This is a genomic window from Rhodococcus sp. WB9 (assembly GCF_007558985.1).
In the GTDB taxonomy this organism is placed as follows: Bacteria; Actinomycetota; Actinomycetes; order Mycobacteriales; family Mycobacteriaceae; genus Rhodococcus_F; species Rhodococcus_F opacus.
On the sequence record NZ_CP041769.1, the window covers coordinates 952,150 to 1,008,224 of the forward strand.

Here is a 56,075-nt window from a genome sequence, read left to right on the forward strand (position 1 = left end):
CAGGTCTGTGAAGACCTCATGCACGTGCCGGGCGAACGCGACCTCGTCGTACTGCTCCGCGACGATCGATCGGTGCACTTCCTCGGTGACCTCGACGAACCGGATCTGGCGGTGTAGTGCGATGACGGGGAACGACAGTCTGTCGGCGGCGCGCGCCACCCCTTCCGGCACAGTGTCGACGTGGACGCCGAGTTCGACGACGAGTCCGGCTGCGCCCGCCGCGGCCAGTCCCTCCAGGTACGCCACGCTCGACGAGTCGTCCGCGAGCGGCCGGCCGGTGGTGAGGACGAGTTCGCCACCCTGGAGGAGGTTCGACAAATCGGGTAGATCGCTGACGTGCACCCAACGCACCGGCCTGTCGAGCGGTCCGCCGCCGATCACCTCGGGTGTTCCCGCCTGTACGACCGGGAGCGCCAGGATGTCGACGATGGTGGGCTGCATTTACACAGTGTAAAGCAGAGGTGGGATTTCCTTACAGATCGTCGGGATCCAGGCGCTCGTTGACGGACCACAGTGAAGACATCGCACTTCGCGCGGAGTTTCCGCGTATCGGCTCTCTCGGTAAGGACACCCATGACACACAGCGATGGCGCAGCGCAGACCCGGACCGTCCCACACTGGTTCGACAACAAGAGTTTCACGGGTACGAGCGGCAATACCGCTCCGGTCACGAATCCGGCGACCGGTGCCGTCACCGGTCAGGTCGCCCTCGCCAGCGTCGAGGACGCCCGCGCCGTGATCGACGCCGCCGCCGCCGCGTTCCCCGCCTGGCGCGACACCTCCCTCGCCAAGCGCACCCAGGTGATCTTCACATTCCGGGAACTGCTCAACGCCCGCAAGGGCGAGTTGGCGGAGATCATCACCGCCGAGCACGGCAAGGTCGTCTCCGACGCATTGGGTGAGGTCTCCCGCGGCCAGGAAGTCGTCGAATTCGCCTGCGGCATCGCGCACCTGCTCAAGGGCGGCATGACCGAAAACGCCTCCACCAACATCGACGTCTCCTCCCTCCGCCAGCCCGTCGGCCCGGTCGGGATCATCTCCCCGTTCAACTTCCCCGCCATGGTCCCGATGTGGTTCTTCCCCATCGCCATCGCCGCCGGCAACACCGTCGTCCTCAAACCGTCCGAGAAGGACCCCACCGCCGCGATCTGGATGGCCGAACTCTGGGCCGAAGCCGGACTGCCCGCCGGGGTGTTCAACGTCCTCCAAGGCGACAAGACCGCCGTCGACGAACTGCTCACCCACCCCGCCATCAAGGCCATCAGCTTCGTCGGATCCACCCCCATCGCCCAATACGTCTACGCCACCGGCACCACCCACGGCAAACGCGTCCAAGCCCTCGGTGGGGCGAAGAACCACGCCATCGTCCTCCCGGACGCCGACCTCGACCTCGCCGCCGACGCCATGGTCAACGCCGGCTTCGGCTCCGCCGGCGAACGCTGCATGGCCATCTCCGCCCTGGTCGCGGTCGGCGACATCGCCGACGAACTCGTGACCAAGATCAAAGACCGCACCGACACCCTGAAGATCGGCGACGGCACCCTCGACTCCGACATGGGACCGCTGGTGACCAAGGTGCACCGCGACAAGGTCGCCTCCTACATCGACGCCGGCGAAAACGACGGCGCCACCATCGTCGTGGACGGGCGGCAGGTGCAGGCCGACGGCGGTGCGGACGGGTTCTGGCTCGGACCGACCCTGATCGACCACGTCACCACCGACATGAGCGTGTACACCGACGAAATCTTCGGACCCGTCCTCTCCGTGATCCGCGTCGACTCCTACGAGCAGGCCCTGGAACTGGTGAACTCGAGCCCGTTCGGCAACGGCACCGCCATCTTCACCAACGACGGCGGCGCCGCCCGACGGTTCCAGAACGAGGTCGAGGTCGGCATGGTCGGCATCAACGTCCCCATCCCCGTCCCCATGGCGTACTACTCCTTCGGCGGCTGGAAGAACTCCCTGTTCGGTGACACCCACGCCCACGGCACCGAAGGCGTCCACTTCTTCACCCGCGGCAAGGTCGTCACCACCCGCTGGCTCGACCCCAGCCACGGCGGCCTCAACCTCGGCTTCCCCCAGAACAACTGAGTTGGAAAGGACCTACGGTCATGACGACGACAGTCTCCCCGGAACTTTTGCCTACCGGTCAGTCTCTCGACGTGGCCCGTGTCGAAGGGGAGCGCGCGTATGCCCTCGACCGGGCGCACGTGTTCCACTCGTGGTCCGCGCAGGAGCAGATCACCCCGATGACGATCCTCGCGTCCGAGGGTTCGTATGTGTGGGACGGTGCCGGGAACCGCATGCTCGACTTCTCGTCCCAGCTCGTCAACACGAACATCGGGCACCAGCACCCCAAAGTCGTTGCCGCCATCCAGGACCAGGCCGCGAAGCTGTGCACCATCGCACCGCAGTACGTGAACGACGCCCGCTCCGAGGCCGCGCGACTTATCGCCGAGCGGACCCCGGGTGACCTGAACAAGGTGTTCTTCACCAACGGCGGCGCCGACGCCAACGAGCATGCGGTGCGCATGGCTCGGCTGCACACCGGCCGTTACAAGGTGCTGTCGCGGTACCGCTCGTACCACGGCGGCACGGACACCGCGATCAACCTCACCGGGGATCCGCGCCGGTGGCCCAACGACTACGGCAACAGCGGAGTCGTCCACTTCCACGGACCGTTCCTGTACCGGTCGCAGTTCCACTCGGAGAACGAGCAGCAGGAGACCGAGCGCGCGCTCGAGCACCTCGACCAGCTGATCCGCCTCGAGGGGCCGAACTCGATCGCAGCGATCGTGCTCGAATCGGTTCCCGGGACCGCGGGGATCATGGTGCCCCCGCCCGGCTACATGGCCGGTGTCCGCGAAATCTGCGACCGCTACGGCATCGTGTTCATCGCCGACGAGGTGATGTCCGGTTTCGGCCGGACCGGAAAGTGGTTCGCGATCGACCATTTCGGTGTCGTTCCCGACCTGATCACGTTCGCGAAGGGGGTCAACTCCGGGTACGTCCCGCTCGGTGGTGTCGCGATCAGCGAGAAGATCGCGGCGACGTTCGCCAACCGGCCGTACCCCGGCGGGCTTACCTATTCGGGACATCCGCTCGCCACTGCAGCCGCAGCCGCGACCATCAACGCGATGGAGGACGAGGGGATCGTCGAGAACGCGGCCCGGATCGGCAGCGAGATCCTCGGTCCCGGACTGCGTGGCCTGGCCGACCGGCACCCGTCGATCGGCGAAGTCCGCGGACTCGGCGTGTTCTGGGCGATCGAACTCGTCGCCGACCGTGCCACGAAGGAACCGCTCGCTCCGTACGGCACCTCCAGTCCGGCGATGAACGAGGTGATCGCGGCGTGCAAGGCAGGAGGATTGCTGCCGTTTGCCAACTTCAATCGCATTCACGCCGTGCCTCCGTGCACCGTCACCGAGGCCGAGGCCCGCGAAGGACTCGCGATCCTCGACACGGTTCTCGACATCGCGGACGCGCACCGCAACTCCTGACACACCCCCTCTGCGGGCACACGCGTGTCCCGACACTCGATCCTTCCCGCGGTCAATGGCGCCCGCGGGGCGGATCTTTCTCGTTTTCCACGACAACACACGGCGCCCGGATCTCAACGGAGAGAATCTATGAGCTCGACCACGTCCACGGTCGCACTGCCCCCTCCGGAAGGCTATGTCGAAGAACAGGATCGGCCGCCGGCTCCATCGTCGGGGGAGCCCGGAGATGCGCGGACTCCCGCATTCTGCTGTGGGAGAGTACGAACCGATGGCGCTTCGCGCCCGTGAGTACTTATTAACGTCGGGCGGTTAATAAGTACTCACGGGGGCGAAGCGCACGACGACGCCGGGGCGGAGCAGGGCGGGGGGAGTGCGTTCGGCATCCCAGATCGGTTCGTCGGTGCTGCCGATGAGTTGCCACCCGCCGGGCGAGCTGCGGGGATAGATTCCCGTGAACTCCCCGCCCAGAGCCACGGTCCCGGCGGAGACGGAGGTCCGAGGCGTCGATCGGCGCGGCACGTGCAGTTCGGGTGCGCCGCCGGTGAGGTAACCGAAACCCGGTGCGAAGCCGCAGAACGCCACCGTCCACGGAGTTCCGGTGTGTGCAGCGACGACGCCGTCGACACCGAGACCAGTCAGCTCGGCCACGTCCTCCAAGTCGGGACCGTCATAGCGCACGTCTATCCGGATCTCGTCGGGCGCATCCTCGGCGACCGTCGCCTCCGATTCCGTGGTCCGTACCCACTTGGCGACGCGGTCGCGGCTGGTCGCGCCGCGGTCGAACCGCACCAGGATGGTGCGCGCCGCCGGAATCACCTCCACGACCCCGGGCGGCCGAGAGCCGTCCAGCGCACGAAAATGCGCGAGCACGGTGCCGAGATCCTCGAACTCGGCGAGGACCGCGCTTTCTCCGACGTCGAGGATGCGCATCACACGAACGGCTCCACCGTGATGCCCTCGGTGTCGAGCAACGACCGGATGGCGGTGGCCATCTCGACGGCTGCGGGCGTATCGCCGTGGACGCAGACGGATTCGGCGGTGACCGCGAGGACCGTGCCGTCGACCGCTTCGAGGGTGTGATCGACGACGAGCCTGAGGACCCGTTCGGCCACCACCGCGGGATCGTGCAGGACGGCCCCGTCCGTCGTGCGCGGCACCAGTGTCCCCTCGGGTGTGTACGCGCGGTCGGCGAACGCCTCGGTGACCGTCCGCAGTCCGGCCTTCTCGGCCTCCTCGAGGAACGCCGAACCGGGCAGGCCGAGGACGGGCAGCGTCTCGTCGTACGCGCTGACCGCCGCGACCACCGCGCGGGCCTGCTCGCGGTGGTGGACGATCGCGTTGTACAGCGCGCCGTGCGGTTTCACGTACGCCACCGCCGAGCCGGAAACCTGGGCGAGACCGTCGAGGGCGCCGATCTGATAGACGACGTCGGCCGTCAGGTCGCGTGGGGCGATGTCGATGAACCGGCGTCCGAACCCGGCGAGGTCGTGGTAGCCCACCTGGGCGCCGATCCGGACCGTCAGCTCGGACGCCGCCGAACAGGTGGCCGACAGGGTGGCGGGATCGCCCGCATGAAAACCGCAGGCCACGTTCGCGCTGGTCACGAGCTTCAGCATCGCCAGATCGTCGCCGAGGGTCCAGGCACCGTAGCTCTCGCCGAGGTCGCTGTTCAGATCGATTGCCGGCACATATTCGATACTAGGGTTCCGAGTGCCGTCTTGTAGATTCTCTCGCGGGGGCGGGCGGAACCGGTGAGGGTCCTGCTGCGTCAGAACAATTGACCGTGCGTGGTGGACTGCGCCATCGGAGGGGGAAACGTGACCGACCCGGCATACATCAAGGATCCCGAGAACTTTCACTCGGACCAGTGGGATCACGCGAGGATTGCCAGCGCCGTCGCCGGCATGAATGTCGAGCACGTGAGCGGCATCGCACGAGCCTGGACCGAACTGGGGACGACGGCCCACGATGCGATCGTCGAGTTCAGCGACGCGATCAAGAAGGCGATCAACGAGAGTTGGCACGGTGCTGCCGCATCGGCGGCCTACGGAGAGACCGAGCGGTACTCGACCTCCGCGCCGCAGGCGCAGGAACAACTTCACGGAGTGGCGGACGCGCTGACGCCGCTGGCGGAGACGGTCGCGTCGCTTCGGTCGCAGGTTCCCGAAACCATCGGCACCGGACTGTGGGACAAGTTGACGCCCTGGGACACGGACACCGAGGACGAGTACTACCGGCGCGACGGCGAAGCGCGCGAGAAGATGGCCACGATCTACAACCCCGGACTCGCGACCTCGGACGGCAACGTCCCGTTGTTCACGAAGCCGGAGAGTATCGTCGACGTTCCTTCGGGTCCGGGCGGGCCCGGTGTCGACTACGCGAGCGGCACCCCGAGTTCGAGCGATCGCTTCGGCGGACCGATCACCGGGCAGCCGAATACCGGCGTCGTTCCCGTCGGCGACCCGTCCGCCGAGCCTGGTGTGGACGGCGCACCCGCTGCGGACGGCACGCAGCAGAATGCAGCAACCGCGCCGTCGGCTGCCACCACACCGGCGACGACGGCCCCGGCCTCGGTGACGGGGGATCAGGCACAAGGCCGGTCGGGCATGCCTTCCAGCGCCGATACATCCTCGGGTGCCGGCCTGCGATCCGCAGGTGTGGGTGGGGGTTCCGGTGGCGGCGGACTGGGAGTCGGCGGACTCGGCGGTGGTGTCGGCGCCGGGAATCAGCCGGGGGCCGTGGCCCGGCCCGGCACCGCACCCGGGGTCGCGGGGGTCAACGCCGGAGGTCGCGCGGGTGCCGGAATGCGGGGTACCGGCCCGATTGGTGGGGGAATGATGGGCGGCGGAGGAGCCGGCAGGGGCGGCGGCGAGGACAAGGAACACAAGACGCCCGACTACCTGATCACCCTCGACAACGGTAACGAGTTGATCGGCAAACTGCCCCTCGTCTCACCGCCGGTGATCGGCGCATGAACATGCGCAATTGGCGGCTGCGTCCCGAACTGTTCGACGCACTGTGGGCCGGCACCGGGCAGGATCGCACCCCGTACCCGCTCCGAATCGTGAGCGCGCACCCCGGGCTCAATGCATATGTCGCCGAGCAGAACCGGATACGCGAAGCCTTCGCTGGAGCCGAGCACGACGATGTGAGGTCGGCGTTGGGCGTGCTCGCCGAACCCGAGGTGTATGTCGAGGTCTCAGGTGCAACCGCCGACGAGACCCCGATCCGCATCATCGGTGCGCAACACCGGCAATGGGTGGTGATCGCTTCGCAACTCCCCGGCCGGGCACCGCAGATCGGTGGCGACGTGGTGATCGGCGCCGGTGCGGCCGGGCGACTGGGCGCCCAACTGATCGGGCTGATCCCGCAGAACGCCGCCGGCCGACGCCGGTTCCAGCGGCGGGACGCGGAAGACGCCCACTTCTCCCAGGGAATCCTGCAGGAGGTCAACGGGGTGGCCCCCGCCCCGCGACTCGAATCTGCCGTGCAGAAGGGCTACGCGGGCCGCGGGAAGATCCGGGTCTTCCGCGGCCCCCGCTACGGCAGCGGCAGGGACGTCGGCGTCATGCAATGGATCGACATCGCCGGCGACGGACGCTACGTGATCGGACCGCACGATCCCGCCGCCGCGCCCCCGGCAGGCCCCGAACAGCTCGTATCGTCGCTCGACACCCTGATCAGGGTCGCTACCACTCCCCGAGCAGGGTCGGTCGGTGCCCGCGGTTGGTAGATTGCCACGCGCCGGGCGATTGCACAGGTGGGGACACAGCAGGACACACGGAGGGGACACCGACATGGCGGGGCCAGAAGCACCGGAAGCCGGATGGAAGGCTTTCACCGAGAACGTCGTCGGGGGAGGCAGGCTCGAACTCGACCCCGCCGGCATAGAGCAGTGCATCAAGCTGTGCGATGACCACGCGCGGCGCATGGGGGAACTCGCAAACCGGGCGCGCCACGAACTGCGCGCAACGGACTTGGGTATCGGTGAGAAAGACATCGAGTCCGCGCGGGAGTTGGCGCGCAAATTCGACGAGAAAGCAATCGGGGGAGGCGGCATCGGCATAGCGAACACTGCGGTCGGATTGCTCACCGCGCATCAGTCGTACGTGAAGGATATGAAATCGATGTTCGAAGCAGTTCTCGCCAGCTATACCGCGCAGGATGATGCCATCGCTGCACGCCTCGGAACCGCAGGATCTGAGCTGTGAATACTCGCGTCCGGCGCTTCGCATTGCCGGTCGTAATTGCCATGGGCGTATTGGTCGCTGGTGGCTGTGCGGAGCCGGTCGGCGGTCAGGCGGACGAGACGCCAGTCCCTGAGATCACATTCCATCCGTGCGACGGATTCTCCTCGGAAGCCCTCGCGGCTGTCCGCCTGGATGCCCGGCCACCCGACCGCATGCCGGATCGCGACAATCCTAAGAACTTCGGCTGCGGATTTCAGTCGCAAGATTCGTATTCAGGGATCGTCGTTTCGGCAATCGGTGAAGCGCCCGACAGCGTGAGGAGCGACGACCGCTTCGACGTCCTGAGTGAGACGGAGATCGGCGGGCGGCGTGCTCTGGTGTCGGATTTCCGTGGCGGTAGTGCGTGCACGGTGTCGGTGGCGATCGAGCCGGGGATTCTCGAGTTCATGATCGGGTACAGCGAGTTGGAGGATTTCACAACAGTCGACGCGGCGTGCGATCAGGCGACGAGGGTGGCGACGACGTTGGCGCCTTATTTCCCCGACCACTTGTAGGACGGCTCAGTGCGTGTGTGCGTGGGTGGGGGTGATGCGTCCGGCGTTCTTGCGCCGTGAGGATCCGCTGAGCCGGCACACAAGGTAGATGACGAACGAGATCGTGGTGACGAAGCTCGATACGGGCACTCCGGGTGCGAGGGACAGCAGGATGCCGCCGACGGCGGCGAGTTCGGCGAACACGATCGACAGGATCGTGGCCTTCAGTGGGCTGGCGGTGACGTAGGCGGCGGCCGCGGCGGGGGTGATGAGCAGCGCCATCACCAGCAGGGCCCCGACGATCTGGACGCCGAGGGCGGCTGTGATGCCGACGAGGACGGCGAACACGATCGACAGCGCACGCACCGGGACGCCGCGGGCCTCGGCGACGTCGGGGTCGGTGCTCGCGAAGAGGAGGGGGCGGTAGATCAGGCCGAGGACCCCGATGACCAGCACGGCGCAGAGCAGCAGCAGCTGGAGGCCGCTGTCTCCGGGTGCCACGATCTGGCCGATCAGCAGGGAGAAGCTGGTGCCGGTGCGCCCTTGGTACGACCAGATGAACAGCACCGACAGACCGAGCCCGAATGCCATGATCACGCCGATCACGGAGTCGCGGTCGCGGGCCTTCGCGCCGAGCAGCCCGAACAGGACCGCTGCGACCACCGACCCGGCGATGGCGCCGGCCCCGACGCTGACGCCGATGAGCAGGGCCGCCGACGCGCCGGTCAGCGACAGCTCGCTCGTGCCGTGCACGGCGAACGACATCTGCCTGCTCACGATCAGCGGTCCGATCGCTCCTGCCAGCAGGCCGAGGATGGCGCCGGCGATCAACGCTTGCTGGACGAAGTCGTATTGCAGGAGGTCGACGGTGGCCGAGACGTCGAACATGCGTGACATCGCGTCGGTGAATTTGTTGCTCATGCGTGCCCCTCGTCCGTGTGGTGCACACCCTCACCGGGGCGGAGGCCGCCCGCGCTGCCGAGCGCGTCGATGGCGTCGCCGGTGCCGATCACGACGAGGCGGCCGCGTACGTGCAGTACCTCGACGTCGGTGCGGTACAGCTCGGACAGCACCTCCGACGTCATGACCTCTTCGGGTTTGCCGATGCGGAACTGTCCGTCGACGAGGTAGAGCACGCGGTCGACGAGGGGGAGGATCGGGTTGATCTCGTGGGTGACGAACAGCACCGCGGTGTCGTGGGTGCGGCGCCGCCGGTCGATGAGTCCCGACACGAGATTCTGGTTGGCCAGGTCGAGGCTGAGCAGCGGTTCGTCGCACAGCAGGATCTGGGGGTTGCCGACGAGGGCCTGCGCGATCCGCAGTCGTTGCTGCTCACCGCCGGACATGGAACCGATCGGGGCGTCCGCGTAGTTCTGGGCGCCGACTTCGGCGACGGCCGCGTCGACGATCGCCCGGCGCCGGCCTCGCCGGAGGATGCCGGTGCCCCACTGGTGGCCGTCGACGCCGAGCCCGACGAGGTCGCGGCCCCGCAGCGGCAGCCCGTCGTCGAGCGACTTCTGCTGGGGGATGTACCCGACGTGCGAATTGCCCTTCCGCGCCGGGGATCCGGCGATGCGCGCGGTGCCGGAGCTGAGGGCGAGTTGGCCGAGCAGCACCTTCAGCAGCGACGTCTTGCCCGACCCGTTGGGTCCGAGGACGGCGACGAATTCGCCGGGTTCCACGGTGAGGTCGAGGTTCTGCCAGAGTGTGCGTTCGCCGAAGGACAGTCGCGCCCCCGTCAATTCCAGTGCGGGGACGTGACCGTTGCCGGCGTTCTTCGAAGTGGGTTCTGTCACAAGCCGATCAGTTCTATTGCAGAGCCGCAGCAAGCGACTCGGCGGTGTTGGTCTGCCACTGAATGTAGTCCAGGCCTTCGGGCAGGGTTTCGGTCACCTCGACGACGGGGATGCCCGCCGCCTCGGCCGTGGCCCGCACGTCCTGGGTGACCCGGTCCTGCGTCTGCACGTTGTAGACGAGGGCCTGCACCTGCTTGTCGGTGAGCAGCTGTCGCGTCGCGGCGATGGCGGCGGGTGCGGGGTCGTTGCCGTTCTCGATTGCGCTCGTGAAGTCGGGAGGGGTGACGTCCTTCAGGCCCGCGGACTGCAGCAGGTAGTAAGCGATCGGTTCGGTCTGGGCGACGGGTGCGTCTTTGTGCGCTGCCGCGATGCCGTCGGTGATCGCGGAGATCTGCTCGAGCTGGCCGTGGAAGGTGGCGGCGTTGGCCTGGTAGGCGTCGGCGTTGTCGGGGTCGAGTTGGCCGAGCTTGTCCGCGATGGACTGCGCGGTGGCGTCGACGGTGTCGACGTCGAACCACACGTGTTCGTTCACGTCGCCGTGGTCGTGGCCCTCGGGCGAGTCACCGCCGTCCGAGTGCTCGTCCTCGCCCGCGTGTGCGCCGTCCTCGCGGAGGTCGAACGCGTTGACCGTGAGCTGGTCGCTGTTGCCGGTGCCGATGATGTCGTCGACGAAGTGGTCGTACCCGCCGCCGTTGTACACGATAAGGGAGGCGTCGGTGAGCTCGGCGGCGTCGGTGGGGCTCGCCTCGAACGAGTGCGGGTCGGACGACGGTTCGGTGATGATCGAGGTGACGTCCACCTTGTCGCCGGCGACGGCCTGCGCGACGCTGCCCCACACGTTCGTCGACGCGACGACCGTCAGTGTGCCGTCGCCGGTCGTGTCGGAGCTGCATGCGGTGAGGGTGAGGGCCGCGGCGAACGACAGCCCGACGGCCGCCGTGGCGGCACGAAAACCTGAGGAAGCGCGCACAGAAAACTCCTGACCGAAGACGAACGCTAAACGCTATTGGAAACCGTTACCGTTGCACTTTAGCGGATAGGTCCTGGTAGTGCACTTTCGGTGCAGCCCCGACGCGCCCGAACGCGGGCCAGGTACTAACGTCCCCCTATGCCCAGGTCTCGACAGCCTCGTCGCCAAGCCACGCTGGCGTCGCTCGCGGCCGAGCTCAATATTTCGCGAACGACGGTGTCCAACGCTTACAACCGGCCGGATCAACTCTCCGCGGAACTGCGCGATCGGGTGCTGCAGGCGGCGAAGCGCCGCGGCTATCCCGGCCCCGACCCGGTGGCCCGATCCCTGCGCACCCGCAAGGCCGGTGCCGTCGGACTGCTGCTCACCGAGGCCCTCAGCTACTCCTTCCGCGACCCCGCCGCGATGAGCTTTCTGTCCGGACTGGCCGAGTCGTGCGAGGCCGCCGGGCAGGGTCTGCTCCTGATCCCGGCGGGCCCGGGTCGGGAGGAGGCGGATGCCGCCGCGGTCGTGCAGCAGGCGGGCGTCGACGGGTTCGTCGTGTACTCGGTGGCGGACGACGACCCGTACCTCGCGGCGGTGTGCGAGCGTCACCTGCCGATGGTCGTGTGCGATCAGCCCCGGGAGATCCCGGGTGCGTCGCTCGTCGGCATCGACGACCGCGGCGCGATGCGGGGCCTCGCCGACTATCTGATCGGGCTCGGCCACCGCGACATCGGCGTGCTGAGCATGAGGCTGGGGCGTGACCGCTCGGACGGGGTCGCCGATGCCGAACGTTTGCGGTCACCGAACTTCCACGTCCAGCGCGAACGCATCGAGGGAGTGCGCGACGCCATGTCCGACGCCGGCCTGGACCCTCGGACGCTGACCGTCGTCGAGCGGTTCGAGCACACCGGCAAGTCGGGGCACGCCGCTGCCGCGCAGGCACTCGGTGTGAATCCGCGGATCACCGCACTCGTGTGCACCACCGACGTCCTCGCGCTCGGCGCGCTGGACTGGGCGCGCTGGCAGGGCATCGACGTGCCCGGCAGGCTGTCGATCACCGGATTCGACGGAGTCGACGACGCACTGCGCGAGGGGCTGACCACCGTCCGGCAACCCCAGGAGGAGAAGGGTCGCCGGGCAGGCGCCCTGCTCATGTCCCCGTCGCACTCCGGCGTCGCGACCGTCGAGATGCTCGAGACCGAACTGCTGCGGGGTTCGACGGCCGGGCCCGTCAAGCGCTGACCCGGCCCTCCCATACGCGCTAGGCCAGGAGCTGAGCGCAGCGCAGCAGTCCCAGGTGGCTGTACGCCTGGGGGTGGTTGCCCAGCGACCGCTCGGCCACGGGGTCGTACTCCTCGCTGAGCAGTCCGGTCGGCCCGGCGGCGTCGACCAGTTGCGCGAACAACGCCTCCGCCTGCGACCGCTGACCGATCAGCAGGTACGCCTCGACCAGCCACGCAGCGCAGAGGTGGAACCCGCCCTCGGTGCCGGGCAGTCCGTCGTCGTGGTGGTACCGGTACACGGTCGAACCGCTGCGCAATTCCGCCTCGGTGGCCGTGACGGTGGCGGCGAACTTCTCGTCGGACGGGTCGATCAGCCCGGACAGCCCGATGTACAGGGTGGCGGCGTCGAGGTCGGTGCCGTCGTAGGCGGCGGTGAACGAGCGGACCTCGTCCTTCCAGCCCTTCTCGCGCACCTCCTCGGCGATCTTGTCGCGCAACGGCGTCCAGCCGGGCTCGACGTCGCGGCCGAAGTGCTCGGCCAAGGCCACCGCGCGGTCGACGGTGACCCAGCCCATCACCTTGGAGTACACGTGGTGACGTGGGTTGTCGCGGATCTCCCAGATGCCGTGATCGGGTTCGAACCAGCGACGTTCGACGGCCTCGACCATCGCGCAGACCAGTTCCCAGTCGCGGTCGTTGAGCGCCACCAGGGCGCCCTGCTTCTCGCGGGCGTGGGACAGGTCGTGGATGAGCTCGACGATGGGTCCGAACACGTCGAGTTGCACCTGCTGGTTGGCCGCGTTACCGATGCGCACCGGCCGCGAGCCCGCGTAGCCGGGCAGCGAGTCGATGACGGCCTCGGGCGGCAGACCGCCACCGTGCAGCGTGTAGAGGGGGTGCAGGCGTTCGGGGCCGGGCAGCGTCTCGAGGACGTCGTGCACCCAGTCGAGGTAGCCCTCGGCCTCGCTGAGGGAACCGAGACTGACGAGCGCGGATGCGGTGAGCGCCGCGTCACGCAGCCAGCAGTAGCGGTAGTCCCAGTTGCGGACGCCGCCGATTTCCTCGGGCAGCGAGGTGGTGGCGGCCGCCATGATCGCTCCGGAGTCGACGTGCACCAGGCCGCGGAGGGTGAGCGCGGAGCGCTTCATCAGGTCGGGTTTGAGCGTGGGCAGGGTGAGGCCCTTCGCCCAGTCCGACCAGTACGATTCGGCCAGTGCGCGGCGCTCCTCCTCGGGCGTCTCCGACGGTCCGAGTTCTTCGGTGCCGCACCGCAATTCCAGGACGACATCGCCGCCGGACGGGTCGACGACAGCATGCGCGGTCTGCTGGTTGCCGTCGGACGTGACGTTCCACTGCACGCCGGGGGAGCGCAGCACGATCGGCTCGTTGGTGCCGTGCACCCGCAGTCCCTCGGAGACCGCCTCGAGGATGACCTGGCCCTGCCCGAACTCGGGCCGCGGTGCGAACGTCACGACGGCGGCGGCCTGCCCGCTGATCACCCGGGTCAGGTCGGTGCGGCCCTGGCGGACGTCGTGCGGCAGGTAGTCGGTGACGGACAGGCTGGCCCACCGTGTCTGCACGGTCATGGTGCTGTCGATGTACCGCTGGCTCAGCGGCAGCGCGCTGCGGTGCGGGCCGACGCTGAAGTGGCCGGCTTCCGGTCCGCCGAGCAGATGCGCGAACACGGACGCCGAGTCGGGTTCGGGATGACACAGCCAGGTGAGGGTCGCGTCGGGGGTGACGAGGGCGACGGTCCGCGGGCTGGCGAGCATGGTGAGGCGCTCGATCGGCGGGGCGTGTGCCCCGGACAGCCAGGTGCGGCGCTCGTCGAGCAGGAACGCGAGGGCCGTGGCCACGTCTTCGGTGGTCGAGACCCGGAATTCGGCGAGGCTTTCGCCGGGGCCCACCTTCACGCCGAGGTCGGGGCCCTGGAGGCGGGCGAACGCCTTCTCGTCGGTGACGTCGTCGCCGACGAAGACGGCTGCCGTCGCACCATCCTGGTGGCGGATCAGGTCGAGTGCATGGCCCTTGTCGGTGGCGACGACGGCCAGTTCGATGACGGACTTGCCCTCGGTGACCTGCACGCCCACCCGCTGTCCGGCGTCGGCGCGCACCGCGGCCAGGGCCAGGGCGCCTTCCTCCGCGTCGGCGTTGCGGACGTGGAGGGCGACGCTCGCCGGCTTCGCTTCCACCGACGTGCCGGCGTGCAGCGTGGCGATCCGGGTGAGTTCCTCGGTGATCTCACCGAGAAGTTTCTTGGCGTCGGCGTCGATCGCATGGATGAACCCGATGTCGAATTCCGAGCCGTGGCTGCCGACCAGTTGAACCTCGGCGGGCAGCCGTGACAGTGCGGCGAGGTCCTTGAGTGCTCGGCCCGAGATCACGGCCGCCGTCGTTCCGGCGAGGCTGGCCAGGGCGCGGAGAGCGCGCACCGATTCGGCGTGGGGGAACGCCTTCTCGGGGTCGGAGACGATGGGGGCCATCGTGCCGTCGTAATCGGAAGCGACGAGCAGGCGAGGGGTCCGCGCAACCCGCGAGAGGGCACGACGAAGTTCGATGGGCAGATCATGGGCGCTCACATGTTCAAATCTAGGGGATGTGACGGCTGTGAGCGCGTTGTCGGTCGGGGGTGTGCCCCGATCGCGTCCTATTCGGGTCTGCGGCTTCCGTCACCGAGCAGCAGTTCGACGGTGAGTTCGAGGCGATTCGCGACATCGGTCGCGGACGAGCGGCGGGTGAGCCAGGCCACCAGGTTCGACAGCCACACGTCGGAGATGACGCGGGCGACGGCCAACTGGTCTTCGGTGGGCTCGGTGTCCGTCATCGCGCGGGCGAACAGACGGTCCATCAGCTTGCCCACCTGATCGACCTCGGCGGCGGCGGACGCGTCGGCGAACATGAAGGCGCGCGTCATGGCCTCGGTCAGCAGTGGATCGCGCTGCATGGCCCGGGTGATCTGGCTGAGGATCAGCTGCATCCGCTCGAGCGGGTTCCGGCCCGGCGGGTTCTTTCCCCGAGAGTCGATCCGCTCGAACTCGCGGGCGAGCGCCGACACCAGCAGGTGCACCTTGGACGGGAAGTAGCGGTACAACGTCCCCACGGCGACGTCGGCGCGTTCGGCGACGGCCCGCATCTGCACGGCTTCGTATCCGCCCTTGGAGGCCAGGGCCAGGGTCGCGTCGAGGATCCGCTTGCGCCGTTCCTTCTGCGCGTTGGAACTGAGATCGTCCTCGCCCAGCGTCGCCGCAGCGACCGTCGTGGACCGTGATCGAGAGCTGGTCGTCATTACCTTTTTTCCTTCGCGCCTTGACTCATGGCCAGGTGTCATATTAGAACACGTTCTAGACGAATGTGTCATTCAGGAGAGGCGGATACCCGTTGTGACAATCGCCACCACCGAGGAACAGAGGGCTGCAGCGGGTTCGATCCAGGCTTGGGCGCGGTCCACGGACCCGCTGGTCACAGTACGGCAAGGACCAGCAGATTCGTGGCGGACGTCGTGGCAGTCCTTCGCCTCGCTCGGAATTTTCTCGGTCGCCGTGCCCGACGAGGTCGGTGGGTCGGGAGCGGAGATCGTCGATCTCGCCGCGATGCTCGAACAGGCCGCGACCGAACTCGTCCCGGGTCCTGTTCTCTCGACCGCTCTCGCCGCTGTGATCGTCGGCCGCAGCTCCGGCGCCGCCGCGAAACGGTGGTCCGAGGACGTCGCCGATGGCGCGATGCCGTGCGCGGTGGCTCTCGGCAGCAACTCCCCGGTGAACGCAACGCTCGGGGCCGACGGCGGGCTGACGCTCACCGGCGATGCGGGCTTCGCGATCGGCGGTGACACGGGGGTGTCCGTGCTGCTGCCTGCCGACGCGGGCGACGGCGTCGTGTGGTGTCTGGTCGACGGTGAATCCGACGGCCTGGACATCACGGTCGCCGACACGATCGACAAGAGCCGCCCGCTCGCGCGAGTGCGGTGCGATCGTGTGGCGGTCGCCGCCGACCGGGTGCTCGCGGGGGTGCCGGACGGGCTCGTGCCCGACCTCGCCGCGACACTCGCCGCGGCGGAGGCGTCCGGGATCGCGGCCTGGTGTCTGCGAACGGCGGTGGAGTACGCCAAGATTCGCGAGCAGTTCGGCAAACCCATCGGATCGTTCCAGGCGATCAAGCATCTGTGCGCCGAGATGCTGTGCCGCGTCGAACAGTCCGGTGCGGCGGCGTGGGATGCGGCCGTGGCGGCGGAGGACGCGTGGGAGGCGGACGGCGGCGAGCTGCCGATCGCGGCCGCGGTCGCGGCGTCGATCACGCTCGACGCCGCCGTCGAGACCGCCAAGGACTGCATCCAAGTGCTCGGCGGGATCGGCTTCACCTGGGAACACGACGCGCACTTCTACCTGCGCCGCGCGACGTCACTGCGGCAGCTGCTCGGCGGCTCCGCCCGCTGGCGGGCGCGGGTCACGGAACTGACGAGGGCAGGCGTTCGCAGGCATCTGTCGATCGACCTGACCGGGCTCGACGAGGAGCGGGCGCAGATCCGCGCCGAGATCGCCGAGCTGGTGGCGCGCCCGGAGTCGGAGCGACGCGCGGCCCTCGCGGAATCGGGCTACCTGGCCCCGCACTGGCCCGCGCCCTACGGTCGGGGTGCGCGGGCCGCGGAGCAGATCCTGATCGAGGAGGAACTGGCGGCCGCCGGGGTCGGCAGACCCGACCTCGTGATCGGATGGTGGGCCGTTCCGACGATCCTCGAGCACGGCAGCGCCGAGCAGATCGAGCGTTTCGCGACCCCGACGCTGCGCGGCGAGATCATCTGGTGCCAGCTGTTCAGCGAACCCGGCGCCGGCTCCGACCTCGCGGCGCTGCGGACGTCCGCGGAGAAGGTGGACGGCGGGTGGCGGCTGAACGGTCAGAAGGTGTGGACGTCGAGGGCGCAGGAAGCGGACTGGGCGATCTGCCTGGCCCGAACCGACCGGGGCGCGCCCAAGCACAAGGGCATCAGCTACTTCCTCGTCGACATGACGAGCCCCGGCATCACCATCTCGCCGCTGCGCGAGATCACCGGCGACGCCCTGTTCAACGAGGTGTATCTCGAGAAGGTGTTCGTGCCGGACGAGCTGGTGGTCGGGAATCTCGGCGACGGCTGGAAACTGGCCCGCACCACGCTGGCGAACGAGCGGGTGGCGATGGGTGGAGGCTCCTCGCTCGGTGAGGCGATGGAGGAACTGCTCGCCCTCGCGGGGGACGGCGACCCGGTGACCGACGACCAACTCGGGCATCTCATCGGCAATGCGCTCGTCGGCTCGCAGCTCGAACTGCGCACCACCCTCCGGCAGCTGGACGGTCAGGATCCCGGACCCGAATCGAGTGTCCGCAAGCTGGTCGGTGTCCGCCAACGGCAGGCGGTCGCGGAATTCGCGATGGAACTCGGTGGCGCGGACGGCTGGGTGGAGGGTCCGCTGGCGCAGGAATTCCTCAACACGCGCTGCCTGTCCATCGCGGGCGGAACGACGCAGATCCTGCTGACGGTCGCGGCCGAGCGGATTCTCGGGCTGCCGCGGGGCTGAGCCGCGTCGCGATGGTCTTTCGCGGGGTCCGGGATGGTGATACAACTAGAACACGTTCTAAATTGAAAGTGGGAGTGTCAGCGTGGACTTCACTCGAGACGAAACCCAGGAGGCCGTGGCCCAGGTCGCGGCCGGACTGCTGGCCCGCGACCTCGACGGCGACGCCCTCTGGGCCGCGTTCGCCGACGCCGACCTGCTGACCCTCGCGCTGCCGGAACGTCTCGGCGGCGAAGGGCTCTCGGTCACCGACGTCGGTGCGCTGCTCACCGAGGTCGGGCGGAAGGCGGCGCAGGTCCCGGCCCTCGCAACGCTCGGATTCGGTGTGCTGCCCATCGTCGCGCTGGGGGACGACGCGCAACAGGACGCATTGCTCACCGGTCTCGCCGACGGCCGCACGTTCACCGCGGCGCTCGCCGAACCCGGGGCGCAGTTCCCGGCACGGCCCTCGGTGACCGCGGTCGCGGACGGGGACGGCTACGCCGTCACCGGGCGTGTGCTCGCGGTCCCGTTCGCCGAGCGGGCACACCGGATCCTCGTGCCCACGGACACCGGGGTGGTGCTGGTGGACCCGGGCGCGGACGGCGTCACGCTCACGCCGACACCCTCGGCGTCGGGGAGCGCCGAATTCGCGATCACATTCGACGGCGCGCGGGGCGAACTGCTCGCGGCCGGCGACGACGCGGTGCAGGCGCTGTACCGCATCGCCCTGGCGTCGATCGGGGCGGTCGCGGACGGACTGCTGTCGGGCGCAACGGTTCTGGCAGGCGAGCACCTCGCGACGCGCCACCAGTTCGGTAGGCCGCTCGCCACGTTCCAGGCCGTGTCGCAGCAGATCGCCGACGTCTACGTCACGTCCCGCACCCTCCACGTGTCGGCGCTCGCGGCGTCTTGGCGGGTGTCCGAGGGCCTGGACGCCCAGGACGATCTGGACGTGATGGCGTACTGGATCGCCGCCGAAGTGCCTGCCGCCATGCAGGTTCTGCACCACTTGCACGGCGGGATCGGCGTCGACGTCACGTACCCGCTGCACCGCTACTACTCGACCGCCAAAGACCTGGCCCGCCTCGTGGGCGGCGCCTCGTACCGACTCGACCTCGTGGGGGCCCGGTGTTCATCGATCTGACCGACGAGCAGCGTGAGCTGCAAGCGGAACTGAGGCGCTACTTCTCCGGGCTGATCTCGCCGGCCGAGGCCGAGGTGATGCGCACGGAGCGCCACGGCAGCACCTACCGCGAGGTCATCCGCCGGATGGGCAAGGACGGCTGGCTCGGGGTGGGCTGGCCGGTGGAGTTCGGGGGCCGCGGTTTCGGCGAGATCGAGCAGCAGATCTTCGTCAACGAGGCGACCCGTGCCGACGTGCCGCTGCCCGCGGTCACGTTGCAGACGGTGGGTCCGACGCTGCAGAAGTACGGGACCGCGGAGCAGAAGCGCAAATTCCTTCCCGCGATCCTGGCCGGCGAGGTGCACTTCGCGATCGGCTACACCGAACCGGACGCGGGCACCGACCTCGCGGCGCTGCGGACCACGGCCGTGCGCGTGGGTGACGAGTACGTCGTCAACGGGCAGAAGATCTTCACCACCGGCGGTCACGACGCCGACTACCTGTGGCTCGCCGTCCGCACGGGCTCGGCGGATTCGCGTCACCGCGGCATCTCCATCCTGATCATGGACACCAAGGACCCGGGCTACAGCTGGACGCCGATCATCACGTGCGACGGTGCGCATCACGTCAACGCCACCTACTACTCCGATGTCCGGGTTCCCGCGGACATGCTGGTCGGTGAGGAGAATCATGGCTGGCGACTGATCACCACCCAGCTCAACCACGAACGCGTCATGCTCGGACCGGCAGGCCGGGTGGGAGGTCTCTACGACCGCATCCGCAACTGGGCCGTCGCGCACGAACTGCTCGACGAGCCGGACGTACGTCGCGCGCTCGGCGAGATCCACGCGACGTTCCGCCTCAACGAACTACTCAACTGGCAGGTGGCGTCGAGTGAGTCGGACGCCGTCGACATCGCCGACGCGTCCGCGACGAAAGTGTTCGCCACCGAACGTATTCAGCGCATCGGCCGACTCGTCGAGGAGATCGTCGGACGCTACGGCGACCCGTCCGAGCCGGAGACCGCCGACCTCATGAGGTGGCTCGACATGCAGGTGAAGCGCAACCTCGTCATCACGTTCGGTGGCGGTGTCAACGAGGTGATGCGCGAGCTGATCGCGACAGCCGGTCTGAAACTTCCCCGAGTCCCGCGATAGGAGCGCCGCGCGAAATGAGTTCCGAACAGATTCTCGCTGCTGCAGAAGAGGTCCGGTCGGCGGGCCCGAGCGCTCCCCGCCCCGGGCGGGACCCGATCAACCTGCCGATGATCCGCAACTGGGTGGAGGCGATCGGCGACAGGAATCCGATCTACGTCGACGAGGCGGCGGCGCGGGCAGCCGGACACGACGCCATCGTGGCCCCGCCCGCGATGGCGCAGGTGTGGACGATGCAGGGGCTGAACGCGGTTCGGCAACCCGACGACCCGCTCGGGCGCATGACGACCATCCTCGACGAGGCCGGGTTCACGTCCGTCGTCGCCACCAACTGCGATCAGATCTACCACCGCTACCTGAAGGTCGGCGAGGAGGTCACCATCACCACGACCCTCGAGGACCTCGTGGGTCCGAAGAAGACGGGCCTCGGTGAGGGGTGGTTCTTCACCACCCGCAGCCTGTGGCGGGTCGCGAACGGCGACGGCACCGGCGAGGTCGTGGCCGAGATGCTGTTCCGCATCCTGAAGTTCGCCCCGAAACCCGCTGAACCGGTGGCACCTTCGGCGAACGGTCAGGGCGCGTCCTTCGACGACCTCGATCCCGCCGAGTTGATGCGGCCCAGCGCCTCGCAGGACACCCAGTTCTTCTGGGACGGAGTTGCCGCGCACGAGTTGCGGATCCAGCAGCGGGAGGACGGATCGCTGCAGCACCCGCCGGTGCCCGCGCTGTGGAAGGAAAAGGCTGAGACGACGGACTACGTCGTCGCGTCGGGCCGCGGCACGGTGTTCAGTTACGTGGTCCACCACGCACCGAAGGTCCCGGGACGCTCGCTGCCGTTCGTGGTGGCGCTGGTCGAACTGGAGGAAGGCGTCCGCATGCTCGGTGAGCTGCGCGGTGTCGACCCTGCCGAGGTGACGGTCGGGATGCCGGTGGAGGCGATCTACCTCGACTTCCCGGGCGACGACGAGACGGGCGGCACGCCGTGGACCCTGTACGCGTGGCAGCGCGGAGCGAAGGAGCAGTCATGACGTCCACACTCGATGTCGCGGTGGGAACGACGCTTCCGGAATTGACGGTGACCGGCGACCCGACGTTCGTCGTTTCGGCCGCGCTGGCGACACGCGATTTCCAGGACGTCCACCACGACCGCGACCTGGCGCAGCAACGCGGGTCGAAGGACATCTTCGTCAACATCCTCACCGACACGGGTCTGGTGCAGCGGTTCGTCACCGACTGGGCGGGACCGAACGCGGTGATCAAGTCGATCGCGTTGCGTCTCGGGGTTCCGTGGTACGCGTACGACACCCTCACGCTGAGCGGCACGGTGGCGTCGGTGGACGACGACGTCCTCACGCTGGACGTCGTCGGGAAGAACGGTCTCGGCGACCACATCACGTCGAAGGTGACCCTCGTCCTGGACGGACGCACGAACGGAGCGGGTGCATGAGCGGGTTGTCGGGCAAGGCTGTCATCGCCGGGATCGGCGCCACCGACTTCTCGAAGAACTCGGGCCGGAGCGAATTGCGGCTGGCGGCAGAGGCGGTCACCGCGGCGCTGGACGACGCCGGGCTGACCCCCGTGGACGTCGACGGTCTGACGTCCTTCACGATGGACACCAACACCGAAGCGGCCGTAGCTCGTTCGGTCGGCATTCCGGACCTGAAGTTCTTCAGCCGCATCCACTACGGCGGGGGCGCGGCGTGCGCGACCGTGCAGCAGGCGGCGATGGCCGTGGCCACCGGTGTCGCCGACGTCGTGGTGGCGTACCGGGCGTTCAACGAGCGGTCGGGGATGCGGTTCGGGCAGGTGAACTCCGGTCTGGTGCAGCAGGTGAACTCGTCGGGTACCGACAACGCATTCTCCTACCCGCACGGCCTGTCGACGCCGGCGGCGTTCGTCGCGATGGTCGCCCAGCGGTACATGCACGAATACGGCGCTACGAGCGAGGATTTCGGACGGGTCGCGGTCACCGACCGCAAGCACGCCGCCACCAATCCGAACGCCTTCTTCTACGGCAAGCCGATCACCCTCGAGGACCACCAGAACTCCCGGTTCATCGCCGAGCCTCTGCACCTGCTCGACTGCTGCCAGGAGTCCGACGGCGGCATCGCGATCGTGGTCACGTCGCCGCAGCGGGCGAAGGACCTGAAGCAGAAACCGGCCGTGATCGCCGCGGCAGCTCAGGGGAGCGGCAGCGACCAGTACATCATGACCAGCTACTACCGCCCGGAGCTCGCGGGTCTGCCCGAGATGGAGTTGGTCGGGAGGCAGCTGTGGGATCAGGCCGGGCTCGGGCCGCAGGACATGGATCTGGCCGTCCTCTACGACCACTTCACACCATACGTATTGATGCAGCTCGAAGAACTCGGCTTCTGCGGCCGCGGTGAGGCCAAGGACTTCATCGCCGACGGTGCCATCGACCTCGACGGCAGTCTGCCGCTCAACACCCACGGAGGCCAGCTCGGCGAGGCTTACATCCACGGGATGAACGGCATCGCCGAGGGTGTGCGTCAGATCCGTGGCACGTCCGTGAACCAGGTCTCCGGCGTGCAGAACGTCCTCGTCACCGCCGGGACCGGTGTGCCTACTTCAGGGTTGGTGCTGACGGCCTGAGTCCGGCCCGAGTCCGTCTGCGCGTAATGTGTTTCGCGACATACCCGGCATCCCTGCCCACCCCGCCGGTGAGCATCGAGGCGAACGCCTGCAGGAACGGCAGCCCCACGAAATACAGTCCGGGATGGTCCGGCGACACTCCGCGGGACTGTTCGGGCCACCCGTCCGATCCGGTGACGGGGATCTGGATCCACGACGTGTCCTTGCGGAACCCGGTGCACCAGATGACGTTGCGGACGTCGAGTGCGGTGCCGTCGTCGAGGACCGGTCTGCCGTCGTGGACGCCGGTGACCTTCGCGGGGAAGTGCTCCACACCAGCGGCGGCGAGGTCGGCTCGTTTGACCCGCAGCAGCGGTCCGCCACCCGAACGGACGTGGACGCGCATCTTCCGGCCGACGGGTGTGCGTTCCGTCAGAACATGATTGGCCATGAACCACATGATCGGGATCGCGATGTGGGCAGCGCGCCCCTCGAGGTCGAACGGCACCTCACCGCGGACCGGTCCGGAGATCGTGGTGCGATGCGAACGGGAGACCTCCAGCGCGATGTCCGCGCCGGAGTGGCTGCACCCGACCACCAGCACCGGCCCGTCCTGCAGTTGCGACGGATTGCGGTAGTCGCTCGAATGCAGTTGCCGGATCCGGGGGTCGAGACGCTCGGCCAGATCCGGAAGAACCGGGGACTGCCACGTTCCGGAGGCGACGACGACGTTGTCGGCCTCGAATCGGTCCGTCCCCGCCGTGACGACGTAGCGGTCGCCGACACGGGACAGGCCGTCGACGGTGGTGCCGGTCCGGATCGGCAGCGCGAATCGCGCCGCGTAGGCCTCGAAGTAGTCGGCCACCTCGTCCTTACCGGGCCAGGACCAACCCCGGGCGGGAATTCCCCAGCCGGGCAGACCGTCATACCGGGCGGGACTGTAGAGCCGGAGCGAGTCGAACCGCTCCCGCCACACGTCCCCGACGCGATCGTGAGCGTCGAGGATCACGAACCGCTGCCCGCATCTTGTGAGGTGGTAACCGGTGGCGAGGCCGGCCTGTCCGGCACCGATCACGATCGTGTCGAAGCATTCTGTGGACATCGTGTGCCTTCTTCCCCTCGGGTGATCGGTGGTCATGCTCAACGCTATGACCGGGGCCGATCTCGGCGCGTCGGGAGAATGGCGCAGATACGTACGACCGTATGGGTACTTTCATGCAGACGGCTCGACGAGGTGATGCTCGTACGCATAGGCGGTGGCCGCGGACCTCGACGAGATGCCCAGCTTGACGAAGATGTTGCTCAGGTGCCGTGCGACCGTCTTCTCACTGAGGAACAGTTCCGTCGCCACCGCCCGGTTGCTCTTCCCTGCGGCCACGAGGCGCAGCACGCACACTTCTCGCGGAGTGAGTGGGGTGCTGACCGTCGAGTCGGGCCGGAACTCTGCCCGCAGTCGCTCGAGGTCCGGGACTGCACCCAGTTGCCGGTAGGTGGCGGACGCGAGGTCGTGCTCCATCTGCGCGGTGTCGTCGTCACCCAGGTCGCGGCACACCAGCGCGACCGACTCCCGGACCCGCGCGCACTCGTAGGGCGCGCCGATGTCCTGCCAGCGCCGCCACGCGTCGCGCAGAATGGTCAGCGCGTCGCTACCCCGTCCCTCGGCGTGCAGCACCGATCCCGACGCCTGAGCGGACAGTGCGCACAGGTAGGGGATCGCGAACCGTGTTGCGATCGAGTCGAGTTCGTCGGCGGCGGTGCGAGCGGCCGGAACGTCGCCGGCGGCGAGCAGGATGTCCACGCAGGCGGGCAGCAGCCGGGCGCGTTCCACGGCGCCGCTGGACTCGCCCACCGCACAGCGGATCGAGGCGACCGCGCTGCCGACCCGCCCCTGCGCCATCCGCAGCAGCGCGAGTCCGGGTTGCGGTCGCCTGCCCCAGCGGTTCGCCTCCAGGAACAACTTCTCGGCCTGGGCGACCTCGCCGCGCAGGCGGTGGAGGTCGGCCATCACGTAGGCGGCGGACCCGGCCGCGGCGTGCGAGGCGAGCCGCTCGTGTGCCCGCCGCGCCGAGTCCATCGCCGTGGGCCAATCGCCCTGCAGTTGCAGGATCTCGGCGCGGTGGACGAGGCACTGACCGCGGTACGGGACGAGGTCGGGTTGCGAGGAGCACCACTCCTCCAGCGCCACAGTCCATTCCCTGGACCGGCGGAGATCGCAGATGTTCTGGCACTGCTCGATCACGGCGCAGTACACGATCCCCGCCACCACCGGGGACACCTCGTCGGACGTCACCCCGACCATCGCCTCGTCGAACGCGGACACCGCGTCGGCAACGTCCCCCAGCAGGACGAGCGAATGGCCGGTGCCCAGCACCCCGAGCGTCGTCAGATCGGGGTCGGCGAACCGGGTGCCCGCCTCCGTGATCGCACGGAAGATGTCGTGGGCCGCCTTGCCGTCGCCGGCGTCGATCCGTTGCAGTCCCTGCGGCACCAGCAGGTAGCCGCGCTCGGCGCAGTCCACACCCGCGGTGTCCAGCAGTCGCTGGGCCTTGCCCAGCCAGCCGCCGCCGCGCGCCTGCTCGCCCCGCATGATCAGGACGAACGAGAGCCAGAACGCGCACCGCGCGGAGCGCACCGGTCGACCCACGCGGGCCCACTCGTGCACCGCCCGTTCCCACCATCCGGTGCTGGCGTCGTCCTCACCGAGCAGGTAGGCGGCGGTGGCGACCAGTTCGAGGTCGTCACCGGACAGCGGGGTCTGCCGGTCGGCGCCCGACAGTCGTGCGTAGGTGTCGCGCCAGTCCCGTCGTTCGAAGGCCGCACGGCCCGTCCGGAGTTCCGACGTCGCGTCGGACATCACTGTCTCCTGCCGAAGATCTGCGCGCTGACCTGCTCGGATTTTCAGACTACCGCCGCACCGGGCCCGCCGGGAACGTCGAATATTCGCTGCAGTATGTCGGTGCCTCGAGTCACACTGGGGTCCACACGCCAACGGATGGGAACTTCTGATGGTCGATGCGATAACGGCAGTGGGTCTGGTCAAGAAGTACGGCAAGGTCACAGCGCTGGACGGGGTCGACCTCGCGGTCCCGTCGGGAACGGTGATGGCACTGCTCGGCCCGAACGGCGCAGGGAAGACGACGGCGGTGCGGGTGTTCACCACACTTCTCGTCCCGGATGCCGGCCGGGCGGAGGTGGCCGGTCTCGACGTCGTCCACGACGCGCGGGTGCTCCGATCCCGGATCGGCGCGTCGGGGCAGTACGCGGCGGTCGACGAGTACCTCACCGGTTTCGAGAATCTCGAGATGGTCGGGCGGCTCTACCACCTCGGGCGCAAACGCAGTAAGGCGCGCGCCCGTGAACTGCTCGAACAGTTCGATCTGATCGAGGCGGGAGATCGTCCCGTGAAGGGCTACTCGGGTGGCATGCGCCGGCGTCTCGATCTCGCGGGAGCGCTCGTGGCCGAGCCGGAAGTGTTGTTCCTGGACGAACCGACCACCGGGCTCGACCCCCGCGCCCGGCTGGCGCTCTGGGACGTCATCGACAATCTCGTCGCCAGGGGCACCACGCTTCTCCTGACCACCCAGTACATGGAAGAGGCCGAGCGCCTCGCCGACCAGATCGCGGTGATCGACCACGGTTCGGTCATCGCCCGCGGAACAGCCGACGAATTGAAGGACCGCGTGGGCGGTGAGCGCATCGAGCTGAGCGTCCGGGAGGGCATAGAACTGTCCGTCGTGCGCGACGAACTGGCCCCGCTCGCCGCAGGCGACATTCTGGTCGAAGAAAACGTTCGCCGGGTGACGGTGCCGGTGACCGGCGGTGCGGACGCCCTCGTCGAGGCGCTGGGCCGCCTCTCCACTCGAGGAGTGAAGGTGTTCGACGTCGGCCTGCGCAGACCGACGCTGGACGACGTCTTCCTCACCCTGACCGGACACGAAGCCGAAGAGGAGCACGTCTCATGAGCGCCCCACAGACGGCGTCCGTGCACACCGCACTCGCGGACGGGCTCACGATCGCCAAGCGCAACATGATCAAGATCAAGCGCGTCCCCGACCTCATCGTGTTCACCACGTTGTCGCCGATCATGTTCGTGCTGCTGTTCGCGTACGTGTTCGGCAGTGCCATCCAGGTTCCCGGGATGTCCTACCGCGAATTCCTGATCGCCGGGATCTTCACGCAGACAGTCATCTTCGGGGCCACGTGGACGGGTCTCGGGATGGTCGAGGACCTGCAGAAGGGGATCATCGACCGGTTCCGGTCGCTGCCGATGGCCCCGTCCGCCGTGCTCCTTGGCCGCACCTCCACCGACGTCCTGATCAACATCGTCAGCCTCGTCGTGATGTCGCTGACCGGCCTGATCATCGGGTGGCGCATCCACTCGAGCCTCGGCGAAGCGCTGCTCGGCTACCTGCTCCTGCTGTTGTTCGCCTACGCACTGTCGTGGGTGATGGCGGTGGTCGGATTGTGGATCCGAACACCGGAAGTGTTCAACAACGCAAGCTTCATCGTCATCTTCCCGCTGTCGTTCATCGCGAACACGTTCGTCGAGACCACCAATCTGCCCGGTCCGCTGAAGGTGATCGCGGAATGGAATCCGGTGTCCGCGGTGACGCAGGCCGTGCGGGAACTGTTCGGAAACACCAACCCGGCTATGACCGTTCCCGACGCGTGGCCGTTGCAGCACCCGATCATCGCCTCCCTGGCGTGGTCGGCGGTGCTGCTGGTGATCTTCGTGCCGTTCGCGATCCGGCGGTACAAGAAGGCGGTCAGCCGCTGAAGGTGCCGGACCAGCGGGACGCCCGTTGCGTCAGATCGAACGAGCGTCCGGTTCGTCCCGTTCGTCCCGGGGCTAGCGGAGTTCGCGCGGCGAATCGACGTCGCGGCCCGACCCCAGGTCGGAGCAGTCGACGGCCTCGGCACCGTGTGCTTCGAGGTATTTCCGTGCGCCGGAGTCCCCGGTAAGACTGCGCCGCAACGGAAGCCAGTGTTCGCGGCCGATCAGCACGGGGTGGCCCGGGCGTCCGGAATAGTGGGCCTGACGGAGCGCCGAGCGGGCGTCGCCGGGCGGCACCGACGCCACCCGACGGACGGCGTCGACACCGAGGTCGGGGAGATCGACCAGGGTGATGACGACGGCATCGACATCGGCGAACGTCGCCGCAACCTCCAGCCCCCGGCGCAGGGAGGCCGACAGCCCCGACTTCCAGTCCTCCGCGATCCCGACGGTGACGGGGACGCCGGCCGGCAGTAGGTCCTCGGCCTCGTCGGCGCGGGCCCCGAGCACCACGACGGTGGGCGCGCATCCGGCGTCCGACAGCACTCGCACGCCGCGGGCGAGCCACGGTTCTCCGTCCGCGCCGACGACGAGTGCCTTGGGCATGCCCATGCGCGAACCGGCCCCGGCGGCGAGCAGCACGCCCCCGATCGTCATCGTGGTCTCACCTGTCGGCGCAGCATGCGTTCAACTTACTTCTCCTTCGCGAAGTTCGCGGTGACGCGCTGGTAGAGGTAGTCCTCGGCGGTGATGTCGGGGTACTTGCCAGCGGGTCCGGAGATGACGACGTCGCGGTTGGCCTGGGCGAAGAACGCGAGGCTGTAGCGGGCGCCGTGGTCGCCGTCCGGTCCGGGGCTCTTGACGCGGTGGAAGTTGGACGGCAACAGGTCGTCGCTCCACCGCATCAGCATGTCGCCGATGTTGCAGGTGATCGCGTCCTCGGACGGCTCGATGGACGTCCACTCCTGGGTGTCCATCTCCTTGCCCGGCAGCACCTGCAGACCGCCCTGGCCTTCTTGCTGGAACAGCAGGGTGAGACAGTCGAAATCGGTGTGGGCGCCGGCGCGCCACAGGCCGAGGTCGCTCCGAAGGTGCTCCGGGATGGCGAAATAGTGCAGCATCCGCAGGGAGCTCTGGTAGCTGTCCACCGACGGGTCATGGGCCTCGGCGAAGAAGTCGCGCTCGAACCCGCGCTTGTCGGCGACGCACGACAGCAGTCGCATCGCCACGTCCCAGCACTGCGCCTCGAATCCGAGCATCGTGTCGCGGAAACCGGCCAGCTCCGCCTCGGTGGGCCACAGGTCGCCCATGTGCGGCCGGGTGATCTGGTACGACTCCTTCTCGTCCGGGACGCCGATGGACGGGCGCACCTGGGTTTTGCTCTCCCACCCGGAGTTGAAGCCCTTCTTCAGCGGGTACTGCGCCTTCACGGCCGAATCGAGGGCGAAGAAATGCTCGGACATCGCGAACGCCCTGCGCATGTCGGCGAGGTGTATGCCGTGGTTGTAGACCTGGAAGAATCCGACGTCGACCGCCGCGTTCCACAGCTGTTCGGTGATGTCCGAGCGTCGAGCATCGAAGTCCGAGAGGTCGATTCGTCGGATCTCGCGGTCGGTGGTCTCCGTCCCGAGCCCCCCCATGCGGGATTCCTTGGCGAGTTCGTTCAACGGGTGGCTGCCGGTCATCGCGTCGCTCCAATCTTGATTACATGCAATCTTGGGGCTTTGACCCACTATTGCGTGTAAACGTGACGAGTGGAGTCGCAGATATGACGTGTGCGCTAAATGCTTAGGGGGAATTTGCGAAGAGTCGATGGCCGGGTAGCCCTGGGAGTAATTACATGCAATCGATACTTCGTGCCCATGTCGCGGCGTGCACCGTAGACTGGCCGGTGGCCTCGACACGCCAACGGTCGGAACGGACGGACACATGGTGGATCCGAACAGAGTCGGCGAACCTGCCCGGCAGGAGTTCGCGCAGCAGTGGGGCGGCTCCGGCAGCGTCGTCGACATCGACGGTCCCGTCCACTGGGTCGAATACGGTGCCGACACCGGATCCCTTCCGGTGGTCATGGTTCACGGCCTCGGCGGCTCGCATCTCAACTGGGTCCGGATCGCACCGGTCCTCGCGGAGCGCACCCGGGTGCTCACCGTGGATCTCCCCGGATTCGGGCTCAGTCCGTCCGGGCATCGCCGGACGGGGGTCGGCGCCAACGCCAAGGTGCTGCATCGCTTCCTCCGGGACGTCGTCGGCGGTCCCGTGATCCTGATGGGCAACTCGATGGGCGGCATGATCTCGCTGTTCGAGGCGGCGGCGCACCCCGAGATGGTTTCGGCGCTGGTTCTCGTCGACCCCGCACTCCCTGTCGCGCAACGGATCCCGGACCCCCGGATCGCCGCGCAGTTTGCGATGTACTTCACGCCGTTCGTGGGGGAGCGGTTCCTGCAGTACTCGAGCAGGAAGTTGACGGACCGGCAGTTGGTCGCGCGGATGATCGACCTGTGCTTCGCCGAGCCGAGCCGGGCGTCGGAAGATTCCCTCGACGCCGCAGCCGCTCTCGCGGGATACCGGCGCGGGCTGCCGTCCGAGGATGCTGCGTTCCTTCAGGCCAGCCGGTCGCTGATGCGCGTTCTGGCTCGCCCGCGCCGATACCTCGACACCATGCAGTCGATCGCGCAACCCGTTCTCCTACTCCACGGCGACCGCGACCGTCTGGTTCCGGTCACGGCGGCGCGCAAGGTGGCGACGGCAAACCCGCGGTGGGACAGCGTGATTCTCGCGAACGTGGGGCACACCCCGCAGCTCGAGGTTCCCGACATGATGCTCGACCACGTGCACGCGTGGGTCGACCGGCACGGACTGATCGACGCCTAGGCTTCCGCCGACCCGCGGGACCCGGCGATCGACTGCGCCAGCGCGCGGAACAGATGGGTGAGTTCGGGTCTCGTCGCCGTTCCGCTCCGGACGACCCCGCACACCGGGATGCGCAGCCGGTCGTGCGCCTCGCGCAGGAAGCTCAGCCCGCGGCGGGGAGTCGCGTCGGCCGTGTCGGCGTACAGCACCGTCCACGACCGCGGGGTCGTGAGGACGTCGAGGGTGGCGGTGTGGTCGCTGGGGATCGACGGTCCGAGCATGACCCGCTGCCCGACCTGCCGGAACGCGTCCTCGACGACGGTGTGGATCAGGATCTGACTGCTGCGTGGCGGGAGCAGCAGGGGGTACGGCGCCAGTTCGCTCAGGTCGACGGTCGAGACCCCCGCCAGCGGGTGTTTGCTCGACGTCACGATCACCAGGTCCTCGAGCCCGAATTCCACGGTTTCGAGCCCGGGCCGGTCGACGCCGCCGCGGATCAGCGCGAGATCGGCGTCCCCCGACGCGACGGCGGTCATCCGGTCGGTGAAGTCCTTGATGACGAATTCGATGTCGAGCTGTGGGAAGTCCTCGCGGACAGTGGATATCGCCTCGAGGCTCTGGGTTGCGAAGCTCATGCTCGCACTGATGCGGAGCCGATTGCGGGGATCGAGTCCCACCGACAGCGCGCGGGCCTCGAGGCCCATCATCTCGGCCGCGATGGGCATCAGTCGTTCGCCTGCCGCGGTCAGCCGCGTGGCGCGCGTCGACCGCTCCAGGAGGGTGGTGCCCAACTCGTGCTCGAGCTTCGCGATCTGGTGACTGATCGCCGACTGGGAGATGAAGCAGCGTTGCGCCGCGCGCGAGAAACTGCCCTCCTCGCCGACCGCGAGGAAGTAGCGAAGCTGTCGGAACTCCATGACCTGAGGTTACGTCCTTCCGCGAAGACTTATGAGCAATCGAGATAACACAATTTCGATTTCCCCAGCTTACTGGCGATTAACAATGGTCGATCCCTAATGTGGAGCTCATACGCGGCGCTAAGTAGACGCCAGAAGCAGTAGGAGGTTTTCGGTGGATCGCACACAGGTCGTCATCGTGGGATCGGGATTCGGCGCCCTCGCGGCGGCGAAGAAGCTCGGCAAGGCAGGCACGCCGTTCGTGCTGATTTCCGAGACCACCGAGCATCTGTTCCAGCCCCTCCTGTACCAGGTCGCCACCGGTGTCATCTCGCCCGGCGAGATCGCCCCGTCCATCCGCGCGATCCTCGCCAAATACCCCAGCGGTGACGTCCGGCTCGGCCGCGTCGTCGACGTCGACCCGGACAAGAAGCAGGTCGTCTACGAGGCGGGCGGGGTGAGCCACACGATCGGTTACGACAGCCTGATCGCCGCGACGGGCGCCCGGCAGGCCTACTTCGGCCACGACGAGTTCGCCGAGGTCACGTACGCGCTCAAGACCGTCGCCGATGCCGACCGGCTGCGCCGGCAGATCGTCCGCTGCTTCGAGGAGGCGCACACCACCTCCGACCCGGAGCGTCGCCGCGACCTGCTGCACTTCATCGTGATCGGTGCCGGTCCGACCGGTGTCGAACTGGCTGGTCAGATCAAGGAACTGGCGGGCCGCTACTTCGAGAAGTCGCTCCGCGACATCACGTCCGAAGACGTCACCGTCACCCTCGTCGAGGGTGCGAACGAGACGCTGCCCGTGTTCGGCGGCAAGCTCAGCAAGTACACCCAGGACTCGCTGGAGAAGGCGGGTGTCGAGGTGGTGCTGGGCACGATGGTCACCGACATCGACGAACACGGCGCCACCCTGTCGTCGCCGAGCACCGGCTTCGAGAAGCGCCTCACGGCGGACACGATCATCTGGTCGGCCGGCATCCAGGCCAACGACTTCGCTGCGGTGCTCGCTGACCGAACCGGCTGTGAGACCGGCCGCGGCGGGCGTCTGCTGGTCGACGAGGACCTCACGGTGGGCCGCTACGACGACGTCTACGCGATCGGCGACATGGCGTCGCTGAACAACCTGCCCGCCCAGTCGCCGTTCGCGATGCAGGGTGGACGGCACGTCGCGGCCATCATCACCGGGAAACGCGCCCTCGGAACGCCGTTCACGTACCGCGACAAGGGCAGCATGGCGATCATCAACCGGTTCCGTGCGATCACCCGCGTCGGCAAGGTCGAGCTGACCGGTGTGCTCGCCTGGTTCCTGTGGCTCGCCGTGCACCTCGTCTACCTGGTCGGATTCCGCAACCGGTACGTCGCGGTGATGTCGTGGTGCGGTTCGTTCCTCGGACACCGCCGCCCGCACTTCCACTACGCCCAGGAGATCGAACCCGCCGAACTGACCGAGCAGCGAGAGGGTGCCGCGGCCTAACATCGGTCGATGACCATCACCAGCGCTGGAGTACTCCTGTATCGCACCGACGATGCGGGGGTGCTCCAGTTGTGGCTCGTGCACATGGGCGGCCCGTTCTGGGCGCGCAAGGACGAGGCCGCGTGGTCGATCCCCAAGGGCGAATACGCCGAGGGCGAGGATCCCTACGCGGCCGCACTGCGCGAGTTCGAGGAAGAGATCGGCGCGCCGCCACCGGCCGTCGAGTACGAGTTCCTCGGAGAATTCCGGCAACCCTCACGCAAGCTGATCACCGTCTATGCGGCGGAGGTGAGCGAGGACGTCACGTTCGTCGAGAGCAACACGTTCGAGCTGGAGTGGCCGCCGCGGTCGGGGAAGTTTCAGCAGTTCCCCGAGGTCGACGATGCCCGCTGGTTCCCGGCGAGCGTCGCCGAGACGAAGCTGGTCAAGGGGCAGCGTCCGATCATCCAGGCGTTGCGCCTTCGGCGCCCGTGAGTACTTATTAACCGCGCGACGTTAATAAGTACTCACGGGCGCGGGAGCGCACGCCAGACGGCGGCGGGGGTCATCGGGATACGACGAAGCCGGGCGCCGGTGGCGTCCGCGATCGCGTTGGCCAGGGCGGGGGCGACCGGGTTGTACGGGGACTCGCTCATCGACTTGGCGCCGTGCGGGCCCAGCTCGTCGTAGGTGTCCGCGAAGTACACGTCCGTGTCCGGCACGTCCACGAGCTGCGGGATGTGGTAATTCCGGAGCTGCGGGTTGAGCACCGTCCCGGCGCCGTCGAGGAGGATCTCCTCGTACAGTGCGCTGCCGATCGCCTGCGCGACGCCGCCCTCGACCTGCCCGCGGCACTGCTGCGGGTTGAGGACCGTGCCGGCATCCGCCGACTGGATGGACTGCAGGATCCGGACCTCCCCGGTGACGGTGTCGACCGCCACCCGGAACGCGTGCACGTTGAAGACCACCGAGCGGGGGGTGCCGTCGTGCCTGCCCTCGGCGCGGATCGGTCCCTCGGGCACCAGCTTGTCGAGTTCGACGACCCGTCCGGCGACCTCGACCGCGTCGGGTGTCAGCGCGCAGTCGGCGTCCTCGGCGGCACCCGCGACGCGGCGGGCGACCTCGAACAGCTGTTCCCGCAATCGGGTTCCCGCAAGATGTACCGCCTTCCCCGCGACCACCGTGCCTGCCGAACCGAATGCGCCGGTGTCGTGTCCGGCGACGTCGGTGTCGGATTGCAGCACGGTGATCCGGTCGGCGGTGGTGCCCAGCGCGGACGCGGCGAGCTGGGCGTGCACGGTGGTGGTGCCGTTGCCGAACTCCGCGGTGCCCACCCGAAGTTCGTACCGGCCGCCCTCGACGAGGGTGCAGGACACGTCCGCGAAGTGCCCCCGCGGCGGAATGGTCGCGATCATGGACGCCGCCATACCCTCACCGACCCGCCACTGCGGGCCGTCCGGAGGGCGCACGTCGTTGCCGCGGCGCAGTGCGACCTCCGCCAGGTCGAGGCACTGGTCGAGCCCGTAGCTGCCGTACGTGAGGTCGCCGTGCTCCACCTCGAAGTCGACGAAGTCGTCACCCGGAACGACCACGTTGCGGCGGCGCAGTTCGAACGGATCGATGCCCAGCTGCGTCGCCAGCTGATCGAGCGCGGATTCCACCGCGAAGATGACCTGGCCCAGACCGTAGCCGCGGAACGCCCCGGACGGCAGGTTGTTGGTGTAGACGGCCTGGGCGTCCACCCGCTTGTTCGGCGACCGGTACAGCGCAACGGATTCGCTGCAGCCGTGGAACATCACCCCCACCGAATGATTGCCGTACGCGCCGGCGTCCGAGAGCACGTCGACGGCGAGCGCCGTCAGCTTTCCGTCCCCGTCGGCCCCGACCTTCACCGCGACCCGCATGGGATGCCGGCACGGGGCGATCGTGAACTGGTCGGAGCGGGTGAACTCGTACTGCACCGGTCTGCCGGTGCGCAGAACCGCGAGGGCCACGAGGTCCTCGACCAGCATCTCCTGCTTCGCACCGAATCCGCCACCGACGCGGGCGGTGAACACCCGGACCTGTGAGCGGTCGAGCGAGAACAGGTGGGCGAGTTCGTCGCGAACCAGAAAGGGCACTTGGGTGCTGCTGCGGAGGGTGAGCCGCCCGTCGGAGTCGAGCCAGCCGATGGCAGAGTGGGTTTCGAGATGCGCGTGCTGCACGCGTTGCGTCTGCCACGTGCCCTCCACCACCGCGCCCGTGTCCCGCGCCGCCGCGAGTCCGGCCGCGAGGTCGCCGACTTCGCCGTGGACCTCGGCCACCAGGTTCCGGGACGGGTCCGCGATCCGGGAATCGGCGCCCTTGTCACCGTGCAGCAGGGGGGCACCGGGGCGGCGTGCCAGGTCGGGATCGAAGACCGGTTCCAGCACTTCGTACTCCACGTCGATCAGTTCCACTGCGCGCCGGGCGGTGTCGACGGAGTCCGCGACGACGGCCGCGACGCGCTGCCCCCGGAACCGGAGAATCGTGTCGAACACGTGGGTGTCGTCGGGGTCGTCGGTGCGGAACTCGTGGCGGGCCGTGGAGAAGGCGACGTCGGGACTGTCGCGGTGGGTGAGCACCGCGTGGACGCCGGGCAGCGTCTCCGCGGCGGACGTGTCGAGTCGGGTGATGCGGGCGTGCGCGTGCGGGCTGCCGAGGATCTGGATGTGCGTCAGGCCCTCGACGGCCAGGTCGAGGGTGTAGGGTTCGGCGCCGCACACCACCCGGGCGGCGGCAGGCGCGGGAATGGAGCGGCCGAACGACTCACCGGCACTGTCCGATTCCGTGGTGCACACGCCACCGACGGCGTCGCGAATGGCGCGATAGCCGGTGCAGCGGCACAGATTCCCCTTCAGTGAGCGCGGCAGGTCGGCGCGTTGACCGGAGTCGAGCGCGGACGCGGTCACCACCATCCCCGGTGTGCAGAACCCGCACTGGAAGCCCGCCGCCTCGACGAACTGCTGCTGCACGGGATGGAGTCGATCAGGACTGCCGAGACCCGCCGCCGTGGTCACCTCGCGGTTCTCGGCGCGATGAGCCGGCACCACACACGAATGCACCGGAGCGCCGTCGAGCAGCACGGAACAGGCGCCGCAATCGCCGGCGTCGCAACCCTTCTTGACCGCGAACCGCTGCTGCTCCCGCAGGAAGGTGCGCAGGCACTGACCGGGCCGTGGGTCGGCATCCACCGACTGCCCGTCGACCGTCAATTTCATTCCAGCTCCCTCCTGATCTCCTCGGCGAGCACTCCCGTGACGTGCCGACGCCAGTCCGCGGCGCCGTGCGCGTCGGTCAGGTAGTCGTCGGGGGAGATCCGTTCCGACAGAAACTCGCTCAACACGTCGGGGCCGGGAACGGCGGGGAAGCGGAGGACGAACGGGCGGACGGTCGACGCGGTGACGGTCAGCGCGAAACCGTCCGCGTCGACACGCCCGGCCAGCAGGGCGCCGGACCGTCCGAGCGGCGAGTACGCGATCTTGCGCAGCGACGCGCGGCCCCGCAATGCGGTGGCGGGAAGGTGGATGCTGCGGATCAGGTCACCGGCTCCGAGCACCGTGCGACCGGCATCGGTGACGAATCGGTCGACCGGGACTCGGCGTTCACCCCCGTCGGCGGTCCAGAGCAGGAGTTCGGCGTCGAGGGCGCAGCACAGCGTGATCATGGCCCCGGCCGGGAGCGCCAGCGCGAGGTTGCCGCCGACGGTCGCGGTGTGCCAGATCTTCCACGACGCGCCCAGGGACTCGGCGCACGGCCGGAACAGGCTCGTCGCCGTCCACTCGGCGGGAAGCGGTGCATTGCAGAGATTCTCGATGGTGCACGTCGCGGCGAGCTCGAGTCCGTCGTCGTGGACGGTGATCGCAGGCCAGTCGAGGGTGGCCAGGTCCACCAGCCGGGTGATCGTCGGCTGCGGTTCCGAGTACAGCCAGGTGCCGCCCGCCAGGAACGCCGCTCCGGGTTCCGGGGCGGGCAGGTCGTCACGGCTGCGTGGGGCCGAGAGTTCCGTCACGAACGACAGATCCATCGACTCACCCCGCCTTGCGCACCAGGGCCCGGTGGGCCTGCTCGACCTCCGCGGCGACGTTCTCCTCGTTCACGGTGATCACTCTCCCACGCTCGACGACCGCTCGCCCGTTCACCAGAAGCAACTCGAGCGGCGGTGTGACTCCGAGCACCAGCGCGGCCACCGGATCGGTGATGCCGGAATGTGCGAGGGTGTCGACCCGCCACAGTGCGAGATCGGCCAGTTTGCCGGGCTCGAGGGAGCCCAGTTCGTCCTCCCTGCCCAGGACGCGGGCCCCGCCGCGCGTGGCGAGTTCGAGGGCGGTGCGCACCGTCATCTCGCCCGGGCCGCCGCGGGCCCGCGCGAACAGCACGGCGTGCCGGGCCTCCTCGAGCATGTTGCACGCCTCGTTGCTGGCGGCGCCGTCGACTCCGAGCCCCAGCGGAACCCCCGCCGCGTGGAGGTCCTTGGCGCGGGCGATCCCGGCGCCGAGGCGCGCATTGGACGTGGGGCAGTGGGCTGCCCCGGTTCCGGTGCCTGCCATCGCGGCGATCGCGACGTCGTCCAGGTGGACGGCATGCGCGTACCAGACGTCGGGGCCCACCCAGCCGAGTTGCTCCATGTATTGCACCGGGGTGCAGCCGAACCGCTCGTGGCAGAAGTCCTGCTCGTCAAGGGTTTCCGCGAGATGAGTGTGAAGACGCACGCCTGCGGAACGGGCGAGGGCCGCGGCCTCGGTCAGGAGGTCGCCGGTGACGGAGAACGGGGAGCAGGGGGCCACCGCGATCCTCAGCATCGAGTCGGGAGCCGGGTCGTGCCAGCGGTCGATGACGTCCTGGGTGCCCTTCAGGACGTCCTCGAGACGCTCCACCACCGAATCCGGTGGCAGTCCGCCCTGACTGTGGCCGAGGTCCATCGACCCTCGGCTGGGGTGGAACCGGAGCCCGACGGTCTGCGCTGCCTCGATCTCGGCGCCGAAGACGTCGCCGCCGTCGCGCGGCACGACGTAGTGGTGGTCCGTCGTGGTCGTGCATCCGTGCTTCGCCAGCCAGGCCAGACCGCCGGTGGCCGCGGTCCGGACGGCGTCGGCGTCGATGCCCGCCCAGATCGGGTACAGGGTGGTCAGCCAGCCGAACAGGGTGTCGTCGGCGGCGAGCCCGCGGGTGATCCACTGGTACAGGTGATGGTGGGTGTTCACCAGCCCGGGGGTGAGCAGGCAACCCCGTCCGTCGACCACCCGAGCGCCGTCGATCACCGGCGCGGGACCGGCACCGACGTCGACGATGCGGTTGCCCCGCACGACGATGTAACCGTCCGGGTACTCGGTGCCCGCCGCGTCGACAGTGGCGACGTGCGCACCGGAGACGACGACGGTGGCCGGGCCGGCGGACATCAGCTGAGCCAGCCCGCGTACGCCGACCACGCGGGTCCGGCGTCCGGAGCGTCGGACCGCTGCACCGTCGCCTGGATCAGGCCGTACGGGCGGTCGGCGGCGTGGAATACCTCGTTGTCGTTCTCCACCCCGAAGCGGGCGAGATCGTGGGCGAAGTGGTGCTTGTTGGGCGCGGACAGGCGCACTTCCGCGAGCACGGGGTAGCGCTCGAGGATCGCCTTGCCGATCTCGTACAGCGTCTGCTGCAGGGCGAGCGAGTGGACGGTCGCGAACGTCGCGACGATCTGCTCCTTGATGCCGGCGTAGACACCGTTCCAGTCGACGTCGGTGGTGACGAACCGCCATTGCACGACAAGCGAAGTCGCCATCACCCGGTCGTGGGTTTCCTCGAGAATCGTGTACTCGTCCTTCAGGAATCCGAAGAACTCGCTGCCCGTGGACTTGAGGATCACCAGATCCTTCAGCCCGCCGACCACCCACGTACCGTCGGCGTCGACGGTGATCGCCGCGGTGCGCACCTCCTCACCCTTGCGCACCCAGGTGTGGTCGTGCTCCGCTCCGTCGACCACCGCGCGCTGCCAGGCGTATTCCTCGATCTCGATGCGGGCGCCCTCGACCGGGGCCACGTCGTCCACGAAATGTCGTGCCAGCGTCAGCCCGTACTCCTCGATGGAGTCGAGGCCCTTCTCCTTCGCGTAGGAGTACGCCGTCTGCTTCTGAGTGTCGGTGGGCAGCACCGAACTCTGGTCGCCGGCGAGATGCGCCGCCGAGAAATCGCCGCGTAGGCAGGTCGACACGCTCACGTCCCGGATCTCGTGCCGGGGGGTGTCGCGGTAGATCCGCACGATGCGGTTCTCGGCTTTGCCGTACTGGTTGTCGCCCAGGACGATGGCGCCGGTGAGGTCGGTCATTCTTCAGCTCCCGCGGTAGGTGGAATAGGCGAAGGGGGACAACAGCAACGGGACGTGGTAACCGCGCTGCGGGTCGTCGAGGACGAACGTGACGCACACCTCCGGGTAGAACGTGTCCTGGCCGCGGGCGGCGAAGTACTCGCCGGTCTCGAAGACCAGCGAATAGGTGGCCGCGATCAGACCCTCCGGCGCGATCTCGGCGATCCGGCCGTCCGCATCGGTCGACGCGCTCGCGATGACGTCGCGTTCAGGTGACAGCAGGTGAACGAACATCCCGGCCGCGGGTGTGCCGTCGGTGGCGTCGAGCACGTGGGTGCTGAGGATCTTGGACATCAGTGTGCCGTGTCTCCGATCTCGCCGAGAAGGCGTTCGAGGCGTATCCGGTTGATGGCGGCCAGCTCGGTCCGCAGGATCTTGCGCTCCGTGACACTGTCGTTGCCGAGGCGGTCGCGCAGCACGCCCAGCAGTTCGTGCGCCGACCGACCGGACGCGCACACCAGGTAGACGTGCCCGAACTTCTGCTCGTACTCCTCGTTCCCGGCCCGCAGGCGCGCGCGGACGTCGTCGTCGGCGGCGGCGACCGCCGACTGTTCGCGAGCGGACGACGGGTTGTCCGCCCGGTCGCCGATCCTCGGATGGCCGGCCAGGGCCGCGTCGATCTCGGACTCCCTCAGGTCGCCGAGCACGTTTTCGGCGGCGGTGTACAGCGCGTCGGCGGACGGAAACGGACGGCCGGCGGCCATCCGCTGCGCCCACACCGTCGACGAGCAGCACTGCACGAGCAGATCGACGGCCCGCGCGTCGCTCAGTGCGTTGAACGCGATCAGGCCGGGCGGTTCGGTCATGAGGGCTCCTCGCTCGTGCGCCTTTTCGGTACCTCTGGCTACCACTATGGCGCACCGGTGGCGGTCAATTCGGCGATAAGCCCTGCTTCGTCGACCCTGGTGCTGTGGCCGTCCCGGATCAGCATTTCGCCGTCGACCAGCACGGTGTCGACGATCTGCCGGCTCCCGGTGGTCAACAGTGTCGCGCCCGGGTCGCGGACGGGCAGGCAACCGAAGTCGCGCTCGAAGCGGATCAGGGTCAGGTCGGCCGTGCCGCCGACGGCCACACCGTTCGGGCGGGACGCGAAACCGAGATTCTCGTTCGCGCCGTTCGTCGCGAGGTCCATCATGGCGTCGAATCCGAACAGGTCGGCCGTCTTTGTCCGGGGTGATGACCGCGGATGCCTCACCCACGGTCTGCAGCCAGCTGAGCAGCGGCTGCCCCTCGCCGATGCCGCGCATCAACGACTGCTGCAGGTGGGTGTGGGTGTTGACGAATCCGGGGATCAGGTACGCCCCGGCACCCTCGACCGCCGTGGCCCCCGACGGTGCCGGAGCGGTCGGGCGGATCTCGGTGATCAGACCGTCGGCGATCAGGACGTCGCGGTGCGGCAGCCAGTTGCCGTTCGAGTAGACGGTGACATCGGAAATCAGATCGGGATGCATCCGCATCCTCCATGGGTTCTCGGGAGTGCGGCTGGTTCGCGCCCGCCGGACACGGGTAGGTCTCGGGCCGACGGAGGCGCAGAAGTCGACGAGTGCCGCGAGCAGGGCCTCGCGCGCCGACAGTTGCGGGGCGTGATCGCTGTCCAACGTCACCACCCGCGCGCCCGGCACCCGGTCCTGCATCGCACGCTGCGTCACGAGCGGCACCGAACGGTCGAGCGTCGCCTCCACGTACAGGCGGGGGACGGAGCCGAACCGCTCCGGCGTCCACACCGGGGCCATGAGACGTGCAGTCTCGAGTTGCGGCAGCAGCTTTCGAGCAGCAGTGATCGCATCACCGGCCGACGATTCGTGAAAGAACACGACGGCTGCGGCTTCCGGCGGCACAATGGTCCCGGATCCGTCGGGGGTCGACTGCAGCCAGGCCGAGATCCCGACCGGTTCCGGTAGGCGCAGGTCTGCGCAGAGGTCGCCGAAGTTGCTTCCCGAGGGCAGCATCATTCCGGCGACGTACGCCACACCCGAGATCCGGTGCGGAAGGCGCTCGGCCACCTGGGTGGTCACGATGCCGCCTCCGGAGTGACCGACCACGAACACGGGCCCATCCAGCGAAACGATGTGCGCCACGACGACATCCGTCACTGCGTCCAGATCGGTTCGCGCACCGTCCGGCCAGTTTCCCACGCCGGGAAGGTCGAGTGCGTGCGGCTCGTACCCGCTGTCGCGCAACGGCTCCAGAATTGTGTCCCACACCCAGCTGCCCGCCCACGCGCCGTGGATCAATACGACGTGCCCACGGGTCACCGGGCGGCCGCCCGGTCCGCCGCGGCGAGGACCCGCTCGGCCTCCCGCCCCGCGGCCGTGTTCTTCTTGCCGTGACGCGAACCCGCCAGTTTCGCCTTGATGTGCTCACGGACCGTCACCGGTGCGTATCCGTCGTCGGAGTGTTCGCACAGTCCCGGCAGGGTCGCGATCACCGCGTCGACGTTGCCGTCGTGGAAGAACGCCGCCGATCGCCGGCGCTTGATCGTTCCGTCGACGACGGGCGGAGTCACCCGGTGCAGCGTCGACATCCACCGGTCGTTCGTGAGCCGGGCGGTGAGATCGCCCAGGTTGACGAGCAGTGCGCCCTCCGCGGGGCTCACATCGTGCCAGCGCTCGTCGCGCCCGAGCACCTGCAGGCCTCCCACGCGATCGGTCCACAGCACGGTGACCAGCCCGAAGTCGGTGTGCTCACCCATGCCGGTCAGCTCGCCGTCGAGGGTGACGCCGCCCTCCGGCAGCGCGTAGTTGTTCATGCGGAGGACGTCGATGGAATGGTCGGTCAGGGCGGTGAAGAAGCCCGGATCGAGCCCGAGGGCGTCGGCGAACACCCGTGTCAGGGTGCGGGCAACCCGCTCGCCGTGCGCGTAGTAGGCCTGCACGCTGTCCGTGAAGGAGGGCACCTCCGGCCACACGTTCAGTCCGTAGTCGTCCTCGGACAGGTCCAGCTCCGGGAACGACCGGGCCTCCGTTCCGACGTTGTAGGCCTCGAAGAAGTCGTTCATCCGGGTGGCCGGTTCGACGCCCAGGCTGAGGCTGAGCGACTCGCTCTTCGGCGGACTGTACCCGCGGTTGGCGCCCTCCACGCGATACGTCTTCTTCGTCTCCAGGGGCAGCGCGAAGAAGTCGTCGACGGCGCCGGCGAGTCCCTCGATCACCGGTTCGGGGATGCCGTGACCGAGGATCTGGATGAATCCGACAGTGGCGCAGGCCGAGTCGATTTCGCGCGCCACCCGGGCGCGTTCCGTATCGGACCCGCCGGTCACGTACGGGGAGATGTCGATGACGGGGACGTCGAACGGCTCAGGCACGGGCGGCAACATGCGGCTCCTCGGAGGTCGGGGGAACGGGGTCGGTTGCGATGACGGGTGCGGAGGCGGCGCGGGCGGCGGCGCCGATCCGGGTGTGGTTGAACAGCAGGTTCAGGGAGAACGCGGAGATGGCGGCGAGTGTGATGCCGCTGCCGAGCAGGATCTGGGCGGACGAGTTGAAGTGCTCGAACATGCCCTCGGCGAACTCGGGGAGCAGGCCGATGCCCACCGACACCGCGACGATGGTGGTGTTGATCCGGTCGCTGAGATCCACCTTGCGGAGCGTGTTCATCCCCACCACCGCGACCGTCGAGAACAGGATGATGCCGACACCGCCGACGACCGGCGCGGGCAGGGCCGCGACGACGGTACCCATCTTCGGGATCAGTCCGAGGACGATCAGGATCGCACCGCTGGTGGCCGTCACGTACCGGCTGTGGACGCGGGTGGTGGCGACGGCTCCGACGTTCTGCGTGAAGATCGTGTCGACGAACGCGTTGAAGATGCCGCCGAGTACGCCGGACAGTGCATCGCCGACGAGGCCGCGGGCCACGTCGCCCTTGGCGAGGGGCTTTCCGGTGATCTCGCCGAGGGCCAGCATGCTCGCCGTCGACTCCGCGAACACCACGGCCATCACGATGCTCATCGCCACCACCGCCGTGATCGGGAACTCCGGTGCCCCGAAGTGGAACGGAGCGGTGATGCCGAACCAGGGGCTGCCGGAGACGCCGCCCAGGTCGATCAGGCCCATCGGAACCGCGACGAGCGTGCCGATCGCGAGGGCGAGGAGCACGCCGAGCTGGGTCCAGATCCCGCGGCCGAGGCAGAGGAAGGCGATCGCGACGAGCACGACCACACCGGCGAGTATGATGTTGCCGGGATCCGCGAAACCGTCTGCCGTCGGATCGTTTCCGACGATGAGGCCGGCGGCGACGCCGATCAGGGAGATGCCGACGACGGTGAGGACGACCCCGGTGACCAGCGGTGGGAAGAACCGGATCAGCCGCGCGAAGGGTACGGCGAGGGCGAGTCCGACGAGGCCGCCTGCGAGCATCGAGCCGTACACCGCCTGCAGCCCGTATTCCTTGGCGATGAGGATCATCGGAGTCAGGCCGGCGAACGTGGCACCACAGACGATCGGTAACCGTGCGCCGGCCAGCTTCCCCACCCCGAGGCTCTGGATCATCGTGATGATGCCGGCGATCATAAGGTCGGCGCTGATCAGCAACGCGACGGTGGACTTGTCGAGTCCTACTGCGGCACCGAAGACCAGCGGGACGGTGATGCAGCCGGTGTACATGATGAGCACGTGCTGCAGACCGAAGGCCGCTTGCCGCACCAAGGGCAGGCGCTGGTCGACTGCGTGGAAGGTCATGGGTCGATCTCCGTCCGAGTGAAGGGAGCGTTCGAGTTCACGTTCTATTGAGCACGCCAAACTTTTCTCAGCAGGGTCAATTTCGTTTCGTCCGTGTTATCAGTCGCGGTTTCCGCGAAACACGGTGCTAGCGTTCGCCTCATGGACGAGGATCAACGCACGCTGGCCGTCGCCATCGGCGCGGCGATCAGGTCGGCCCGGCGTGACGCGGGACTGACCCTGCGCGACGTGGCGGCCAAAACGGGACTGTCGCAGCCGTTCCTGAGTCAGGCGGAGAACGGCCACTCGGTGCCGAGCGTCATGAATCTGCACCGGGTGGCCCAGGTGCTGGGAACCACGGCGCACGCCCTGCTCGAACAGGGCGCGCGCACGCCCACCAGCCTCGTGCGCAGCCGGGAGGGCAGGCGATTCGCGTTGTCGGACGGCTCCGTGCTGCGGTTCTGCTCCACGGGCGTGCGCGCGATGGAACCGAACGAGGTAACGGCACAACCGGGTTCGCAGGCCGGCGAACACACCGAACACGCAGGCGAGGAGTTCATCTACGTCATCGACGGCAGCATTCGGGTGGAGGTCGGCGTCGAGGAGAGTTACGTGCTCGACCGGGGAGACACGCTGTACTACCCGGCCACCGTGCCGCACCGGTGGTTCAACGACGCCGCGGAACCCGCGCGGTTCCTCATCACGAGCACCCCGCCGTCCTTCTGACCATCAGCGGCCGAAACCCTCGAGCAGTCCGGTGTACTTCTTGGGCAGGGGAGCCGCGAATTCCCCGTGCGCGCCGGTCCGCAATCCGAGCGTCACGAGGGACTGCACCATGAGGGTGGCCGCCGCCACGCCGTCGACGACCGGCACCCCGAGTTCCGCCGAGATGACGGCGCACAGGTCCGCCATGCCCGCGCACCCCAGCACGATCGCGTCCGAACCGTCCTCGTCGAGGGCGACCCGGCAGGCCTCGGTGATCACCTTCACCGCATCCGGGTCGCGGTCGAGGTCGAGCACGGCGATCTCGCACGCGTGCACCCCGAGGCAGAACCGTTGCATTCCATACCGTTCGGCCAGTTCCCAGGCCCGGCCCCGGGTGCGTCCCAGGGTCGTGACGACGCTGAACCCGCGGCCGAGGAAGCTCGCGGCGTGCATGGCCGCCTCGGCGATTCCGAGCACGGGCCCGGACGCCAGTTCGCGAGCCGCGTCGAGGCCCGGGTCGCCGAAACAGGCGATCACGTAACCGTCAACCCCCGCCTCCTCACCGCGGGCGATCTCCTCGAGAAGCCCGGGGACACTGAGTGCTTCGTCGTAGTGACTCTCGATCGAAGCGGGACCCAATTGCGGGCTCACCGCCTCGACGAGCGTCCCCGGCCCCGCGACGGAGCGGGCGCAGTCGCCGATCTTGTCGGTCATCGACTGGGTGGTGTTGGGGTTGACGATCTTGATGTGCACGTTAGTCGACCTATGCTTCGATCGGGGCTGTGCGATGCGCACGACGGGCACCGGTGGACAACCCGAGGTAGCAGACGAATCCGACACCCATGCCGAGGAACCACGAGTACTGGGCCGCCCCCGCCATGCCCCACACGTCGAGTCCGAACGGCTGGGCCTTGAGGATTACGGGAATCATCGCGACCAGGGCTCCGATGACGGTGGAGATGATCGCAGCAGGGTTGTAACCCTTCTTGTACCAGTATGTTCCGCCCTCGGACATGGTGAACATGTCGTCCAGGATCACTCGCTGCCTGCGCACCAGGTAGTAGTCCGCGATGAGGATTCCGAACAGCGGTCCGATGAACGCCCCCAGCGTCTCGAGCGTGTAGTGGATCACCTCGGGATTGTTGTACAGGTTCCACGGTGTGATCAGGACGGATCCGACGGCGGCGATCATTCCGCCCGTACGCCAGCTGATGCGCTGCGGGCTGACGTGCGAGAAGTCGAATGCCGGGGAGACGAAGTTGGCGACGATGTTGATACCGATGGTGGCGACGATGAAGGTGAGGAGGCCGAGGACGACGGCGAACAGGTTGTCCATCTGCGCGACCGTCTCGACGGGGTCGGTGATCAGGCGGCCGTACACGGGCAGGGTCGCGGAGGCGGTGACGACGGTGAGGATCGAGAAGAACAGGAAGTTCACCGGGAGGCCGAGGAAGTTGCCGCGTTTGACCGCGCCGAACGTCTTGCCGTACCGGGAGAAGTCGCCGAAGTTGAGCATCGGGCCCGAGAAGTACGACACGACAAGGGCGATCGCGCCCAGCACCACGGGCACAGCCGACCAGCCGGTGTAGTTCACCTCGCCGAGGTTCAGGCTGATGTTCGACCATCCGGCCTCGCTGATCAGGTAGATCGCGAGCATCAGCATCACCACGTAGACCGCGGGACCGCAGAAGTCGATGAACTTGCGGATGCTCTCCATGCCACGCCAGAAGACCAGCGCCTGCAGCACCCACATCGTCATGAACCCGGCCCAGCCGAGCGCCGACAGTCCGAGGAATCCGTGCTCGTGCACGTCCGCCCAGGGCGCCAGACCCGGCCAGATCTTCAGGCCGAGGATCACGAACGCGTGCGACGCCAGGTACGTCTGGATTCCGTACCAGGCCACCGCGATGAGGCCGCGGATGATGGCCGGGACGTTGGCGCCGAGAACACCGAAGGCGCTGCGGCACATGACCGGGTAGGGGACGCCGGTGACCTGGCTGGGTTTGGCCACCAGGTTCGCGAACACGTTGACGATCGCGATGCCGACCACCAGCGCGACGAGGACCTGCCAGCTGGTCAGTCCGAGCGCGAACAGGCTGCCCGCGGTGACGTAGCCGCCGACGCTGTGCACGTCGGACATCCAGAACGCGAAGATGTTGTACGACGACCACGACTGCGTCTTCAGCGGCGCGAGATCGTCGTTGGTGAGTCTCGGGTGATAGCCGGGCTTGATCAACCCGGCGCCGGCCAGGTGTGCACCGGGGACGGTTTCCCCCTCGTTGGAGGGTGCTGTCTGAGTCATCGTTTCGCTCCCTGGTGCAGTACGGACACGACTGCGTCGACGTAAGGGTGCCTCGGTGAAAAGCACACCACCGAAGTGCTGGGAGCAAAAGTAGTTTTCGGATATTTCCTGGTTGTGACGGCGAAGATATATTCTCGCCGGCGCACGGTCCGAGCCGAGAATATATCTTGCCGGACGGCCTACCCGGGCGTGTCCCGGAAGATTCCGGTGTCCGTGGGGAGGGCGGCGATCACCGTGTCGAGTTGTTCGTTGTGCCGGTCGGTGGCCGCCTTCAACGCCGCGGCGTCGCGGGCGAGGAACGCCGCCAGCATGTCCCGGTGCCCGAGGTGAAGTTGCAGCCGCGCCGGCGTCCCCACCTGCGACATCGGCTGCACGGGCTCGGTGATGTTCCACGCCGACTCGAACATGTGCAGCAATCGCTGCATCCGGCACGGCGATGCCAGGGCGAGGTGGAAGTTACGGCTCTCCCGGTGGTACGCGGTCAAGTCGTCCTCGAGAACCGAGCGGTCGAGTGCCGCGTACGTCGCCCTGGCCCGTGCGTCGTCGGCCTCGTCGGCGAGGGTGATCGCCACGGAGTGCGCCGCCGACTCGAGGACACCCCGCACCAGGTAGAGCTCCTCGAGTTCGTCGACGGTCAGCCGGGCGACCGTGTACCCGGCGTTGGCCCGGTGGTCGACGAGACCTTCGCCGATCAGCGTCTTCAGCGACTCGCGGATCGGGATGCGGCTGACGCCGAAGTGCTCGGCCACCTCGTCCACCGGGATCGGGGTGCCCGGCGGGGCCCCGCCGCTGAGGATCACCCGGCGCAACTCCTCCAGGATCACGGTCTGCGAGCTGCCGGGATCCCGGTTGGCCAGGTTCGTGACCAGCACCGATGGTCGTCGCGGGGGCATCGGGTAGTCCTCAGGCGGGGTGTACGGCGCGCCAGTGGCGGGCGATCTCGATGCGCCGGGCGACCCACACGTCGTCGTGGGACTGCACGTGATCGAGGAACCGCTCCAGCGCCGCGGTGCGGGCGGGCCGTCCGACGATGCGGCAGTGCAGACCCACGGACAGCATCTTCGGCGCCCCGGCCGTTCCCTCCGCGTACAGGACGTCGAAGGCGTCCCGCAGGTGCGCGAAGAACTGCTCGCCGCTCGGGAAACCGCCGGGCGACGCGAACCGCATGTCGTTGGTGTCGAGGGTGTACGGCACCACCAGGTGGTCGACGAGGCCCTTTCCGGGGGCGTCGACCTTCACCCAGTAGGGGAGGTCGTCGGCGTACGAATCGGAGTCGTACTCGAAGCCGCCGTGCTCGACGACCAGCTGCCGGGTGAGCGGGGAGTCGCGGCCGGTGTACCAGCCGAGCGGGGCCTCGCCGGTGAGGTCGCGCAGGATCTCCACCGCCACGGCCAGGTCCTTGCGTTCGGTGTCCTCGTCGGAGAGCTGGTACGACTTCCACCACAGACCGTGGCAGGCGATCTCGTGACCGAGTTCGCGAAAGGCGCTGACGGCCTCCGGGTTCCGCTGCATCGCCTTGGCGACCGCGAAGATCGTGAGCGGTAGCCCTCGTCGCTCGAATGCCCGGAGCACGCGCCACAGTCCGGCGCGGGATCCGTATTCGTAGATCGATTCCATGCTCATGTGCCGGTTCGGGAACGGTTGGGCCCCGACCATCTCGGACAGGAACGTCTCCGATGCCTCGTCGCCGTGGAGCACGTTGTTCTCGGCGCCCTCCTCGTAGTTGAGGACGAACTGGACGGCGATCTTCGCGCCGCCCGGCCACTGCGGATCGGGTGGGTGCTGCCCGTATCCGACCAGGTCACGGGGGTAGCTGGAGTCGAAAGCGTGGGTCATGATTCCAAGCCTGCCCGACCCGCCTCGGTCAGGGAACCCCACAGGCGCAACCGCGCCGTGCCGCCGTCCCGTTCGCGGACGCTCGCCTCGCCCGGGGGCGGACTGTGGAAGCTGGGCGCGGTCAAGGTGTTCGGGGTCACGGGTGCGGCTACCTCCTGATCGGGCGTGGGGGCAAGTGTAGGGCGTCGAAGTGGGTGTTGCGGGCGGTCCTCGTGCGCGGGAAGGTGCTCAGCTCCCCGGAACCATCGCCCGGGTGAGGAGGTCGCGCAGTGTGTCCACCGTGCATCCGGGGGCTTGCGCGCGGACAGCGTCCTCGTCGAACGCGCCGCACGCCAGTCCCCGCAGGATCACTGTCGCGAGCGCCTGGGCGGTGGCCGGTTCGTCCATCACCCCGCCGCCCTGGCGGTCGAGGTAGGCCTGCACCCGGGTGGCGGCGGCGGGTAGCGCGGCGCGGTAGAAGTCGAACGTCGCGAGCCAGCGGGTGATCAGATGCCCGGGATGCATGTCCCATCCCTGGTAGTACCCGCGTTCGAGCGAACGGGTGACGAGCCGGTAGTGCCGGGCCAGCGCGGCGTGGATCTCCTCGTCGCTGCCCTGCGGGATGACTTGGGTGGATCCGTCGCACACCCACACCCCGGTCTGGGCCGCCGCCACCAGCATCACGGACTTGGCGTGGTCGGCAACCGGATGCTCGAGCGACTGGAACCGTGACGCGATTCCGCAGGCCGCGCTGTAGTCGTAAGTGCCGTAGTGCAATCCGGTGCAGCGTCCGTCCGCGAGGTGGACGGCCTTCGCGACGGTCACGGTGCCGTCCGGTCCGAGCACGGCCTGGGGGCTCTCGATCTGCAACTCGAAGCGCAGCGACCTGTCGGGGAGCCCGTACGCGCGCTCGAGTTCCTCGCACAACGCGACGACGGCGGTGACCTGCTGGGCCGCACGCAGTTTCGGCACCGTGAACACGAAGCCGTCGGGAACCCCACCCGCGCCTTCGAGGACGAGTTCGAGCGTCCGGATCCCGCGGCGGCGCTCGTGCGGGGCCAGGCCCTTCGCGCGGATGCCCAGCGACCGCGGGCCGGACGGGTCCGAGGAGAGCAGTCGCAGCGTGCGTCCCGCCTCCAGTGCGGCAGCGTCCTCGACGTCGTCGCTCCGCCAGCCGAAGCCGTCCTCGAAATCGATCCGCAGATCCATGATCGGACGGTGCTCGAGCATCGCGCGGACGTCGGGAAGCGCACCGGTCGTTCCGATTTCGGACAGCGCCTCCGTGTGCCTGTCCAGCAGTTCGACAGCCTGCTCACCCCACACCCTCGGGGTGTCGGGTCCGGCGTCCGCCGCACTCACGTAGACGGTGTGGACGGGCTGCGGTTGCTGCCGATCACCCGGAAAGGCGTCCGCGAGGTCGGTGTCGACGGGGTCGAGGAGTGCGTCGACGCGGTCGAAACCGCTGTCGGGGACACGGCTGAGGTACTGGGGGTTCACGCCACGATCTTGGCAGAAACGCGGGATTCTCGTCGTCCACACCCCGCCGGGTGGTCTTCGTTCAGGCCGTCGCACCGCGCAGATACGACTCGACGGCGCGGGCCAGCTGCCGCACGCTGCGATCGGTCCCTGGCTCGATGCCGTCGAGTGACCGGGCTCCCACGAAACGGTCGAAGACCAGGCCTTCGACGACGCTGACGAAGTCCGCGCCCGCGTTCTCGGGGTCGGCGACGCCGAGAGCGTCGAACAATTCGGTGGCGCGGGCACGGGAGAACAGGCACGTCGCGAGGAGTGCGTGCAGGTCGTCGTCACCGGACAGTTCGACGGTCAGCGCGTGCCGCGCGACGACGTCGTCGTGGCGGGTGCGCAGCAGCCGGTCCAGCGACCGGGCCACGCCCTCGGCGACGGAGGCGAGGTCGAGTGGTGGGGCCGTCGTGGTCGCGAATTCCTGCCGCGAGCGGTCGGCGAGCCGGCGCACGGCGGATTCGATCAGGGCTCGCCGGGTGCGGAAGTAGTAGGACGTGGACCCGCCCGGGAGATCCAGTGCACGGTCGACGGCCCGATGCGTCAGCGCGCGCATGCCCTCCCGCGCGATGATCGTGATCGCCGCGTCGGCTATCCGCTCACGCCGCTCGGGCACGGTGTCTGCCTCCTCACATCGGCTTGTCGCCCGAGACTCTACATTCGTAGTGTTTCCACTGTGGATGTAGAGGTTCTGTTGGACGACGCGCAGCGCGCGGCCGCGGCCGTCCTGTACGAGACCACCGAGGGGCTGGAGCAGGGGCGGCCCGGGATTCGCGGCGTGTACCTGTGGGGACCCGTCGGACGTGGCAAGACGTGGTTGACGGACCGCTTCTACGGGTCGGCGGAGGTCCCGAAGCGGCGCGTGCACTTCCACTCGTTCTTCCGCCGGCTCCACGCCGACGCGCACACGCTGGGTTCCATCGACCTCGCGATCGATGCGGCACTCGGGGACGTCCGGCTGCTGTGCTTCGACGAGTTCCACCTGCACGACGTCGGGGACGCGATGCTGGTCGCGCGACTGCTGAAGGTCCTGTTCACCCGCGGGATCACGCTGGTGGCGACGTCGAACTATCCACCGGAGGGGCTGCTGCCGAATCCGCTGTTCCATCACCTGTTCGCGCCGTCGATCGCCGTGCTGGAACAGAATCTGACCGTCGTGCGGGTGGCCGGACCCGTCGACTACCGCACCGTGGCCACGGCGGACGGCGGGTTCGCTGCCGGACGTTTCGTCCGAGCTTCCGACACGGAGCCTCCGGCACTGTCCGAACGCGTCGCCCTGACCGTCGGGACCCGCACGGTGACGGCCTCCGCGGTGCGGGACCGCGCGGTCTGGTTCGAGTTCGCGGTGCTGTGCGGTACCCCGACCGCACCCGCCGACTATCTCGAACTGTCGGAGCGGTTCGGATGCTGGGCGATCACCGGTGTGCCCCGACTGCGGGAGGCCGGCGCGGAGACCGTGCGGCGGTTCGCGAACGTCGTCGACGTGCTGTACGACCGGGGGACTTCGCTGACCCTGGTGGCCGAAGCATCGTGGGACGAGGTGTTCGCCGGACTCCACGGCACCCTCGACGTCGACCGGCTGGTGAGCAGGCTGTCGACGCTGAGCCGGTGACCACCGAGGCAGACCCGTGCGTGGGTCGGCCCCGGTGAATCGATCAGACGTACCGGCTGTATGCGGGGAGGTCCAGCTGGCCGTTGCCGGACAATCCGATGACCACGACCTCCGGTTCGGTGACGGTGCGGGCGTGCGCGATGGCCGCGGCCACGCCGTGCGTCGATTCCGGAGCGGGGATGATGCCCTCGGCGCGGGCGAAGAGCAGGCCCGCGGCGAGTGCGTCGTCCTGTTCGATCGCGGTCGCCTCCATCAGCCCGAGGGCGACGGCGTGCGAGACCATCGGCGACATGCCGTGGTACCGCAGGCCACCCGCGTGGATGGCGGGCGGAACGAAATCGTTGCCCAGCGTGTACATCTTCAACAGCGGCGTCAGGCCGGCGACGTCGCCGAAGTCGTAGCGGTATTCGCCCTGCGTCAGCGATGGGCATGCCGCAGGCTCGCAGGCGACGAGACGGGTGGTGGTGCCCTCGCGCAGATTGCGACCCAGGAACGGGAAGGTCAGGCCCGCGAGATTGGAACCACCGCCGGCGCAACCGAATACCGTGTGCGCGACAGGCTCACCCGCCTCCTCCAGCTGGACCATCGCTTCCTGGCCGATCACGGTCTGGTGGAGCATGACGTGGTTGAGGACGCTGCCCAGCGAGTAGTGCGCGTCGGGGTTGTTGGCGGCCACTTCGACGGCCTCGCTGATCGCCATGCCCAGCGAACCGGTGGTGTCGGGATGCTGGGCCAGGATCGCCCGCCCGGCTTCGGTGAGGTCGGACGGAGACGCATGACAGATGCCGCCGTAGGCCTCCATCTGGAGTCGGCGGTACGGCTTGGCGTCGAACGAGGCGCGAACCTGCCAGACCTCCACCTCGAGGCCGAGCAGGGCGCCGGCGAACGACAGCGACGCGCCCCACTGGCCCGCACCGGTCTCGGTGGTGAGCTTGGTGGTCCCCTCGAGCGCGTTGTAATAGGCCTGTGCCACAGCCGTGTTCGGCTTGTGCGATCCGACCGGGCTGACACCCTCGTATTTGTAGTAGATCCGTGCCGGTGTGCCGAGCACTCGCTCGAGCCGGTGTGCGCGCACCAGCGGCGACGGGCGCCACATGCCGTAGATCTCGCGGACCGTTTCGGGGATCTCGATGTACCGTTCCGTCGCGACCTCCTGTTCGATCAGGCTCGTGGGGAACAGCGGTGCCAGGTCCTCCGGTCCCAGTGGCTCACGTGTGCCGGGATGCAGGTGCGGCGGAACGGGTTCCGGAAGATCGGCGGCAAGGTTGTACCAGTGCGTGGGTACGGCCGAGGGAACCGAAACCCCCAGAGGTTCCAGCGATCGAGCCAGTTCGGCTCCGGTTACCGGGGACGTGGTCAAGTAACTCTCCTTCGTGGATGGATACGTCCCGAACATGCTGCGCTGTCCGCCGCCGCGAACGGGTGATTTTCCCGGTCCGCGCGTGTCACGATGGAGGGGCAACTCGGGAGTGAGGATGCCGGACCGTCGCGTGCGAAGCAGGGTCGTCCACACGGTCGCCCTGCTGGCGGCCGTCGTGACGGTCACCCTTGCGGTCCGGGTGGTCCCCGCGCCCGACACCCCCGCGACACCGTCGGAGCCGGGCGCAGGTGCGACGCGCGCCCTGGTCATCCTCTCGGCGATCGCCGTCGTCGTCGCGGCGGTCGCGCTGGCGTCCGCCCTTCGCAGCGGCCGGCCGCGGGTCGCCCCCGACCCACCGCCGGCAGGGCTCACCGGAAACACCGGCTCCTCGGTCTCGCGCCGGCACATTCTCGGATGGGCGGCGTTCGCCGCGCTTCTCGTGGCCGCGGCGTTCCTCCTCGGGTCCGTCGGTGGAGACGAACCACTCGACCGTCAACCGTCGCCGGCGAGCCCGGCCGCCGACGACGGGGCCGGCCGAACCGACGAGGCCGTGCCCACCGAGACTCGTCCGCCGCCCGACCTGGTGGACGAGACCCGCGAGGATCTGACGGAAGTGTGGACCGCTGCAGCGATTGCCGGTCCGATACTGGTGACCGTGTTGATCCTCGGCGCCGTGGCCCGGCGCCCCCTCCGGGCGCGGGTCGGCGCCTGGACCGCGGCGAGTTCCCCCGACGGTCCGGCTGCCTCGCAGTCGCTGGCCCGCGCAGCGGAGGAAGGTCTCGCCGCGGTCGTGGTCCCGAGTCTGCCGCCGCGCGAGGCCATCATCGCCAGTTACGCGGCCATGGAAGATGCGTTGCGCGAGGCGCCGGGCGCCGAACCGCGGGAGTCGGACACCCCGTCCGAAGTGCTGGCTCGCGCAGTGCAACTAGGAGCGCTGCGCTTCGAGGCGGCGGCGCCGCTGGTGCGGCTGTTCTCCGAGGCACGGTTCAGCCTGCATCCGATGGGCGAACAGCACCGCGACGAGGCCGCCGATCTGCTCCGGCGTGTACTCGACGACCTGGGTAGCGACGCGTGCTCGCCGTCGCGGTAGCCGGTGTCGGGGCCGTGCTGGCCGCGGAGGTCCCGCTGGTGGCCGCCGGTCGGTACAGTGCGGCCGTGCTGGTCGCGGGAGCGGTGACCGCGCTGGTGCTCTTCGAGATTCGACGACGCATGGCACCCGTCGACGTCGACGACCAGCCGCCGGGAATGGAGGCGGAACGGGCCGAGGTGACGGCCCGATGGATGGCGCGGACGGAATCATTGATCAGCTGGGCGGACGGTACGCGCGGCGACTGGGATCACCATCTGCGTCCGCTCCTGGCGCGTGAGTTCCAGCAGTCCACCGGACAGCGGCAGGGACTCGACCTCGCCGAGACCGCAGCCGCGGGTGAGGTGTTCTTCGGCGACTTGTGGCAGTGGGTCGATCCCGAGCGCGTGCAGCGCTCCGACAGGGCCGCACCCGGTCCGGGCCGGGACGTGCTCGACCGGATCCTGCAACGGCTGGAGCAGCTGTGACGATGCCTGCCGAGGTCACCACCGCGCGCGCCCACGCGGTGCTGGCGGAGGTCGAACGGGCGGTGGTCGGCAAGCACGACGAACTCACGTCGATCCTGCTCGCGGTACTCGCCGGCGGGCACGTGCTCATCGAGGATCTGCCTGGACTCGGAAAGACTTTGGTGGCGCGATCGTTCGCTGCCGCGCTCGGACTCGACTTCACGCGGGTCCAGTTCACCCCCGACCTGCTGCCCGCCGACCTGCTCGGCGCCACCATCTACGACATGCCGTCGGGTCGGTTCGAATTTCGTCCGGGCCCGATCTTCACCAACCTGCTTCTCGCCGACGAGATCAACCGCACCCCACCCAAGACCCAGGCCGCACTGCTCGAGGCGATGGCGGAGGGACAGGTCAGCGTCGACGGCACCACCCGGATCCTGCCGCGTCCCTTCATCGTGCTCGCCACCGACAATCCCATCGAGTACGAGGGCACCTACCCGCTGCCCGAGGCGCAGCTGGACCGGTTCGCGCTCCGCCTGCGACTGGGGTACCTCACCGAGACCGACGAGCACGAGATGCTGCGCCGGCGGCTCGACCGGGGATCCGCCGCCGTCGTCGTCGAGCAGGTGGTCGATGCGGCCGACCTCCTGGCGATGCGCGAATCGCTCGAGCAGGTCAGTGTTCATCACGACGTCCTCGGGTATGTCGTCGCGCTCGCGAACGCCACCCGGCATCACCCGCAGGTCGAGGTCGGGGCCAGCCCCCGCGCGGAACTCGACCTCGTACAGCTGGCGCGGGCGCGCGCCCTGCTCTCGGGCCGCGACTTCGTCATTCCCGAGGACATCAAAACCCTGGCCGTTCCCGCTGTCGCGCACCGCATCAGCCTGCGACCGGAGATGTGGGTGCGCCGCATCCGCAGCGACGACGTCCTCGCGGAACTGCTGCGCCGTCTCCCCGCGCCGAGGGCCCGATGACGGAGCACCAGTTGACGTGGCGGGCATCGCCGGCAGCCCTCGCACTGACGACCTGCGCCGCCGTGGCACTGACGGCAGGTGTCGTGGGGCGGTGGTGGGAACTGATCGTGTTCGCCGCCCCGATGCTGGGAGCGCTCGGCACGGTGACGTGGTTGCCCCGTCCGGCCACCGGCGTCCGCGCCGAGGCGTCGGCGCGCACGCTGCGGTGCTTCGAATCCGAGTCCGTGCACTTCTCGGTGGACGTGACGGCGTGCGGTGGTGCGGCGGAACTCGAGGTGGCACCGGCGCCGTCCGACGGCTACACGGTCGAGCACGTCGGCGACGGCGACTACGTGGTGTCGGCGGACCGGTGGGGCCGGTACGAACCCGCCCTGACGGTCACGGCACGTGCCGGCGGCGGCCTGCTCACCGCCTCCCTCCCGGTTCCCGTCACGGAACTGCGGGTGTTCCCGTTGGCGCCGCCTGTGCCGACTCCGTTGCCCCACGCCACACTTCCGGACCGCATCGGCGCGCACCGCACCCGCCGATTCGGTTCGGGCGTCGAGTTCGGGGACATCCGGCCGCACGCGCCGGGGGATCCGTTGCGCAGCGTCAACTGGCCGGTGAGCGCCCGGCGCGGCAGGTTGCACGTCACCGAACGGATCATGGACCGCGC

Annotated in this window: 53 protein-coding genes and 2 pseudogenes (2 of these 55 only partly in view); 24 read left to right on the forward strand and 31 right to left on the reverse strand. The window is 68.5% G+C overall.

Annotated elements, in window-relative coordinates; genetic code table 11:
* On the reverse strand, window positions 1-441 hold the 5' end (the start) of the coding sequence (locus tag FND50_RS04585) for a PucR family transcriptional regulator (protein ID WP_144284893.1). It extends 1,167 nt beyond the left edge of the window; 441 of the gene's 1,608 nt are visible here — the first part of the coding sequence; the start codon lies at window positions 439-441; its stop codon lies off the left edge, out of view.
* A 132-nt stretch (window positions 442-573) separates the two neighbouring features.
* Here FND50_RS04585 and FND50_RS04590 point away from each other — a divergent pair, with 132 nt between their 5' ends.
* Both FND50_RS04590 and FND50_RS04595 read left to right on the forward strand, forming a co-directional pair.
* Window positions 574-2,091, forward strand: coding sequence for a CoA-acylating methylmalonate-semialdehyde dehydrogenase (locus tag FND50_RS04590; RefSeq protein WP_144284894.1), 1,518 nt, complete (start codon window positions 574-576; stop codon window positions 2,089-2,091).
* Window positions 2,092-2,111: 20 nt separating this feature from the next.
* A complete protein-coding gene (locus FND50_RS04595; protein ID WP_144284895.1) occupies window positions 2,112-3,500 on the forward strand; it encodes an aspartate aminotransferase family protein in 1,389 nt (462 codons plus the stop codon).
* A gap of 309 nt (window positions 3,501-3,809) precedes the next feature.
* Here the strand turns inward: FND50_RS04595 and FND50_RS04605 are convergent, their stop codons facing one another.
* Both FND50_RS04605 and FND50_RS04610 read right to left on the reverse strand, forming a co-directional pair.
* Window positions 3,810-4,430, reverse strand: coding sequence for an allophanate hydrolase subunit 1 (locus FND50_RS04605; protein WP_144284896.1), 621 nt, complete (start codon window positions 4,428-4,430; stop codon window positions 3,810-3,812).
* Window positions 4,430-5,188 (reverse strand): LamB/YcsF family protein, encoded by a 759-nt coding sequence (locus FND50_RS04610; RefSeq protein ID WP_144284897.1) that lies wholly within the window; start codon window positions 5,186-5,188, stop codon window positions 4,430-4,432. Before FND50_RS04610 ends, FND50_RS04605 begins: the two co-directional genes overlap by 1 nt.
* A 129-nt stretch (window positions 5,189-5,317) precedes the next feature.
* Here FND50_RS04610 and FND50_RS04615 point away from each other — a divergent pair, with 129 nt between their 5' ends.
* The 4 genes from FND50_RS04615 to FND50_RS04630 all read left to right on the forward strand — a co-directional run bounded on the left by FND50_RS04615 (window position 5,318) and on the right by FND50_RS04630 (window position 8,244).
* Window positions 5,318-6,475, forward strand: a complete 1,158-nt coding sequence (locus FND50_RS04615) for a hypothetical protein (RefSeq protein ID WP_144284898.1) — start codon at window positions 5,318-5,320, stop codon at window positions 6,473-6,475.
* Window positions 6,472-7,233: an ESX secretion-associated protein EspG gene (locus FND50_RS04620; protein WP_144284899.1), complete on the forward strand. Its 762-nt coding sequence runs from the start codon at window positions 6,472-6,474 to the stop codon at window positions 7,231-7,233. Before FND50_RS04615 ends, FND50_RS04620 begins: the two co-directional genes overlap by 4 nt.
* 64 nt (window positions 7,234-7,297) lie before the next feature.
* Window positions 7,298-7,711: a hypothetical protein gene (locus FND50_RS04625; RefSeq protein ID WP_144284900.1), complete on the forward strand. Its 414-nt coding sequence runs from the start codon at window positions 7,298-7,300 to the stop codon at window positions 7,709-7,711.
* Entirely contained in the window at window positions 7,708-8,244 is a 537-nt protein-coding gene (locus FND50_RS04630) for a DUF3558 domain-containing protein (protein ID WP_144284901.1), read from the forward strand. Before FND50_RS04625 ends, FND50_RS04630 begins: the two co-directional genes overlap by 4 nt.
* A gap of 6 nt (window positions 8,245-8,250) precedes the next feature.
* Here FND50_RS04630 and FND50_RS04635 read toward each other — a convergent pair whose 3' ends face one another.
* The 3 genes from FND50_RS04635 to FND50_RS04645 are packed head-to-tail and all read right to left on the reverse strand — an operon-like array spanning window position 8,251 to window position 10,989.
* The gene (locus FND50_RS04635; protein ID WP_005265172.1) at window positions 8,251-9,144 is read right to left on the reverse strand and encodes a metal ABC transporter permease; all 894 of its coding nucleotides are present in this window, start codon (window positions 9,142-9,144) and stop codon (window positions 8,251-8,253) included.
* On the reverse strand, window positions 9,141-10,019 hold the full coding sequence (locus FND50_RS04640) for a metal ABC transporter ATP-binding protein (protein ID WP_005265173.1): 879 nt from the start codon (window positions 10,017-10,019) through the stop codon (window positions 9,141-9,143). Before FND50_RS04640 ends, FND50_RS04635 begins: the two co-directional genes overlap by 4 nt.
* A 13-nt stretch (window positions 10,020-10,032) precedes the next feature.
* Complete coding sequence (locus FND50_RS04645; protein ID WP_144284902.1) at window positions 10,033-10,989, reverse strand: metal ABC transporter solute-binding protein, Zn/Mn family; 957 nt, start codon at window positions 10,987-10,989, stop codon at window positions 10,033-10,035.
* A 138-nt stretch (window positions 10,990-11,127) separates the two neighbouring features.
* Here FND50_RS04645 and FND50_RS04650 point away from each other — a divergent pair, with 138 nt between their 5' ends.
* On the forward strand, window positions 11,128-12,216 hold the full coding sequence (locus tag FND50_RS04650) for a substrate-binding domain-containing protein (protein ID WP_005265175.1): 1,089 nt from the start codon (window positions 11,128-11,130) through the stop codon (window positions 12,214-12,216).
* Between the two features lie 19 nt (window positions 12,217-12,235).
* Here the strand turns inward: FND50_RS04650 and otsB are convergent, their stop codons facing one another.
* Together otsB and kstR are read right to left on the reverse strand one after the other, a co-directional pair.
* Window positions 12,236-14,776: a trehalose-phosphatase gene (gene otsB / locus FND50_RS04655; RefSeq protein ID WP_144284903.1), complete on the reverse strand. Its 2,541-nt coding sequence runs from the start codon at window positions 14,774-14,776 to the stop codon at window positions 12,236-12,238.
* 68 nt (window positions 14,777-14,844) lie between these two features.
* Window positions 14,845-15,483 carry a cholesterol catabolism transcriptional regulator KstR gene (kstR, locus tag FND50_RS04660; protein WP_005566090.1) on the reverse strand — a complete coding sequence of 213 codons (639 nt, stop codon included), beginning with the start codon at window positions 15,481-15,483 and terminating at the stop codon, window positions 14,845-14,847.
* A 94-nt stretch (window positions 15,484-15,577) separates the two neighbouring features.
* Here kstR and FND50_RS04665 point away from each other — a divergent pair, with 94 nt between their 5' ends.
* The 6 genes from FND50_RS04665 (at window position 15,578) to FND50_RS04690 (ending at window position 22,612) form a co-directional block, all read left to right on the forward strand.
* Window positions 15,578-17,743 carry an acyl-CoA dehydrogenase gene (locus FND50_RS04665; RefSeq protein WP_144284904.1) on the forward strand — a complete coding sequence of 722 codons (2,166 nt, stop codon included), beginning with the start codon at window positions 15,578-15,580 and terminating at the stop codon, window positions 17,741-17,743.
* Window positions 17,744-17,825: 82 nt separating this feature from the next.
* Entirely contained in the window at window positions 17,826-18,866 is a 1,041-nt protein-coding gene (locus tag FND50_RS04670) for an acyl-CoA dehydrogenase family protein (protein WP_144284905.1), read from the forward strand.
* Window positions 18,851-20,002, forward strand: a complete 1,152-nt coding sequence (locus tag FND50_RS04675) for an acyl-CoA dehydrogenase family protein (protein ID WP_144284906.1) — start codon at window positions 18,851-18,853, stop codon at window positions 20,000-20,002. The genes FND50_RS04670 and FND50_RS04675 overlap by 16 nt, the downstream gene beginning before the upstream one ends.
* Before the next feature lie 14 nt (window positions 20,003-20,016).
* Window positions 20,017-21,027: a bifunctional MaoC family dehydratase N-terminal/OB-fold nucleic acid binding domain-containing protein gene (locus tag FND50_RS04680; protein WP_144284907.1), complete on the forward strand. Its 1,011-nt coding sequence runs from the start codon at window positions 20,017-20,019 to the stop codon at window positions 21,025-21,027.
* Window positions 21,024-21,446, forward strand: coding sequence for a MaoC family dehydratase (locus tag FND50_RS04685; protein WP_144284908.1), 423 nt, complete (start codon window positions 21,024-21,026; stop codon window positions 21,444-21,446). Before FND50_RS04680 ends, FND50_RS04685 begins: the two co-directional genes overlap by 4 nt.
* A complete protein-coding gene (locus FND50_RS04690) occupies window positions 21,443-22,612 on the forward strand; it encodes a lipid-transfer protein (protein ID WP_144284909.1) in 1,170 nt (389 codons plus the stop codon). Before FND50_RS04685 ends, FND50_RS04690 begins: the two co-directional genes overlap by 4 nt.
* Here the strand turns inward: FND50_RS04690 and FND50_RS04695 are convergent.
* Together FND50_RS04695 and FND50_RS04700 are read right to left on the reverse strand one after the other, a co-directional pair.
* Window positions 22,584-23,693: an NAD(P)/FAD-dependent oxidoreductase gene (locus FND50_RS04695; protein WP_144284910.1), complete on the reverse strand. Its 1,110-nt coding sequence runs from the start codon at window positions 23,691-23,693 to the stop codon at window positions 22,584-22,586. The two genes, FND50_RS04690 and FND50_RS04695, sit on opposite strands and share 29 nt — an antisense overlap.
* Window positions 23,694-23,804: 111 nt before the next feature.
* Complete coding sequence (locus tag FND50_RS04700) at window positions 23,805-25,445, reverse strand: helix-turn-helix transcriptional regulator (protein ID WP_144284911.1); 1,641 nt, start codon at window positions 25,443-25,445, stop codon at window positions 23,805-23,807.
* Window positions 25,446-25,596: 151 nt separating this feature from the next.
* Here FND50_RS04700 and FND50_RS04705 point away from each other — a divergent pair, with 151 nt between their 5' ends.
* Window positions 25,597-26,553, forward strand: coding sequence for an ATP-binding cassette domain-containing protein (locus FND50_RS04705; protein ID WP_144284912.1), 957 nt, complete (start codon window positions 25,597-25,599; stop codon window positions 26,551-26,553).
* On the forward strand, window positions 26,550-27,368 hold the full coding sequence (locus FND50_RS04710) for an ABC transporter permease (protein WP_005244857.1): 819 nt from the start codon (window positions 26,550-26,552) through the stop codon (window positions 27,366-27,368). The genes FND50_RS04705 and FND50_RS04710 overlap by 4 nt, the downstream gene beginning before the upstream one ends.
* Window positions 27,369-27,440: 72 nt before the next feature.
* On the opposite strand, the gene FND50_RS04715 is transcribed toward FND50_RS04710, so the two are convergent.
* Both FND50_RS04715 and FND50_RS04720 read right to left on the reverse strand, forming a co-directional pair.
* A complete protein-coding gene (locus tag FND50_RS04715; protein WP_144284913.1) occupies window positions 27,441-28,022 on the reverse strand; it encodes an NTP transferase domain-containing protein in 582 nt (193 codons plus the stop codon).
* A gap of 35 nt (window positions 28,023-28,057) precedes the next feature.
* Window positions 28,058-29,050, reverse strand: coding sequence for an isopenicillin N synthase family oxygenase (locus FND50_RS04720; RefSeq protein WP_144284914.1), 993 nt, complete (start codon window positions 29,048-29,050; stop codon window positions 28,058-28,060).
* A 244-nt stretch (window positions 29,051-29,294) separates the two neighbouring features.
* Between FND50_RS04720 and FND50_RS04725 the strand changes: the two genes are divergently transcribed.
* Window positions 29,295-30,239, forward strand: a complete 945-nt coding sequence (locus tag FND50_RS04725) for an alpha/beta fold hydrolase (RefSeq protein ID WP_144284915.1) — start codon at window positions 29,295-29,297, stop codon at window positions 30,237-30,239.
* Here the strand turns inward: FND50_RS04725 and FND50_RS04730 are convergent.
* Window positions 30,236-31,135 (reverse strand): LysR family transcriptional regulator, encoded by a 900-nt coding sequence (locus FND50_RS04730; protein ID WP_144284916.1) that lies wholly within the window; start codon window positions 31,133-31,135, stop codon window positions 30,236-30,238. The two genes, FND50_RS04725 and FND50_RS04730, sit on opposite strands and share 4 nt — an antisense overlap.
* Window positions 31,136-31,289: 154 nt before the next feature.
* Here FND50_RS04730 and FND50_RS04735 point away from each other — a divergent pair, with 154 nt between their 5' ends.
* Both FND50_RS04735 and FND50_RS04740 read left to right on the forward strand, forming a co-directional pair.
* A complete protein-coding gene (locus FND50_RS04735) occupies window positions 31,290-32,594 on the forward strand; it encodes an NAD(P)/FAD-dependent oxidoreductase (RefSeq protein WP_095868884.1) in 1,305 nt (434 codons plus the stop codon).
* Between the two features lie 9 nt (window positions 32,595-32,603).
* Window positions 32,604-33,068, forward strand: a complete 465-nt coding sequence (locus tag FND50_RS04740; RefSeq protein WP_144284917.1) for an NUDIX domain-containing protein — start codon at window positions 32,604-32,606, stop codon at window positions 33,066-33,068.
* Between the two features lie 32 nt (window positions 33,069-33,100).
* Here FND50_RS04740 and FND50_RS04745 read toward each other — a convergent pair whose 3' ends face one another.
* The 10 genes and pseudogenes from FND50_RS04745 to FND50_RS04790 form a co-directional block, all read right to left on the reverse strand.
* Complete coding sequence (locus tag FND50_RS04745; protein ID WP_144284918.1) at window positions 33,101-35,812, reverse strand: molybdopterin cofactor-binding domain-containing protein; 2,712 nt, start codon at window positions 35,810-35,812, stop codon at window positions 33,101-33,103.
* Window positions 35,809-36,618, reverse strand: coding sequence for a xanthine dehydrogenase family protein subunit M (locus tag FND50_RS04750; protein WP_144284919.1), 810 nt, complete (start codon window positions 36,616-36,618; stop codon window positions 35,809-35,811). Before FND50_RS04750 ends, FND50_RS04745 begins: the two co-directional genes overlap by 4 nt.
* A gap of 4 nt (window positions 36,619-36,622) precedes the next feature.
* Window positions 36,623-37,990, reverse strand: a complete 1,368-nt coding sequence (locus FND50_RS04755) for an 8-oxoguanine deaminase (protein WP_144288971.1) — start codon at window positions 37,988-37,990, stop codon at window positions 36,623-36,625.
* A complete protein-coding gene (pucL, locus tag FND50_RS04760; protein ID WP_037242142.1) occupies window positions 37,990-38,901 on the reverse strand; it encodes a factor-independent urate hydroxylase in 912 nt (303 codons plus the stop codon). Before pucL ends, FND50_RS04755 begins: the two co-directional genes overlap by 1 nt.
* 3 nt (window positions 38,902-38,904) lie before the next feature.
* Complete coding sequence (gene uraH, locus FND50_RS04765; protein WP_144284920.1) at window positions 38,905-39,234, reverse strand: hydroxyisourate hydrolase; 330 nt, start codon at window positions 39,232-39,234, stop codon at window positions 38,905-38,907.
* The gene (uraD, locus tag FND50_RS04770; protein ID WP_005568753.1) at window positions 39,234-39,746 is read right to left on the reverse strand and encodes a 2-oxo-4-hydroxy-4-carboxy-5-ureidoimidazoline decarboxylase; all 513 of its coding nucleotides are present in this window, start codon (window positions 39,744-39,746) and stop codon (window positions 39,234-39,236) included. Before uraD ends, uraH begins: the two co-directional genes overlap by 1 nt.
* Window positions 39,747-40,172: 426 nt before the next feature.
* Window positions 40,173-40,397 (reverse strand): annotated as a pseudogene (locus FND50_RS37720) (amidohydrolase); the annotation flags it as partial.
* Window positions 40,398-40,451: 54 nt separating this feature from the next.
* Window positions 40,452-41,195, reverse strand: a pseudogene (locus FND50_RS04780) (alpha/beta fold hydrolase); the annotation flags it as partial.
* The gene (locus FND50_RS04785) at window positions 41,192-42,256 is read right to left on the reverse strand and encodes an isopenicillin N synthase family oxygenase (RefSeq protein ID WP_144284921.1); all 1,065 of its coding nucleotides are present in this window, start codon (window positions 42,254-42,256) and stop codon (window positions 41,192-41,194) included. The pseudogene FND50_RS04780 and the gene FND50_RS04785, both read right to left, overlap by 4 nt.
* Window positions 42,237-43,619, reverse strand: a complete 1,383-nt coding sequence (locus FND50_RS04790; protein WP_144284922.1) for a uracil-xanthine permease family protein — start codon at window positions 43,617-43,619, stop codon at window positions 42,237-42,239. Before FND50_RS04790 ends, FND50_RS04785 begins: the two co-directional genes overlap by 20 nt.
* Before the next feature lie 141 nt (window positions 43,620-43,760).
* Here FND50_RS04790 and FND50_RS04795 point away from each other — a divergent pair, with 141 nt between their 5' ends.
* Window positions 43,761-44,324: a helix-turn-helix domain-containing protein gene (locus FND50_RS04795; protein ID WP_144284923.1), complete on the forward strand. Its 564-nt coding sequence runs from the start codon at window positions 43,761-43,763 to the stop codon at window positions 44,322-44,324.
* A 3-nt stretch (window positions 44,325-44,327) separates the two neighbouring features.
* On the opposite strand, the gene FND50_RS04800 is transcribed toward FND50_RS04795, so the two are convergent.
* From FND50_RS04800 to FND50_RS04825, 7 genes are all read right to left on the reverse strand, one after another.
* The gene (locus tag FND50_RS04800) at window positions 44,328-45,056 is read right to left on the reverse strand and encodes an aspartate/glutamate racemase family protein (RefSeq protein WP_144284924.1); all 729 of its coding nucleotides are present in this window, start codon (window positions 45,054-45,056) and stop codon (window positions 44,328-44,330) included.
* A gap of 10 nt (window positions 45,057-45,066) precedes the next feature.
* Complete coding sequence (locus FND50_RS04805; protein ID WP_007295525.1) at window positions 45,067-46,605, reverse strand: NCS1 family nucleobase:cation symporter-1; 1,539 nt, start codon at window positions 46,603-46,605, stop codon at window positions 45,067-45,069.
* Window positions 46,606-46,784: 179 nt separating this feature from the next.
* A complete protein-coding gene (locus tag FND50_RS04810; protein WP_037206963.1) occupies window positions 46,785-47,498 on the reverse strand; it encodes a GntR family transcriptional regulator in 714 nt (237 codons plus the stop codon).
* A gap of 10 nt (window positions 47,499-47,508) precedes the next feature.
* Window positions 47,509-48,441, reverse strand: a complete 933-nt coding sequence (gene puuE, locus FND50_RS04815; RefSeq protein WP_144284925.1) for an allantoinase PuuE — start codon at window positions 48,439-48,441, stop codon at window positions 47,509-47,511.
* Entirely contained in the window at window positions 48,438-48,581 is a 144-nt protein-coding gene (locus tag FND50_RS35975) for a hypothetical protein (protein WP_186301235.1), read from the reverse strand. The genes puuE and FND50_RS35975 overlap by 4 nt, the downstream gene beginning before the upstream one ends.
* Window positions 48,582-48,669: 88 nt before the next feature.
* Complete coding sequence (locus FND50_RS04820) at window positions 48,670-49,917, reverse strand: DUF6986 family protein (protein ID WP_144284926.1); 1,248 nt, start codon at window positions 49,915-49,917, stop codon at window positions 48,670-48,672.
* Between the two features lie 61 nt (window positions 49,918-49,978).
* Window positions 49,979-50,557 carry a TetR/AcrR family transcriptional regulator gene (locus FND50_RS04825; protein WP_007295522.1) on the reverse strand — a complete coding sequence of 193 codons (579 nt, stop codon included), beginning with the start codon at window positions 50,555-50,557 and terminating at the stop codon, window positions 49,979-49,981.
* Window positions 50,558-50,635: 78 nt separating this feature from the next.
* Between FND50_RS04825 and zapE the strand changes: the two genes are divergently transcribed.
* Window positions 50,636-51,553, forward strand: a complete 918-nt coding sequence (gene zapE / locus FND50_RS04830) for a cell division protein ZapE (protein WP_144288972.1) — start codon at window positions 50,636-50,638, stop codon at window positions 51,551-51,553.
* 43 nt (window positions 51,554-51,596) lie between these two features.
* Here zapE and FND50_RS04835 read toward each other — a convergent pair whose 3' ends face one another.
* Window positions 51,597-52,913 carry a TrpB-like pyridoxal phosphate-dependent enzyme gene (locus FND50_RS04835; RefSeq protein ID WP_144284927.1) on the reverse strand — a complete coding sequence of 439 codons (1,317 nt, stop codon included), beginning with the start codon at window positions 52,911-52,913 and terminating at the stop codon, window positions 51,597-51,599.
* A 115-nt stretch (window positions 52,914-53,028) separates the two neighbouring features.
* On the opposite strand from FND50_RS04835, the gene FND50_RS04840 reads away from it, so the two are divergent.
* The 4 genes in view from FND50_RS04840 to FND50_RS04855 are tightly spaced (each overlapping or abutting the next) and all read left to right on the forward strand, a layout consistent with a single transcriptional unit that may run on beyond the window.
* Entirely contained in the window at window positions 53,029-54,003 is a 975-nt protein-coding gene (locus FND50_RS04840; RefSeq protein WP_144284928.1) for a DUF4129 domain-containing protein, read from the forward strand.
* Window positions 53,985-54,467, forward strand: coding sequence for a hypothetical protein (locus tag FND50_RS04845; protein ID WP_144284929.1), 483 nt, complete (start codon window positions 53,985-53,987; stop codon window positions 54,465-54,467). The genes FND50_RS04840 and FND50_RS04845 overlap by 19 nt, the downstream gene beginning before the upstream one ends.
* Entirely contained in the window at window positions 54,464-55,420 is a 957-nt protein-coding gene (locus FND50_RS04850) for a MoxR family ATPase (protein ID WP_144284930.1), read from the forward strand. The genes FND50_RS04845 and FND50_RS04850 overlap by 4 nt, the downstream gene beginning before the upstream one ends.
* Window positions 55,417-56,075, forward strand: partial view of a DUF58 domain-containing protein gene (locus tag FND50_RS04855; RefSeq protein WP_144284931.1) — the 5' portion only. It continues 565 nt past the right edge of the window; 659 of the gene's 1,224 nt are visible here — the first part of the coding sequence; the start codon lies at window positions 55,417-55,419; the stop codon falls past the right edge of the window. The genes FND50_RS04850 and FND50_RS04855 overlap by 4 nt, the downstream gene beginning before the upstream one ends.

What these genes read in the sequence shown, in the direction of transcription:
- FND50_RS04590 (WP_144284894.1), top strand. Translation starts at nt 574, where the DNA reads ATGACACACAGCGATGGCGCAGCGCAGACCCGGACCGTCCCACACTGG.
- FND50_RS04595 (WP_144284895.1), top strand. Translation starts at nt 2,112, where the DNA reads ATGACGACGACAGTCTCCCCGGAACTTTTGCCTACCGGTCAGTCTCTC.
- FND50_RS04605 (WP_144284896.1), bottom strand. Translation starts at nt 4,430, where the DNA reads ATGCGCATCCTCGACGTCGGAGAAAGCGCGGTCCTCGCCGAGTTCGAG.
- FND50_RS04620 (WP_144284899.1), top strand. Translation starts at nt 6,472, where the DNA reads ATGAACATGCGCAATTGGCGGCTGCGTCCCGAACTGTTCGACGCACTG.
- FND50_RS04625 (WP_144284900.1), top strand. Translation starts at nt 7,298, where the DNA reads ATGGCGGGGCCAGAAGCACCGGAAGCCGGATGGAAGGCTTTCACCGAG.
- FND50_RS04635 (WP_005265172.1), bottom strand. Translation starts at nt 9,144, where the DNA reads ATGAGCAACAAATTCACCGACGCGATGTCACGCATGTTCGACGTCTCG.
- FND50_RS04650 (WP_005265175.1), top strand. Translation starts at nt 11,128, where the DNA reads ATGCCCAGGTCTCGACAGCCTCGTCGCCAAGCCACGCTGGCGTCGCTC.
- kstR (WP_005566090.1), bottom strand. Translation starts at nt 15,483, where the DNA reads ATGACGACCAGCTCTCGATCACGGTCCACGACGGTCGCTGCGGCGACG.
- FND50_RS04680 (WP_144284907.1), top strand. Translation starts at nt 20,017, where the DNA reads ATGAGTTCCGAACAGATTCTCGCTGCTGCAGAAGAGGTCCGGTCGGCG.
- FND50_RS04685 (WP_144284908.1), top strand. Translation starts at nt 21,024, where the DNA reads ATGACGTCCACACTCGATGTCGCGGTGGGAACGACGCTTCCGGAATTG.
- FND50_RS04690 (WP_144284909.1), top strand. Translation starts at nt 21,443, where the DNA reads ATGAGCGGGTTGTCGGGCAAGGCTGTCATCGCCGGGATCGGCGCCACC.
- FND50_RS04695 (WP_144284910.1), bottom strand. Translation starts at nt 23,693, where the DNA reads ATGTCCACAGAATGCTTCGACACGATCGTGATCGGTGCCGGACAGGCC.
- FND50_RS04700 (WP_144284911.1), bottom strand. Translation starts at nt 25,445, where the DNA reads ATGTCCGACGCGACGTCGGAACTCCGGACGGGCCGTGCGGCCTTCGAA.
- FND50_RS04705 (WP_144284912.1), top strand. Translation starts at nt 25,597, where the DNA reads ATGGTCGATGCGATAACGGCAGTGGGTCTGGTCAAGAAGTACGGCAAG.
- FND50_RS04710 (WP_005244857.1), top strand. Translation starts at nt 26,550, where the DNA reads ATGAGCGCCCCACAGACGGCGTCCGTGCACACCGCACTCGCGGACGGG.
- FND50_RS04715 (WP_144284913.1), bottom strand. Translation starts at nt 28,022, where the DNA reads ATGACGATCGGGGGCGTGCTGCTCGCCGCCGGGGCCGGTTCGCGCATG.
- FND50_RS04720 (WP_144284914.1), bottom strand. Translation starts at nt 29,050, where the DNA reads ATGACCGGCAGCCACCCGTTGAACGAACTCGCCAAGGAATCCCGCATG.
- FND50_RS04725 (WP_144284915.1), top strand. Translation starts at nt 29,295, where the DNA reads ATGGTGGATCCGAACAGAGTCGGCGAACCTGCCCGGCAGGAGTTCGCG.
- FND50_RS04730 (WP_144284916.1), bottom strand. Translation starts at nt 31,135, where the DNA reads ATGGAGTTCCGACAGCTTCGCTACTTCCTCGCGGTCGGCGAGGAGGGC.
- FND50_RS04740 (WP_144284917.1), top strand. Translation starts at nt 32,604, where the DNA reads ATGACCATCACCAGCGCTGGAGTACTCCTGTATCGCACCGACGATGCG.
- FND50_RS04745 (WP_144284918.1), bottom strand. Translation starts at nt 35,812, where the DNA reads ATGAAATTGACGGTCGACGGGCAGTCGGTGGATGCCGACCCACGGCCC.
- FND50_RS04750 (WP_144284919.1), bottom strand. Translation starts at nt 36,618, where the DNA reads ATGGATCTGTCGTTCGTGACGGAACTCTCGGCCCCACGCAGCCGTGAC.
- FND50_RS04755 (WP_144288971.1), bottom strand. Translation starts at nt 37,990, where the DNA reads ATGTCCGCCGGCCCGGCCACCGTCGTCGTCTCCGGTGCGCACGTCGCC.
- pucL (WP_037242142.1), bottom strand. Translation starts at nt 38,901, where the DNA reads ATGACCGACCTCACCGGCGCCATCGTCCTGGGCGACAACCAGTACGGC.
- uraH (WP_144284920.1), bottom strand. Translation starts at nt 39,234, where the DNA reads ATGTCCAAGATCCTCAGCACCCACGTGCTCGACGCCACCGACGGCACA.
- uraD (WP_005568753.1), bottom strand. Translation starts at nt 39,746, where the DNA reads ATGACCGAACCGCCCGGCCTGATCGCGTTCAACGCACTGAGCGACGCG.
- FND50_RS04785 (WP_144284921.1), bottom strand. Translation starts at nt 42,256, where the DNA reads ATGTTGCCGCCCGTGCCTGAGCCGTTCGACGTCCCCGTCATCGACATC.
- FND50_RS04790 (WP_144284922.1), bottom strand. Translation starts at nt 43,619, where the DNA reads ATGACCTTCCACGCAGTCGACCAGCGCCTGCCCTTGGTGCGGCAAGCG.
- FND50_RS04795 (WP_144284923.1), top strand. Translation starts at nt 43,761, where the DNA reads ATGGACGAGGATCAACGCACGCTGGCCGTCGCCATCGGCGCGGCGATC.
- FND50_RS04805 (WP_007295525.1), bottom strand. Translation starts at nt 46,605, where the DNA reads ATGACTCAGACAGCACCCTCCAACGAGGGGGAAACCGTCCCCGGTGCA.
- FND50_RS04810 (WP_037206963.1), bottom strand. Translation starts at nt 47,498, where the DNA reads ATGCCCCCGCGACGACCATCGGTGCTGGTCACGAACCTGGCCAACCGG.
- puuE (WP_144284925.1), bottom strand. Translation starts at nt 48,441, where the DNA reads ATGACCCACGCTTTCGACTCCAGCTACCCCCGTGACCTGGTCGGATAC.
- FND50_RS04840 (WP_144284928.1), top strand. Translation starts at nt 53,029, where the DNA reads ATGCCGGACCGTCGCGTGCGAAGCAGGGTCGTCCACACGGTCGCCCTG.